At 60.3% G+C, this 55,542-nt stretch carries 57 protein-coding genes and 3 pseudogenes (1 of these 60 only partly in view); 37 read left to right on the top strand and 23 right to left on the bottom strand.

What is annotated here, in order from left to right:
• From panC to MOV61_RS08630, 6 genes are all read right to left on the bottom strand, one after another.
• Positions 1-578 carry the 5' portion of a pantoate--beta-alanine ligase gene (gene panC / locus MOV61_RS08655; protein ID WP_247136280.1) on the bottom strand. It extends 298 nt beyond the left edge of the window, so 578 of the gene's 876 nt are visible here — the first part of the coding sequence; its start codon is at positions 576-578; its stop codon lies off the left edge, out of view.
• Positions 579-665: 87 nt separating this feature from the next.
• A complete protein-coding gene (locus tag MOV61_RS08650) occupies positions 666-1,775 on the bottom strand; it encodes an ABC transporter ATP-binding protein (protein ID WP_247136285.1) in 1,110 nt (369 codons plus the stop codon).
• A gap of 10 nt (positions 1,776-1,785) precedes the next feature.
• Positions 1,786-2,637 carry a carbohydrate ABC transporter permease gene (locus MOV61_RS08645; RefSeq protein WP_405029357.1) on the bottom strand — a complete coding sequence of 284 codons (852 nt, stop codon included), beginning with the start codon at positions 2,635-2,637 and terminating at the stop codon, positions 1,786-1,788.
• Entirely contained in the window at positions 2,634-3,539 is a 906-nt protein-coding gene (locus tag MOV61_RS08640; protein WP_247136279.1) for a carbohydrate ABC transporter permease, read from the bottom strand. Before MOV61_RS08640 ends, MOV61_RS08645 begins: the two co-directional genes overlap by 4 nt.
• A 74-nt stretch (positions 3,540-3,613) precedes the next feature.
• A complete protein-coding gene (locus MOV61_RS08635; protein WP_247136278.1) occupies positions 3,614-4,852 on the bottom strand; it encodes a sugar ABC transporter substrate-binding protein in 1,239 nt (412 codons plus the stop codon).
• Between the two features lie 106 nt (positions 4,853-4,958).
• The gene (locus tag MOV61_RS08630) at positions 4,959-5,654 is read right to left on the bottom strand and encodes a GntR family transcriptional regulator (protein WP_247136277.1); all 696 of its coding nucleotides are present in this window, start codon (positions 5,652-5,654) and stop codon (positions 4,959-4,961) included.
• Positions 5,655-5,714: 60 nt separating this feature from the next.
• Here MOV61_RS08630 and MOV61_RS08625 point away from each other — a divergent pair, with 60 nt between their 5' ends.
• Positions 5,715-6,857, top strand: coding sequence for a mandelate racemase/muconate lactonizing enzyme family protein (locus MOV61_RS08625; RefSeq protein WP_247136284.1), 1,143 nt, complete (start codon positions 5,715-5,717; stop codon positions 6,855-6,857).
• Positions 6,858-6,906: 49 nt separating this feature from the next.
• On the opposite strand, the gene ggt is transcribed toward MOV61_RS08625, so the two are convergent.
• The 4 genes from ggt to speB all read right to left on the bottom strand — a co-directional run bounded on the left by ggt (position 6,907) and on the right by speB (position 11,952).
• Positions 6,907-8,499 (bottom strand): gamma-glutamyltransferase, encoded by a 1,593-nt coding sequence (gene ggt, locus MOV61_RS08620; RefSeq protein ID WP_247136276.1) that lies wholly within the window; start codon positions 8,497-8,499, stop codon positions 6,907-6,909.
• Between the two features lie 11 nt (positions 8,500-8,510).
• The gene (locus MOV61_RS08615; RefSeq protein ID WP_247136275.1) at positions 8,511-9,893 is read right to left on the bottom strand and encodes an aspartate aminotransferase family protein; all 1,383 of its coding nucleotides are present in this window, start codon (positions 9,891-9,893) and stop codon (positions 8,511-8,513) included.
• A gap of 102 nt (positions 9,894-9,995) precedes the next feature.
• Positions 9,996-10,829, bottom strand: coding sequence for a lysine/arginine/ornithine ABC transporter substrate-binding protein (locus MOV61_RS08610; protein WP_247136274.1), 834 nt, complete (start codon positions 10,827-10,829; stop codon positions 9,996-9,998).
• A 61-nt stretch (positions 10,830-10,890) separates the two neighbouring features.
• Positions 10,891-11,952, bottom strand: a complete 1,062-nt coding sequence (gene speB / locus MOV61_RS08605) for an agmatinase (protein ID WP_247136273.1) — start codon at positions 11,950-11,952, stop codon at positions 10,891-10,893.
• 186 nt (positions 11,953-12,138) lie between these two features.
• Here speB and MOV61_RS08600 point away from each other — a divergent pair, with 186 nt between their 5' ends.
• Genes MOV61_RS08600 through MOV61_RS08585 form a run of 4 tightly spaced genes read left to right on the top strand, consistent with a single transcriptional unit; the run spans position 12,139 to position 15,108 of the window.
• On the top strand, positions 12,139-12,843 hold the full coding sequence (locus tag MOV61_RS08600) for a GntR family transcriptional regulator (protein WP_247136272.1): 705 nt from the start codon (positions 12,139-12,141) through the stop codon (positions 12,841-12,843).
• 20 nt (positions 12,844-12,863) lie between these two features.
• Positions 12,864-13,589: an ABC transporter permease gene (locus MOV61_RS08595; protein WP_247136271.1), complete on the top strand. Its 726-nt coding sequence runs from the start codon at positions 12,864-12,866 to the stop codon at positions 13,587-13,589.
• The gene (locus MOV61_RS08590) at positions 13,589-14,311 is read left to right on the top strand and encodes an ABC transporter permease (RefSeq protein WP_247136270.1); all 723 of its coding nucleotides are present in this window, start codon (positions 13,589-13,591) and stop codon (positions 14,309-14,311) included. The genes MOV61_RS08595 and MOV61_RS08590 overlap by 1 nt, the downstream gene beginning before the upstream one ends.
• Entirely contained in the window at positions 14,305-15,108 is an 804-nt protein-coding gene (locus MOV61_RS08585; RefSeq protein ID WP_247136269.1) for an ABC transporter ATP-binding protein, read from the top strand. Before MOV61_RS08590 ends, MOV61_RS08585 begins: the two co-directional genes overlap by 7 nt.
• A gap of 155 nt (positions 15,109-15,263) precedes the next feature.
• Here the strand turns inward: MOV61_RS08585 and MOV61_RS08580 are convergent, their stop codons facing one another.
• Positions 15,264-15,893: a GntR family transcriptional regulator gene (locus MOV61_RS08580; protein ID WP_247136268.1), complete on the bottom strand. Its 630-nt coding sequence runs from the start codon at positions 15,891-15,893 to the stop codon at positions 15,264-15,266.
• 119 nt (positions 15,894-16,012) lie between these two features.
• Between MOV61_RS08580 and MOV61_RS08575 the strand changes: the two genes are divergently transcribed.
• The 7 genes from MOV61_RS08575 (at position 16,013) to MOV61_RS08545 (ending at position 23,210) form a co-directional block, all read left to right on the top strand.
• Entirely contained in the window at positions 16,013-17,437 is a 1,425-nt protein-coding gene (locus tag MOV61_RS08575; RefSeq protein ID WP_247136267.1) for a M20 family metallopeptidase, read from the top strand.
• The gene (locus tag MOV61_RS08570) at positions 17,430-19,112 is read left to right on the top strand and encodes a M28 family peptidase (RefSeq protein ID WP_247136266.1); all 1,683 of its coding nucleotides are present in this window, start codon (positions 17,430-17,432) and stop codon (positions 19,110-19,112) included. The genes MOV61_RS08575 and MOV61_RS08570 overlap by 8 nt, the downstream gene beginning before the upstream one ends.
• A 48-nt stretch (positions 19,113-19,160) precedes the next feature.
• Positions 19,161-20,006, top strand: a complete 846-nt coding sequence (locus MOV61_RS08565) for a transporter substrate-binding domain-containing protein (RefSeq protein ID WP_247136265.1) — start codon at positions 19,161-19,163, stop codon at positions 20,004-20,006.
• 94 nt (positions 20,007-20,100) lie between these two features.
• The gene (locus tag MOV61_RS08560) at positions 20,101-20,820 is read left to right on the top strand and encodes an ABC transporter permease (protein ID WP_247136264.1); all 720 of its coding nucleotides are present in this window, start codon (positions 20,101-20,103) and stop codon (positions 20,818-20,820) included.
• Positions 20,820-21,542 carry an ABC transporter permease gene (locus tag MOV61_RS08555; protein ID WP_247136263.1) on the top strand — a complete coding sequence of 241 codons (723 nt, stop codon included), beginning with the start codon at positions 20,820-20,822 and terminating at the stop codon, positions 21,540-21,542. The genes MOV61_RS08560 and MOV61_RS08555 overlap by 1 nt, the downstream gene beginning before the upstream one ends.
• The gene (locus tag MOV61_RS08550; protein ID WP_247136262.1) at positions 21,539-22,321 is read left to right on the top strand and encodes an ABC transporter ATP-binding protein; all 783 of its coding nucleotides are present in this window, start codon (positions 21,539-21,541) and stop codon (positions 22,319-22,321) included. The genes MOV61_RS08555 and MOV61_RS08550 overlap by 4 nt, the downstream gene beginning before the upstream one ends.
• Before the next feature lie 43 nt (positions 22,322-22,364).
• A complete protein-coding gene (locus MOV61_RS08545; protein WP_247136261.1) occupies positions 22,365-23,210 on the top strand; it encodes a transporter substrate-binding domain-containing protein in 846 nt (281 codons plus the stop codon).
• Positions 23,211-23,264: 54 nt separating this feature from the next.
• Here MOV61_RS08545 and MOV61_RS08540 read toward each other — a convergent pair whose 3' ends face one another.
• Positions 23,265-23,702 (bottom strand): Lrp/AsnC family transcriptional regulator, encoded by a 438-nt coding sequence (locus MOV61_RS08540; RefSeq protein WP_247136260.1) that lies wholly within the window; start codon positions 23,700-23,702, stop codon positions 23,265-23,267.
• A 116-nt stretch (positions 23,703-23,818) separates the two neighbouring features.
• Between MOV61_RS08540 and rocF the strand changes: the two genes are divergently transcribed.
• From rocF to MOV61_RS08520, 4 genes are all read left to right on the top strand, one after another.
• On the top strand, positions 23,819-24,739 hold the full coding sequence (rocF, locus tag MOV61_RS08535; RefSeq protein ID WP_247136259.1) for an arginase: 921 nt from the start codon (positions 23,819-23,821) through the stop codon (positions 24,737-24,739).
• A complete protein-coding gene (locus MOV61_RS08530; protein WP_040125036.1) occupies positions 24,739-25,803 on the top strand; it encodes an ornithine cyclodeaminase in 1,065 nt (354 codons plus the stop codon). Before rocF ends, MOV61_RS08530 begins: the two co-directional genes overlap by 1 nt.
• 116 nt (positions 25,804-25,919) lie before the next feature.
• Positions 25,920-26,123, top strand: a complete 204-nt coding sequence (locus MOV61_RS08525; protein WP_040125038.1) for a cold-shock protein — start codon at positions 25,920-25,922, stop codon at positions 26,121-26,123.
• 265 nt (positions 26,124-26,388) lie between these two features.
• A complete protein-coding gene (locus tag MOV61_RS08520; RefSeq protein WP_247136258.1) occupies positions 26,389-26,880 on the top strand; it encodes a DUF4142 domain-containing protein in 492 nt (163 codons plus the stop codon).
• Between the two features lie 86 nt (positions 26,881-26,966).
• Here the strand turns inward: MOV61_RS08520 and MOV61_RS08515 are convergent, their stop codons facing one another.
• Positions 26,967-27,296: a hypothetical protein gene (locus MOV61_RS08515; RefSeq protein WP_247136257.1), complete on the bottom strand. Its 330-nt coding sequence runs from the start codon at positions 27,294-27,296 to the stop codon at positions 26,967-26,969.
• Positions 27,297-27,499: 203 nt separating this feature from the next.
• Between MOV61_RS08515 and MOV61_RS08510 the strand changes: the two genes are divergently transcribed.
• Positions 27,500-27,718, top strand: a complete 219-nt coding sequence (locus MOV61_RS08510) for a hypothetical protein (protein ID WP_247136256.1) — start codon at positions 27,500-27,502, stop codon at positions 27,716-27,718.
• 187 nt (positions 27,719-27,905) lie between these two features.
• Here the strand turns inward: MOV61_RS08510 and MOV61_RS08505 are convergent, their stop codons facing one another.
• Positions 27,906-29,303, bottom strand: coding sequence for a Do family serine endopeptidase (locus MOV61_RS08505; RefSeq protein WP_247136255.1), 1,398 nt, complete (start codon positions 29,301-29,303; stop codon positions 27,906-27,908).
• Positions 29,304-29,744: 441 nt separating this feature from the next.
• Between MOV61_RS08505 and MOV61_RS30310 the strand changes: the two genes are divergently transcribed.
• Positions 29,745-29,870 (top strand): hypothetical protein, encoded by a 126-nt coding sequence (locus tag MOV61_RS30310; RefSeq protein ID WP_258718824.1) that lies wholly within the window; start codon positions 29,745-29,747, stop codon positions 29,868-29,870.
• A gap of 266 nt (positions 29,871-30,136) precedes the next feature.
• Positions 30,137-30,445, top strand: coding sequence for a DUF982 domain-containing protein (locus tag MOV61_RS08500; protein ID WP_080719359.1), 309 nt, complete (start codon positions 30,137-30,139; stop codon positions 30,443-30,445).
• A 134-nt stretch (positions 30,446-30,579) separates the two neighbouring features.
• On the opposite strand, the gene MOV61_RS08495 is transcribed toward MOV61_RS08500, so the two are convergent.
• From MOV61_RS08495 to MOV61_RS08485, 3 genes and pseudogenes are all read right to left on the bottom strand, one after another.
• A complete protein-coding gene (locus tag MOV61_RS08495; protein WP_247136254.1) occupies positions 30,580-30,753 on the bottom strand; it encodes a hypothetical protein in 174 nt (57 codons plus the stop codon).
• 60 nt (positions 30,754-30,813) lie between these two features.
• A complete protein-coding gene (locus MOV61_RS08490) occupies positions 30,814-31,926 on the bottom strand; it encodes a site-2 protease family protein (RefSeq protein ID WP_247136253.1) in 1,113 nt (370 codons plus the stop codon).
• A gap of 148 nt (positions 31,927-32,074) precedes the next feature.
• Positions 32,075-32,263, bottom strand: a pseudogene (locus MOV61_RS08485) (chromate transporter); the annotation flags it as partial.
• A gap of 140 nt (positions 32,264-32,403) precedes the next feature.
• On the opposite strand from MOV61_RS08485, the gene MOV61_RS08480 reads away from it, so the two are divergent.
• The 3 genes from MOV61_RS08480 (at position 32,404) to MOV61_RS08470 (ending at position 35,492) form a co-directional block, all read left to right on the top strand.
• The gene (locus MOV61_RS08480; protein ID WP_040125048.1) at positions 32,404-32,613 is read left to right on the top strand and encodes a hypothetical protein; all 210 of its coding nucleotides are present in this window, start codon (positions 32,404-32,406) and stop codon (positions 32,611-32,613) included.
• A gap of 112 nt (positions 32,614-32,725) precedes the next feature.
• Complete coding sequence (locus MOV61_RS08475) at positions 32,726-33,880, top strand: HlyD family secretion protein (RefSeq protein WP_247136252.1); 1,155 nt, start codon at positions 32,726-32,728, stop codon at positions 33,878-33,880.
• 1 nt (position 33,881) lies between these two features.
• A complete protein-coding gene (locus tag MOV61_RS08470) occupies positions 33,882-35,492 on the top strand; it encodes a DHA2 family efflux MFS transporter permease subunit (RefSeq protein ID WP_247036204.1) in 1,611 nt (536 codons plus the stop codon).
• 66 nt (positions 35,493-35,558) lie between these two features.
• On the opposite strand, the gene MOV61_RS08465 is transcribed toward MOV61_RS08470, so the two are convergent.
• Positions 35,559-37,553 carry a protein-L-isoaspartate(D-aspartate) O-methyltransferase gene (locus MOV61_RS08465; protein ID WP_247136251.1) on the bottom strand — a complete coding sequence of 665 codons (1,995 nt, stop codon included), beginning with the start codon at positions 37,551-37,553 and terminating at the stop codon, positions 35,559-35,561.
• Between the two features lie 101 nt (positions 37,554-37,654).
• Positions 37,655-37,906, bottom strand: a complete 252-nt coding sequence (locus MOV61_RS08460; protein WP_040125054.1) for a YMGG-like glycine zipper-containing protein — start codon at positions 37,904-37,906, stop codon at positions 37,655-37,657.
• 308 nt (positions 37,907-38,214) lie between these two features.
• On the opposite strand from MOV61_RS08460, the gene MOV61_RS08455 reads away from it, so the two are divergent.
• The 6 genes from MOV61_RS08455 to MOV61_RS08430 all read left to right on the top strand — a co-directional run bounded on the left by MOV61_RS08455 (position 38,215) and on the right by MOV61_RS08430 (position 43,608).
• A complete protein-coding gene (locus MOV61_RS08455; RefSeq protein WP_051900518.1) occupies positions 38,215-38,715 on the top strand; it encodes a sigma-70 family RNA polymerase sigma factor in 501 nt (166 codons plus the stop codon).
• Positions 38,716-38,845: 130 nt separating this feature from the next.
• The gene (locus tag MOV61_RS08450; RefSeq protein WP_247136250.1) at positions 38,846-39,370 is read left to right on the top strand and encodes a (2Fe-2S)-binding protein; all 525 of its coding nucleotides are present in this window, start codon (positions 38,846-38,848) and stop codon (positions 39,368-39,370) included.
• Positions 39,367-40,383, top strand: coding sequence for a xanthine dehydrogenase family protein subunit M (locus MOV61_RS08445; RefSeq protein ID WP_247136249.1), 1,017 nt, complete (start codon positions 39,367-39,369; stop codon positions 40,381-40,383). The genes MOV61_RS08450 and MOV61_RS08445 overlap by 4 nt, the downstream gene beginning before the upstream one ends.
• A gap of 13 nt (positions 40,384-40,396) precedes the next feature.
• The gene (locus MOV61_RS08440) at positions 40,397-42,661 is read left to right on the top strand and encodes a xanthine dehydrogenase family protein molybdopterin-binding subunit (RefSeq protein ID WP_247136248.1); all 2,265 of its coding nucleotides are present in this window, start codon (positions 40,397-40,399) and stop codon (positions 42,659-42,661) included.
• 74 nt (positions 42,662-42,735) lie between these two features.
• Positions 42,736-43,041 carry a DUF982 domain-containing protein gene (locus tag MOV61_RS08435; protein WP_247036193.1) on the top strand — a complete coding sequence of 102 codons (306 nt, stop codon included), beginning with the start codon at positions 42,736-42,738 and terminating at the stop codon, positions 43,039-43,041.
• A gap of 282 nt (positions 43,042-43,323) precedes the next feature.
• A complete protein-coding gene (locus tag MOV61_RS08430; RefSeq protein ID WP_247136247.1) occupies positions 43,324-43,608 on the top strand; it encodes a hypothetical protein in 285 nt (94 codons plus the stop codon).
• A gap of 552 nt (positions 43,609-44,160) precedes the next feature.
• On the opposite strand, the gene MOV61_RS08425 is transcribed toward MOV61_RS08430, so the two are convergent.
• Complete coding sequence (locus tag MOV61_RS08425) at positions 44,161-44,760, bottom strand: TetR/AcrR family transcriptional regulator (protein WP_247036190.1); 600 nt, start codon at positions 44,758-44,760, stop codon at positions 44,161-44,163.
• Between the two features lie 117 nt (positions 44,761-44,877).
• Here MOV61_RS08425 and MOV61_RS08420 point away from each other — a divergent pair, with 117 nt between their 5' ends.
• Positions 44,878-45,300, top strand: coding sequence for a Tautomerase enzyme (locus MOV61_RS08420; RefSeq protein WP_247136246.1), 423 nt, complete (start codon positions 44,878-44,880; stop codon positions 45,298-45,300).
• A gap of 59 nt (positions 45,301-45,359) precedes the next feature.
• Positions 45,360-45,755: a VOC family protein gene (locus MOV61_RS08415; RefSeq protein ID WP_247036186.1), complete on the top strand. Its 396-nt coding sequence runs from the start codon at positions 45,360-45,362 to the stop codon at positions 45,753-45,755.
• Here the strand turns inward: MOV61_RS08415 and MOV61_RS08410 are convergent.
• Positions 45,709-46,146, bottom strand: a pseudogene (locus MOV61_RS08410) (recombinase family protein); the annotation flags it as partial. The gene MOV61_RS08415 and the pseudogene MOV61_RS08410 overlap by 47 nt on opposite strands.
• A 10-nt stretch (positions 46,147-46,156) precedes the next feature.
• Here MOV61_RS08410 and MOV61_RS08405 point away from each other — a divergent pair.
• Positions 46,157-46,600 (top strand): annotated as a pseudogene (locus MOV61_RS08405) (Tn3 family transposase); the annotation flags it as partial.
• Positions 46,601-47,052: 452 nt separating this feature from the next.
• On the opposite strand, the gene MOV61_RS08400 reads toward MOV61_RS08405, so the two are convergent.
• Positions 47,053-47,406, bottom strand: a complete 354-nt coding sequence (locus MOV61_RS08400) for a hypothetical protein (RefSeq protein ID WP_247136244.1) — start codon at positions 47,404-47,406, stop codon at positions 47,053-47,055.
• 303 nt (positions 47,407-47,709) lie between these two features.
• Between MOV61_RS08400 and MOV61_RS08395 the strand changes: the two genes are divergently transcribed.
• Complete coding sequence (locus MOV61_RS08395; RefSeq protein ID WP_040125076.1) at positions 47,710-48,015, top strand: hypothetical protein; 306 nt, start codon at positions 47,710-47,712, stop codon at positions 48,013-48,015.
• 24 nt (positions 48,016-48,039) lie between these two features.
• On the opposite strand, the gene MOV61_RS08390 is transcribed toward MOV61_RS08395, so the two are convergent.
• The gene (locus MOV61_RS08390) at positions 48,040-48,924 is read right to left on the bottom strand and encodes a LysR family transcriptional regulator (protein ID WP_247136283.1); all 885 of its coding nucleotides are present in this window, start codon (positions 48,922-48,924) and stop codon (positions 48,040-48,042) included.
• Between the two features lie 256 nt (positions 48,925-49,180).
• On the opposite strand from MOV61_RS08390, the gene MOV61_RS08385 reads away from it, so the two are divergent.
• From MOV61_RS08385 to MOV61_RS08365, 5 genes are all read left to right on the top strand, one after another.
• Entirely contained in the window at positions 49,181-51,244 is a 2,064-nt protein-coding gene (locus MOV61_RS08385; protein WP_247136243.1) for a hydantoinase/oxoprolinase family protein, read from the top strand.
• A gap of 4 nt (positions 51,245-51,248) precedes the next feature.
• Positions 51,249-52,958, top strand: a complete 1,710-nt coding sequence (locus MOV61_RS08380) for a hydantoinase B/oxoprolinase family protein (protein WP_247136242.1) — start codon at positions 51,249-51,251, stop codon at positions 52,956-52,958.
• A 10-nt stretch (positions 52,959-52,968) separates the two neighbouring features.
• Positions 52,969-54,081, top strand: coding sequence for a Xaa-Pro peptidase family protein (locus MOV61_RS08375; RefSeq protein ID WP_247136241.1), 1,113 nt, complete (start codon positions 52,969-52,971; stop codon positions 54,079-54,081).
• A complete protein-coding gene (locus MOV61_RS08370) occupies positions 54,078-55,133 on the top strand; it encodes an aminopeptidase P family N-terminal domain-containing protein (protein ID WP_247136240.1) in 1,056 nt (351 codons plus the stop codon). Before MOV61_RS08375 ends, MOV61_RS08370 begins: the two co-directional genes overlap by 4 nt.
• On the top strand, positions 55,130-55,542 hold a 413-nt coding region (locus MOV61_RS08365), incomplete at its 3' end, for a hypothetical protein (RefSeq protein WP_247136239.1). The genes MOV61_RS08370 and MOV61_RS08365, both read left to right, overlap by 4 nt.

The raw sequence follows: 55,542 nt of genomic DNA, 5'->3' as shown, positions 1-55,542 counted from the left end.
TCGCTGAGATAGACGTTGCGGGATGACAGGGCGAGACCATCCGCATCCCGAACCGTCGGCACGGAAACGACGCGCACCGGCAATGCGAGATCCTCGACCATCCGTTTGATGATGACGACCTGCTGGTAATCCTTTTCGCCGAAATAGGCGTTCCTCGGCTGCACGATATTGAAGAGCTTGTTGACGACAGTCGCCACGCCCGCAAAATGTCCAGGTCGAACCGCGCCTTCGAGCTCGCATCCAAGCTCCGGCACATCAACGACCGTCTTCATGGGCCGCGGGTACATATCCTCGACGCCCGGCGCAAACAGGATATCGACGCCTGCTGTCTCCAGCATCGCCCTGTCGCGCTCCAGATCACGCGGATATCGACTGAGGTCTTCCGCCGGACCGAACTGAAGCGGGTTCACGAAAATCGATGCGACAACGATTTCGTTTTCGGCGCGGGCTTGCGAGACAAGTTCCATATGTCCGGCATGGAGATAGCCCATGGTCGGAACGAAGCCGACCGTCCCGCCTTTCGCCTTGGCCGCGGCAAGTGCCGCGCGCAGCGTCTCAATGCTCGATAGGACCCGCATGTTGCCCTCCCTGGCCACGATCACATCGGCGCGGATAGAGAGAGCAAGCGCGGCTACACGTCAATGCAGGCCTTTCGATAAAACCGATTAGACCGACGCGATACGGACTGGAGGCTCATCGCCAGTATCTATTCTAGCCTCAGTTTCGGCGTCGAAAAGATTGATGCTTGAAGGATCGACCTTGAAACGAATCTGGTCGCCTCTTCGACCCTTGAACCGCGGTTCAGCTCTGGCTATGACAGCCTGGTTGCCGATAATGGCCGTGACCATAGTGTCCGGACCCGTCGGCTCGACGACGTCGATCACGCCCTCAAGAAAAGCGTCCTCGGTCTCGACGACCTTGAGCTCCTCCGGCCTGACGCCGAGCACGCATTCTCGCGTTCCGTTCGCGATCCCAGGACCGCCGAGCGCGACGAGCACTCGCTCGCTCGTGAACCGGGTTCCGTCAGCATCCGAAAGAAGTTTCCCCCGAATGAAGTTCATTGCCGGAGAACCGATGAACCCGGCGACGAACATGTTGGCCGGGCGTTCGTAGATGGTTCGAGGATCGGCAAGCTGCTGAACATAACCGCCCTTCATTACGGCCACCTTCGTCGCCAGCGTCATCGCTTCGATCTGGTCGTGGGTGACGTAGACGATGCTGGTGCCAAGACGTTCATGAAGACGTTTTATCTCGGTTCTCATCTCGACGCGCAGCTTCGCGTCCAGGTTCGAGAGCGGTTCGTCGAAGAGAAAAAGGTCGGGATTGCGCACGATTGCGCGCCCCATGGCAACGCGTTGCCTCTGGCCGCCGGACAAATTTGCAGGAAGGCGATCGAGAAGGTGCCCGATCTGGAGCATCTCCGCCGCTTTGCGAATTTCCGCCTTGCGCTCTTGCTCGGGTACGCCCCGCATTTCGAGCCCGAAGCCGATGTTTCGTTCGACCGACATCGTCGGGTACAGCGCATAGGACTGAAACACCATTGCGATGTTCCGATCTTTCGGCGGCAGGGCCGTGACCGACCGACCCGCGATGGCGATATCCCCGGCCGACGGTTCGTCGAGCCCGGCAATGATGTTCAACAAGGTGGACTTGCCGCATCCGGAGGGTCCAAGCAGCACCAGAAAGCCGCCGTCTTCCAGATCGACGTCTATTCCGTGGAGAACATCGAGCGCCCCATAGGATTTGCGGATACCGCTTATGGAAAGGGTGGCCATCGTTTTCTCCTCAACCCTTGATCGCGCCTGCGGTAAGACCCTGGACCATCGCGCGCTGAACGATCGCGAAGAGGACGACCACCGGCAGGATGCTGAGTATGCCGCCGGCGGCAAGCACCCCCCACGGCAGCTGGAATTCGCCGACCATCAGTTGCAATCCGACAGGCCACGTTCGGGAACCCTGCCCTGTCGTCAACATGAGCGCAAAAATGAACTCGTTCCACGCAGCGATCGCGATGAATACCGAACTGGCGACGAGACCATTTCGCGCCAATGGCAGGACGATGCGCACCATGGCTCCAAGTCGTGTGGAGCCATCGATCCGAGCAGCGCTTTCCAGCTCCTTCGGCGCGGCATCGAAAAAGCCCTTGAGCATCCAGGCAAACAGCGGCAACAGGAAGCTGGTATAGGCAAGCGCCAGTCCGAAGCGGCTGTCGACCAGGCCCACGGTCCGCATCATGACGTAGAGCGGGATGATCACCATAACGGCCGGGAACATCCGCACCAGCAGATAGCCGAGCATGATTTTGTCTCGGCCTTTGAACGGCAGCCGCGCGAATGCATAAGCCGCGAGCGTCCCGGTCAGAACGCAGATCACCACGGTAATTGTGGTTACCACCAAGCTGTTTGCAATCAGCACCGGAAAATTCGATTGCGTCCAGATGGCGACATAGTTTTGAAAGGTGACCGTTCGGGGGATGTACTGCATATGCGAGGTGACGATGTCCGCCTCCGTCTTGAGGGACGTGAGAAACATCCAGAGGATCGGCCCGAGGCAGAACGTCGTCAGAGTTGTCAGCACGGCATAGGTCAGGATGTCTCCCGCAAGGCGCCGGCTGCGGCTGGTCTTGAGCATTCTCATTCCTTCGTGACGCGCGTTAGCCTGATGTAGATGGTCGCAAACAGCATGAGGAGGATGAACATGACGACCGAAAGCGCGCCCGCATAACCGAAATTGAACTCGCGATAGGCAGTCTGGAACGCATAGAGCGACAGGACCTGCGTGGCGTTGCCGGGGCCTCCGCCGGTCAAGACGAGCAGCAGGTCCGGCGAGTTGACGAGGCTGATCACGCGCAGGATGACGGCCGCGGCGATCACCGTCTTCAGCATCGGCACCGTGATCAGACGAAACTGACGGACGGGGCCTGCGCCATCGACCGCCGCAGCCTTGTACAGGTCCTCCGGGATGCCTTTCAATCCGGCGAGAAACAGAAGTGCGAAGAACGGAAAACCGTGCCACGCCTCGACCAGAATAGTCGCGGCCAACGCGGTGGCCGGATCGGCAAACCACGCCTTGTAGGTGCTCAGTATCCCAACCCGTACCAGCAGATCGTTGATGACGCCCAGCCGTGGGTCCAGCAAGAGAGCCCACATATGTCCGGCCACCACGTTCGGCAGAAAATAGGGAAGCAGGATCAGCACGCCGAATAACTTCGTACCTGGAAGGTTGCGGTTGAGCGCCACGGCCGCGATGAAGCCGAGCGTCACTTCGATGGCGATAGCTGCCGTCACCCAGATCGCTGTATTTTTCAACGAGATCCAGAAGACCCGATCCGACATCATCGCGACGTAGTGCTTCATCCCGACCCAGCCATTAAGGCCGGGCCGAGTGAGGCGCATTTCCCGCACGCTGATGACGAAGCCGTAGAGCGTCGGATAGGCGACCACCAGCAGAAGCAGGACAAGGCTCGGAAACAGCAGGAGGTAGACCCAATACCGTGTTTCGGAAAGGTTTCCGAGCAGCGTGATGGGTCCACGTGGCAAGAATGACTTCATATGATCGCGGCGCATGCCGTCCTCTGGGAGGCGGTGACGTTACGGTCATCGCGTCTGGTTGACTAACGAAGCGCGGCTTCGAGCCCTTGGATCATGCGGTCGACGGCCTGCACGGGTGTCAACTGCCCAGTCAGAACCGACTGGAAGGCGGGATTGACGACATTTTCCGACCACCCGGCAGCGCCGACGAAACTGTTGGGCAGCCGCCCGAACTCGAGCGTCTTTGAAGCGGCCTGGTAGACTGGATTGGACTTGATCCGCTTATCCTCAAGCGCCGCCGTCGACGCGGGGAAATAGCCCGTCGCTTCCAGCAGGGCGACCGCCGCGTCCGTTTCACCCCAGAAACTGATCCAGTCCCAGGCAGCGTCGATATTGTCGTCCTTCATGATGCCGTTGCCGGCATACGCAACACGCGCAATATGGGCCTTCGGGCCCGCCGGCATGGGAGCCGTGGCGAACTGTTCGTCCGCCTTGAGAGCAGCGGAGATTTCGATCAGCGATCCCGTATGATGCCAGACCATGGCGGTCTGACCGGTGCGGAATCCTTCCATGATCTGGCGATAGCTGTCGTTGGGCGCGCTTGGTGGAACGACCTTCTCCTTGAGAAAGAGGCTCGAATAGAAGCTGATGGCCTCGACTGCGGCTGCCTTGTCGATCGCCGCCTGCCCGTCCTTCACGATCGGAGAGCCGAAGGACTCCATCATGTCGATGACGTATTTGAATGCTCCCGCGCCACCTCGCATGCCGAACGCGTAGCGACCTTTCGCGGGGTTAGTCAGTTTCCTGCAGGCGGTAACGAACTCGTCCAAGGTCTTCGGCGGGCCCGCAAGGCCCGCTTCCTCGAAATAGTCCTTTCGGTAATACATCCAGTCGACGAAGGCATAAGCTGGAACGGCATATACGGCGCCGCCCTGGGACATGCCGGTCCACCGGTTTTCCGGCAGATTGGCCTTGCCCTTCCATGCACTCACCCGCTTGGTGATGTCCGTCAATGCGCCCATCGCCGTCAGGTCGGCGAAGCGTTCCGCGATGACCATACCGGTATCCGGCCGTCCGCCGGCCACCACCGCGGACGAAACCTTCGCCATGTATTCAGAGTTCGGGATGCTTTCCTGCGTGACCGTGACGCCCGGATGAGTTTTGGCGAACAGCTCGATGATTTTCAACAGGCCGGCCATCTCCGATTGGCTCGTGAAATGGTGCCAGTAATTTATCGCGGTCGCCGCATTGGCGGAGCGAATGTTGCCGGCCAGCGCCAGGGCGGCCGTCGCGGCGAGAAACTCACGTTTGGTGATCTGCATCTAATCCATCCTCCCACATATCAGATTGCAAATCTGATCGATCAGATAGAGATAGCAATCTTTCGAAGGCTCGGCAAGGCCAAGACGACTGGACGCGCGGTTCCGGTCAAACCAGTCCCATATTTCGATGAATCGCTGCCTGGAAATGCGCCTGAAGCGCCTTCTCTGCGGCATCGGCATCCCTGGTGGAACATGCCTCCAGAATATCCAGATGCTCCTTCAATGTCCTAATGAGGATCGGAGGCGTGACCTTCCGTTCCAATCGCAGCAAACGCAGGTAGTTGTGCATTCTACGATAGGCCGTATCGATCAGCGGATTACGCAGTGCCGCGACGATCTGGCCGTGAAGCTCGAGCTCGAGGAGATCCATCTCCGCGAGATGATCGACGGTAAGTCCATCTCTCTCCAGTTTACGCATAAGCCTGGAATGGCGGACTTCCAGACTGTTCATCAACTCCTCTTCGGCCTGTTCGGCAAAGACTCGCACGGCCGACCTCTCGATGATCGAGCGGAACTGATATGTCGCACGCGTCAGGTCGAGACCCGGTCGAACGAACTGGATTCCGGAGCGCGGATGGATCGTCAGAATGCCTTCGGCCTCAAGCATTCGTAGGGCGTCGCGGAGCGGCGCGACCGGCACGCCGACGATTTCCGAAAGCTCGCTCTGGGAGATGAATGCGCCCACAGGAACCTTTCGTTCGAACAGACTCTCGAGGATCCGCTCATAGGCGACGTCGCTGAGGCGCGGCGCGGCGGATTCGACGTCGGTTGATCTTCCCTTACGCGCTTGCGATTTTTTCATACGTCCGATAATACCATTGATAGATCAGTTGCCAAATTAAAACGATCAGAGAGCGCTGTTATGCCCCTATCAGAATTCCGTATAACCCGATTTCAGTTCGCCCGCGACAGGGTAATCGGAGACAGTCAGGTCCGAGCCGACGATGTCAACGTCGCTGCTCTCGAACTTGTGGGCGAAAGCGGAAAGATCGGGCTGGGCTTTATCCAGACTCTCTTTCATCCCCTCCCGGATCAAGCCGAGATCGAGGCGGTTTTTGCAAACGAGGTTTGGCCCGGCATCGCGGGCCAGGAAGCTATCGCGCTGGTCCATCGCGTACATCGCCCGCGGGGCGGCAACCAGCGCGCCTTTTCGCTGCCATTTCACGAGGCGCTGCAGGTCGCATCGTGGGACCTCGCCGCCAAGGAAGTCGGATTACCGCTCCACACGCTGCTCGGCAGCCGTCGTGACCGTGTTCGCGCCTATGCCAGCGGTCTCGACTTTCACCTCGGCGACGAAGCGTTCTGCGCGCTGTTCTCACATGCCGCGAGCCTGGGATACACGGCATTCAAGATCAAGGTGGGCCATCCGGACTTCAAACGGGATATGCGTCGTCTCGATTTGTTGAAGGAAGTCGTGCCTGCCGGTTCACATATCATGATCGATCCCAACGAGGCCTGGAATTCGAAGGAAGCCCTGGTGAAGCTTACGGCGATCCGCGACGCCGGCCATGATCTGTTATGGGTTGAAGACCCAATTCTGCGCCATGACTTCGAGGGGCTCCGGACACTCCGTCACGCGGTCAACTGGACGCAGATCAACAGTGGAGAATATCTCGACGCAACGGGAAAACGGATCCTTATGGAAAATTTCGGGACCGATCTGCTGAACGTCCATGGCCAGGTGACAGACGTCATGCGGATCGGTTGGCTTGCGGCCGAGCTTGGCGTCCCGATCAGCCTGGGCAATACGTTCCTGGAAGTCGGAGTGCACATGGCTGTCGCACTTCCGGAAGTCGAATGGCTCGAATATTCGTTCCAGAATTTCGATCACCTGGTGGAGCAGCCTGTCGAGATCAAGGACGGTTTTGCATTCGCACCAAACCGTCCGGGCCATGGACTTGTTCTCAGCGAAGCGGCCCGCAAGGATTGGTCTCGCCCGAAGCGCCTCGACCGATCGGAACTTGGTGCGGCCCCGACAAACCCTCGTTTGCCATACCTCGCTTGACGCTCATCAGCGGCGCGTCAGCCAATCCATGGCTGAGGTCCCACCGCGATCAATATCCCAAGGCGCAACCGTCCTTGCGATGATCCGACGCGCCGTGAAGCGTTCCGTGTTCCCAATCGATCCATATGGCCTGGGCGCCGCCGATTGCCCAGTTCGGCGGCTGCACTTTGAAGCCCCTGGCCGTGAAATAGTCGCCGGCAGACTGGCGAAGGCTTTCTTCCATCTCGACCGTTGCCGTTCCCGGCAGCGGGAAGAGGCGTGGGAGATCGATGGCGCTCTGGATGTCGAGACCGTAGTCGATCAACTTGGAGAGGAATTGGGCATGCCCCATCGCCTGGTAATGGCCGCCCATGACGCCAAAGGACATCATCGTTCGCCCGCCCTTCGTCACCATGCCGGGGATGATCGTGTGCATCGGCCGCTTGCGGGGTGCAATGGCATTGGGATGGCCCTCTTCGAGCGTGAAACTTTGACCCCTGTTATGGAAAAGCACGCCCGACTTCGGCGCCATCAGGCCGCTTCCGTAGGGGTGGAATATCGAATTGATGAAACTCGCGGCATTGCGATCTTTGTCGACGACTGAGATGTAGACCGTGTCGGAGTGTTCGACACCGCCGAGGATGGCCTTGGCATCTACTGGGGCCTTACGGTCAATCTTTGCAGCAAGTTCATCGGCAAGCGCATCGGACATGAGAAAGTCGACAGGAGTTTCAGATGTGGAAGCATCTGCGACCCATCTGTCGCGTGCCGCATAAGCCAGTCTCGTCGCTTCGACCTCCACGATGAGGTTTTCAGGATCGAGCGGATCTCCGGCCGGTGCGAAGCGCTCCAGTATCTTCAGGATCAGGAGTGCGATGATGCCTTGACCGTTGGGTGGACATTCATGGACATCCCAACCGCGATAGCTGGCGCTGATCGGCTTGACATACTCGCCGCCCGCGGTGGCGAAATCGTCGGTCGTGTGAAGGCCGCCATGCGCGGCAAGATGAGAAACCATCTCTTCGGCGATGCCGCCACGATAAAAGGCATCGCGGCCCTCGCGCCCTATGGCCTCAAGCGTGCCGGCCAGCTCTGGCTGATATTGGACCGCGCCGACATCGGGGGCCTTGCCGTCAACGAGGAATATGCGCCGACAAGACGGATCGCGCTTCAGCAATTCCTCCTGGTGCGAGATGTCGGCGGCGACGCGGGACGTTATTCCATAACCCTCGCGTGCAAACGATATTGCCTGCGACAACACGTCTTCCATCGGCATCCGACCATGATCCGCAACGAGGCGAGTCCAGGCGTCGACGGCGCCGGGCACGGTCACGGCGTGCGGCGAAAATCGTTCGATCGTCCGGATCCCCTGACTCTGGTACCAGGACAGATCAGCGGCCGCGGGCGTTCGCCCCGATCCGTTGAAGGCGACCACGTCAGCCCCGCCGTTGGTGCTCAGGAGAGCGAAGCAATCGCCGCCGACGCCGGTTGAACCCGCTTCGACGACGCATTGGACAGCGCAAGCCCCAACGGCCGCATCGATCGCGGCGCCTCCCGCCTTCAGGATCTCAAGCGCTGCAAGCGTCGCCATCGGATGTGAGGTCGCAGCCATTCCATTACGGCCGATGGCGACCGACCGTCCCGGTTTTTCAAAATTCCGCATGATGGATCCCTTCAAATCAGGCCGCACGTTTTCGCCCAGCCGTAAGTCTCATCGATGGCAACTTGAGACCGATCGAACATCTCGTTGATTTCGGTCTCCGTCATGATCAGCGGCGGGCAAAAAGAAAAGTTGTCGCCAAGCGCACGCGTGATTACGCCATGCGCCTGGGCGCGTTTTCCGGCCTGGATCGCGACGCCATCGGTCGGCTTGAACGCTTCCCGAGTCGCCTTGTTGCGGACAAGTTCGAGCGTCCCGATCATGCCGCGGCCGCGTGCGTTGCCGACAAGCGGATGCTCGCCTAGGTCACGCAGACGCTCCTGAAATAACGGCGCAACGGACTGAACATGTCCAAGGATGTCACGCTCCTCGTAGATTTTCAGTGTTTCCAGCGCGACGGCGGTGGCCACTGGATGGCCACTATAGGTGAAGCCGTGACCGAACGTGCCGATCTTTTCGCTTTCCGCGACGATCGACTGATGGACCTTGTCGTTGATCATGATTGCCGAGATCGGCTGATAGGCGGCAGAAAGCTGCTTTGCCATGGTGATCATGTCAGGCCGCATGCCGAAGCTTTCCGATCCGAACATCGTCCCCAGGCGGCCAAAGCCGCAGATGACTTCGTCGGCGATCAGCAAAATGTCGTAGCGGTGCAGGATTGCCTGGACTTTTTCATAGTAGGTCGCCGGCGGGACGATGCATCCACCCGACGCCATCAGCGGCTCGGCAAAAAATGCCCCGATCGTCTCCGGTCCTTCCTGGAGAATGAGACGCTCAAGCGATTCTGCGCATCGTGTTGCAAACTCTTCCTCGCTCTCGCCTTCAAGCCCATAACGATAGAATTCCGGGCAATCGGTATGGAGGACCCTGTCGATTGGCAGGTCGAAGTCTCGATGATTGTTCGCAAGTCCCGTCAGGCTTGCCGAGGCGATCGTCACACCGTGATAGGCTCTCATCCGCGAGATGATCTTCTTCTTCTCGGGCTTGCCGATGGCGTTGTGATAGTACCAAACCAGCTTCATCGCCGTGTCGTTTGCTTCCGATCCCGAATTGGCAAAGAACACCTTCGACATCGGAACAGGCGCGAGTTTGATCAGCCGCTCGGCCAATTCGATTGCGGTCTCGTGCGACTTGCCGCCAAAGCTGTGGTAAAAAGGCAATTCCTGCATCTGCCGGTATGCCGCTTCCACGAGGCGCGTCTCGCTGAATCCGAGCGACGCACAAAAGAGCCCGCCCAAGGCCTCGATGTAGCGGTTGCCATCACTATCGATGACGTGGACACCGTCGCCTTTCGCGATCAACAGCGGCCCGTCTTTCAGATGCTGCGATGCGTTCGTATAGGGGTGCAATACAAAGGCCGCATCGCGCGCTTCCAGGGAGTTTGGCAAAACCGTCACTTGGTGTCTCCTAATTTATCGAGCGCAGATGCGCCTGTTTTGTTGGGAACCGGCAAGCGCGCTCCGCGCCTGCCGGGTCCATTCGCTTTCCAGATCCAAGCATCAATCGACGCTGGTCTTGATCCATTTCTTGGCGAGCTTGTCGATCGTTCCGTCGGCCTTGGCTGCCTCGATCGCAGCATCGAACATCGCCTTCAGGGCAGTATCGTCCTTGCGCAATCCTGCGGCGATGCCCTGGCCGAAGACGCCGCCGGTGAATGTCGGGCCGGCAATCTTGTAGTCCTTGAAATCGGCTTTCGAGAGCGTCGCCATCAGAGCCGTCTTCTGGGCGACGACGGCATCGATGCGACCGGCCTGCAGATCGAGATCGTGCTGCTCGGTCGTCTTGTATTCGCGTGTTTTCAGGGTGCCTTTGAAATACTTATCGAGAAAGGCGACATTTGCGGTCGATACCTGCGCGCCGACATTGCTGCCTTTGAGGGCGCCCTCAAGCGGCTTCAATGCCGCATCAAGCGTTGCGCTGTCACCATTCAGGTCCACGACCGTGCCGGTGCCCGGCAGGTTTGCCAACGGTCCGTCCTTCTGCACCATGAAAGCCGCAGCCGTTGAAGCATAAGGCTTGCTGAAGGCAATCACCTCCAGGCGTTTCGGGGTGACGATCATCGACGCCATGATTGCATCGAATTTCTTGGCGTTCAGCGAGGGGATCAGGCCATCCCAATCCTGCGCTACGATCGTGCATTTGACTTTCATGCGGCCGCAGAGATCGGTTGCGAGATCGATTTCAAACCCCTGGAGCTTGCCGTCTGGTCCCGTGAAATTCCACGGCTCGTAGGCACCTTCCGTGGCGATCTTGATTTCCGTTGGCTTCGATTGTGCGTAGGCAGCGCCAGCCGCCAGCGTGGTGGCGATGATTGCTATAATGGTCTTTTTCATTGTTCATTCCCCTTTTTCTTGTGCCCGTTTTGAATGGAGCGGTTGCAACCAAATCTGCCCGTCAGATATTTTCCTTTCCTGACGTGCGAGCCGTAAACGCCTCTGCCGACAGGCACAGGAGTTCGAAGAGAACCTGCGCTGCGACCTGTGCGGTATTCGTTGTCGGATCGTATTCCGGGGCAATTTCGACAACATCGCCGCCGACGATATCAAGACCTCTCAGACCGCGCAGGAGGCCCAGCGCCTGCGCGGAGGAGAGACCCCCGACCTCCGGTGTGCCGGTCCCTGGCGCGAAAGCCGGATCCAGCGAATCGACGTCGAAGCTGACATAGACTGGTCCATCCCCCACGACGTCGCGCGCTTTGCGGATGACTGCTTGCAGGCCAAGCTCGTCTACCTCTTCCGCATGGATCACCGTCATTCCTGACGCAAACGAGAATTCCCAGAGATACTCGGAGTTACCCCGGATGCCGATCTGAATCGTGCGTTTCGGATCGAGAACGCCGTCCAGCACCGCCTGCCGGAAAGGCCCGCCGTGGTGGAACTTGCAGCCTTCGAATGATCCGCCGGTATCGCAATGCGCGTCGATATGGATCATGCCGACGGGGCGATCCTTTCCGATCGCGCGCAGGATGGGCAGCCCGATTGAATGATCACCACCAACTGACAGTGGCACGACACCGGCCGCAACGATGGCTGCTACGAAACTCTCGATATCGTCATGCGACGAAGCCAGATCGAACCGGCTTCGGAATGGCACGTCGCCGACATCGGCGACCCGCACTTGCGCTGTCGGAACTGCGCGAAGGACATGTTCATAGGGGCCCACCCGATCGACATTGCGCACAGCACGCGGCCCAAACCGGGCTCCGCTCCGGTTGGTCACGCCGAGATCCATGGGAATACCAAGGAGTGCGACGTCGATCCCAGCAAAAGCGGGCGCGGCGTCAGGTCGATAAGGCGCTTTCAACAGCGACGGCACTCCACAATAGGGCGCCTGACGGCTGTCGCCATCCCCGAAAACGAGCTTTGCCACCCTACTGAAATCCGGATCGAAGATGTCGCCACCGGATGCCGCCGAGTATCGGGCCCGCAATTCGTCAAGCTCGAGAATTTCTATCATCCGACCTCCTGACCACGCTCAGATCACGCAATGAAAAACAATCTCGCAAAAGCGATTGATTGATGTGCGCAATGTTGTATACATAATCGTATTCCATAAAAAGATGCAAGTGGCCAAACGACGAGCATGACAAATCAAGTTTGACGCTATTTGTGTGAGAGCGATGGAAGCATTGAGAGGGATTCGGTGTCTGCGACAAACAAAGAGCCAAAGGTTTCGTTGCGCGAAGCGACCTACAGCCAGCTGAAGGATCTGATCCTGAACGGCCAACTTCGGCCATCGGAACGCCTATCGGAAAACAATCTCGCAAAACGTTTCGGCGTGAGCCGCACGCCTCTGCGGGAGGCGTTGATGAAGCTCGAGGAAGAGGGGCTGGTCGTCGGGCAGCGAAACCTCGGTTATACGGTCACCGATCTTGATATTACGGGTTTCTGCAATCTCCTCGTCGTACGCGAGGCGCTCGACGTCTGCGCCGCGAAGCTCGCATGCGAGAAGGCGACGGACGAGGATCTCGCGCGCCTTCGTGACGTCATCGAACAGATGGCGGTCCTGAAGGTTTCCGACAACCGAACGCCATCGGACGCCGCGCAAAACCTGCAGCTCGGCCTTCATATCCACCGCGTCATCGCCGAAGCAACAAAGAACGATGCGTTGGTACGTGCAACGGATCAGATCTACCAGCAGCTGCGCCTTGCCCTTTGGCTGGAGGTCCTTTGGGTCGATCTGGAGCACACAGACTTTGACGAGCACAAAGCGATCGCCGACGCAATATTGGCTCGCGATCCCGAGGAAGCCGCCAAGGCGGCGAGCGCTCATGTGCAGAGCTCGCTGAAGAACATGTCGAAACTCGAACGTATTTGGCATCACCGACGCGCTGTCGGTTCGGGCTGAGACGCCGCACGGGAAAGTCTATGGAAGCCATCGAGAAGTACTTGGTACTTGTGAGTTTTGGTCAGGGCGGCTGGGGCAGCCTGTTGCTGACCGCATTGCTTATGACGGTCGCCGTTTCGGTGTGCGGTTTTCTGGCAGGCACCATGATCGGCTCGCTTGTTGCTGCCATGAAGCTGTCCCGATATCTCGCGGTGCGCTGGGCGGGCGACTGTTACACGACCGTTTTGCGCGGCGTGCCGGATCTTCTCGTCATTTATCTCTTTTATTTCGGCGGCAGCGCCATCCTCGGTCATTTGGGGGGAATAGTCGGATATGACGGTTATATCGGCATGCCCGCGTTTTTGACCGGAACGATCGCGCTCGGCGTCGTTTCCGCTGCCTATCAGGCGGAGGTCTTGCGTGGCGCCTATCAGTCCGTGTCGCGTGGAGAACTCGAAGCCGCCACCGCGATAGGCATGCGACCATGGCTGAAGTTCCGCAGGATCATTGCCCCTCTCGTCCTTCGCTACGCCGTGCCAGGTCTTGGCAACACGTGGCAGCTGGTGCTGAAAGAATCTGCGCTGATATCCGTCACCGGCCTCGTTGAAATCCTGCGTCAGTCGCAGATCGCTGCCGGCTCCACCCGCAAGCCCTTCGAGTTCTACCTCACCGCCATCGTTCTCTATCTCGTCATCACCTGGATCTCCTCCATTCTTTTTCGTCGGCTGGAGACGCGAAGCTTGCGCGGAATTCGGAGGGCATTGTGATGGATTTCGACTTCCTCGCGCAGACGTTCCAAACCTTGATGGGCGGTCTCCCCCTGACCTTGAGCATGGCCGCCATATCCATCACCGCCGGGACACTTCTTGCCGTTTCGATTGCGTTGACGTCCGTTTTGGGTGGAACGGCCGGGCGCACAATCGCCAGCGCCTACGTGTTCGTGTTTCGCGGCTCTCCGCTGCTCGTTCAGATGTTTCTCATCTACTACGGCTTGGGGCAATTCCGGCCGTCCCTGCAGGCGCTCGGTATATGGACGATATTTCGGGAACCCTACTGGTGCGCCGTCATAGCCTTGACCCTGAATACGGCCGCCTATTCGGGCGAAATTTTCCGCGGTGCGCTTCAATCGGTGTCAGCGCAGCAGGTGGAAGCCGCCCGCGCGTGCGGCATGTCCGGCGCTCTCCTGTTTCGACGGATCATTTTCCCGATCGCATTGCGCCAGGCGCTGCCGGCCTACGGCAACGAGATCGTCCTGATGGTAAAGGCGACGGCTCTCGCATCGGTTATCACGATCATGGAAATCACCGGCCTGGCGGGAAAGCTGATCGCCGATAGTTTCCGAGCGTTCGAAGTGTTCATTGTCGCGAGCGCCATCTATCTGCTGATCAATTTCGTGCTAACGCGCATCCTCGTCGGCCTGGAATGCTGGCTTTCGCCGCATTTGCGCCTTCCGCCATTGCCTCCGACACCTAGGGAAACTGCATGCTGAGCAGAGGGATAAATTTGGCTGCCGAGAACACGAAGACGCCGACGGTTTCGGTAAAAAACCTGCACAAATGTTTCGGCCCGCTGGAAGTGCTGAAGGGCGTTTCCCTGGAGGCGCGCGAGGGCGATGTCATTTCCATTCTGGGGTCGTCAGGATCGGGCAAGTCGACGATGCTCCGCTGCATCAATATGCTGGAGGTGCCCGATAGCGGCGAAATCTCGATCGCCGGGGAAGCATATCTTATGAAAAAAGGGCGCCGCAAAGCAGAACCTGCCGATCGCCGCCAGGTCGATCGCATCCGCCAGCATGTCGGCATGGTATTCCAGAACTTCAATCTCTGGTCTCACATGACGATCCTGGAAAACGTGATCGAAGCGCCGGTCCATGTGCAGAGGCGCAGTCGTGCCGAATGTATCGAAGAGGCTGAGGCCCTGCTTGCCCGGGTTGGTATCGCCGACAAACGGCATTTTTATCCATCGCATCTCTCCGGCGGGCAACAGCAGCGTGCTGCAATTGCCCGCGCACTTGCCCAGCGCCCGAAGGTTATGCTGTTTGACGAGCCGACGTCGGCGCTTGATCCGGAGCTGGTCGGAGAGGTCCTCAAGGTCATGCGATCGCTGGCCGAGGAGGGACGAACGATGCTGGTCGTCACCCATGAAATGGCGTTCGCCCGCGACGTCTCGAATAAAGTTGTTTTTCTTCACAAGGGAGCCGTGGAAGAGGAAGGCTCTCCCGCGGAGCTTTTTCAGTCTCCGAAGTCACCGAGATTTCAGCAGTTTCTTGCAAGCGTCCGGCAATAGCGAGCAAAAACACGCGGCGGCTGAAGGCCGAGCTCTCTGATGTCGCGCGGTTTGAGGGCCGGATCGCATCCGCTTGCTCAGAAGTTGCGCCGCATCCTTTCAACGCGGATGAAGGTCCCCCGACGCCGGCGCAGTGTAGGATCTACCGAACACCTTTATCTCTGTCGGATGTGCCTTTCAATCAGCGCCTTCAGCTTACTGGTGTTGCCCGCCTCCAGAAGATCGACCATCTCGTGATGTTCCCGAGCCGATTGCTCTATTCGCGCCCGCGTCTTCCACTGGGAAACCGGAGCGGAAGACGTGCGCTGGCGAAGTTCCGCAATGATCCCATCCAGTTCGTCGTTACCGGACAGCTGGACGAAGGCACGATGGAAATTCAAGTTGGCTTCATATTGCTCCAGCACGGTGCCGTGCAGGATAAGGTTTTCGAACCGCTCGGCCAGGACGCGCAAGTTGCTGATATCGTCGGCCGTCGCCGCGGCCACAGCTTTGGGGACCACCCCGGTTTCCAGTAGGATGCGAATCTCGGCAATGTCCTCGGCTTGTTTTCCGTCAGCCTTGTAAACGTGATAGCCGCGGTTCGGCACGTGCTCGACGACACGCTTCTGCGCCAAGCGATCGAGCGCGCGGCGGATCTCGTTGCGCCCGCGCCCGTAGCGCGTTTCGAGATCGACCTGCTTCAGCCATGTGCCCGGCTGAAGTATTCCGGACTGGATATCCGTAAGGATAAGCTGGGTGGCATCTGGTTCGCCGTCTGCGATGGGTTCGTCGAGCAGGGTGTTCATCCGTTTGACCTCAAGCGGCCGGGAGGCGATTTGCCTAATCACTAGCCACAAATTTCATTTGCCGAAAGAGGAATCTTCCCATAAATTGGTACCAATTTTGGATGAAATGTGTAGGCAAAATGAAAAATCTCGACAACGTCTGGGAGATCGTTGACGGCAAGGCACCCCGGTTTGCCGAGCTTAGCGACTATATCTGGGAAGTTCCGGAGACCAATTACGAAGAGTTCCGCTCCTCCGCGGCGCATGCCGAACTGCTGGAAGCCGAGGACTTCAGGGTCATGCGCAACGTCGCGAACATCCCAACGGCCGTGATGGGCGAGGCCGGCGAAGGCGGTCCGGTCATCGCCATTCTCGGCGAATATGACGCCCTGCCCGGCCTCAGCCAGGTCGCGGGCCTTGCCGAGGAAAAGGCGGTGGTCGAGGGCGGCCATGGCCATGGCTGCGGGCATAACCTTCTCGGTTCCGGCTCCATGCTGGCGGCCGCCGCCGTCAAGGATTACCTCAAGGCGAACAATCTTCCGGGCCGCGTTCGCTATTATGGCTGCCCGGCCGAAGAGGGCGGCTCCTCAAAGGGCTTCATGGTCCGTGCCGGCGTTTTTGACGATGTCGACATTGCCATTTCCTGGCACCCGGCCGCATTCGTCGGCGTCAACAATCCGATCTCGCTCGCCTGCAACGAACTCAATTTCCACTTCTCCGGCCGTGCGTCGCACGCGGCGGCGTCGCCGCATCTGGGACGCAGCGCACTCGACGCAGTCGAGCTGATGAATGTCGGCGTCAATTATCTGCGCGAGCATATGCCGTCTACGGCGCGGATCCACTATGCCATTACCGACACCGGCGGCCACGCGCCGAACGTCGTGCAGGCGAAGGCCTCGGTACGTTATCTCGTCCGGTCGCGCACACTTCCGGAACTTCTGGAACTCGTGGCCCGAGTGAAGGACGTAGCGGCCGGCGCGGCCCTGATGACCGGTACCTCCGTGCGCAGCCAGATCGTCAGTGGCGATGCGAACCTGGTCGGCAATACGCCACTCGAAGCGCTGATGCACAACCACATCGAGCGCGTCGGCCTGCCGCCTTTCGACGAGGCGGACAAGGCGACCGCCGCAAAATTCCAGGAAACCTTCAGTCAGGCCGATATCGCTACGTCCTTCGGACGGTTCGGGTTGAAGGTCCGCAAGGGCGTGTCCCTCTGCGATGTCATCTTCCCGCCGGAAAGCGGCGACGGAACGCTCGTCGGCTCCACCGATGTCGGGACAGTGAGCTGGGTCGTGCCGACCGTCCAGATGCGCGGCGCCACCTATGCGATCGGCACGCCCGGGCATTCCTGGCAGCTCGTCGCGCAAGGCAAGCTGCCCGCCGCGCACAAGGGCATGACGCATGCGGCCAAGGTAATGGCGTCGACCGCGGTCGACCTCATCCTGAAGCCGGAACTGATCGCGGAAGCGAAAGCCGATTTTGCGGCACGGCTCGAAGGCACTCCCTTCGTCAATCCGATCCCCGATGACGTCCAGCCAGACATTCGGGAGAAGCGGGATGTCTGAGGCGCAACTCCAGCCCGACCGCCAGATCCTGATGGGCCACATCCACGAGTTTGGCAAACGGGTGAAACTTTCGGGCACGGCGGAAGAGCTGGAGAGCTTTCGATATCTGGAAAGGCAGATAGCCTCCTACGGCTATCGGACGCAGCTTCTCTCGCACGATGCCTATATTAGCCTGCCGGGCAAGGCGGCTGTCGAAATCGATGGCGACGCCATCCGCTGCATTACCCATTCCATGTCGGCCTCGACGCCTGGAGAAGGCATCTCGGCTCAAGTCATCTATGTCGCAGAAGGCACCGAAGCCGATTTCGAGGGCATCGACGTCAAGGGGCGCATCATCCTTGTCGATGGCATTGCGACCGAAGACGTCGCGGCCCTTGCAAGTGCCCGCGGCGCGATCGGGCAGCTCCACGTCAGCCCCAACGAACACCTCTACGAAATGTGCGTGTCGCCCGTCTGGGGCAGCCCCTCACAACATACGCGCACGCAGCTGCCAAAGACGGCGATCTGCACGATCTCCCGCGACGATGGCGAGCGGCTCCGTCAGGCCTGCCGCGCCGGCAGGGCGCCTGTTGCCCGCCTGACGACGGAGGTCGATACGGGCTGGCGCAAGACGCCCATCCTGGTTGCGGAGCTTTTCCCGGATAATCGGCCGGATGCACCTTTCGTCCTGTTTTCCGGCCATCACGATACCTGGCACTACGGCGTGATGGACAATGGCGGAGCCAACGCCACGATGCTGGAGGCCGCGCGTCTCCTGGCCGAGCGACGTGAGAGCTGGCAGCGGGGCCTGCGCATCTGCTTCTGGTCCGGCCATTCCCACGGCCGTTATTCCGGGTCCGCCTGGTATGCGGACGAATATTGGGACGAGCTCGAACAGCGTTGCGTTGCGCATGTGAATGTCGATTCCACCGGCGGTGCAGGCGCCGACATCCTGACGAACTCGGCCGTCATCGACGAATTGAAGGCGGTCGCGGCAAGGGCGGTCGAAACGGTGACCGGCCAGGTGCATCGCGGCCTTCGTCACGGGCGCGCTGCCGACCAGTCCTTCTGGGGCGTCGGCATTCCCTCGATGTTCGGCAGCCTCAGCCATCAGCCGCCAGGGCCGGTGAAGATGCTGACGGCGCTCGGGTGGTGGTGGCACACGCCGCACGATACGGAAGAGCATATCGATTCGGCCAATCTTCAGCGCGACACCGAGATCGTGTTGCGTGTGCTCGGTGAACTGCTCGATGCCCGCGTTCTGCCGCTCGACTACACCGCCTACGCAGCCTCGCTCAAACATGAACTCGGCGGCGTGGCCGCGGATCTGGCGGGACGGATAGATCTGAATGCCCTGACGTCGGTGGTGGATGAACTGCGCCAGTGTGCCGAAGCGATCAACGGTGTCGCGCAGCAGGAAGTCGATCCGGTTCGCGCCGAGATCATCAACGACCGCCTTCGGCAAGCCTCCCGCCTACTCGTTCCATTGAACTACACGTTCGGTGACCGTTTCCATCACGACAATGCGCTTCCGCATCCGGCCTGGCCGTCACTATCAGGGCTTCGCGAACTGGCCGCCTTGCCGCAAGGGCATGCCGATACCCCTTTCTTCGCGGTTCATGCGCGCCAGACGCGCAACCGCATTCGCTCCGTCTTGAAACAGGCCTGCACGGTGCTTGCCCTCGACGGAATATGACATCCCAACCGTCCTCTCCAACGCAACGAATAAATAAGGGAACACGACATGAAGACCGGGAAACTCTGGGCGGCCGCGCTGGCCGCCACTCTCACCGTCATGCTGCCTAGCGCAGAAGCCAAGGATTGGACGCATGTGAAGGTCGGCATCGAAGGTGCCTTCCCCCCATGGAACGCGCTGGATTCCAAGGGGAACCTGACCGGCCTCGATATCGACCTCATCAACGACCTGTGCCAGCGCGCCAAGGTGGAGTGCGAGCTGATCGCCGGTGAGTGGAGTGCCATGATCCCCAGCGTCAACGCCGGCAAGTTCGACCTTATCATGACGCTCGGCATCAATGAAAAGCGAAAGGAAGTCGTTGATTTCACGGTGCCTTATGCGAGCGGCGTGGCGACCTTCATCACGCTGAAGGACAGCCCGGTCAGCAAGCTGCCGATGACCGGCGAACGGCTGAACCTCAACGACAAGGACAAGGCCGACCCCATCATGAAGACGATCGGAGACGTCCTGTCGGGCAAGACGATCGGCGTCGTGCAATCGACAAGCCAGGAGCAGCTGATCAACGCCTATTTCGGTAAAAGCGTCACCGTCCGCACCTACAAGAACTCCGGCGAGCGAGATCTCGACCTCAAGGCCGGGCGCATCGACGCCGGTTTCGACAGCGGCGTCTACGGCACTACCGCACTTGCCAAACCTGGGAACGAGGATCTGACAATGGTCGGACCGCTGATGAAGGGTGCCATGCTGGCGACGGAAGTCGCCATGGGCATGCGCAAGGGCGAGACCGATCTGAAGGAGAAGTTCGACACGGCCATCAAGTCGGCGGCTGCGGACGGCGTCATCAAAAAGCTCTCCGAAAAGTGGAGCAAGCTGGACCTGACGCCATCGTTCTGACCCGGCGGACCCGGCGCGAGGTGCGCAAATAGCGTCCTCGTGCCGTGACGCCGGGATCTGGACACGAACAAACCTCCATGTGGATGAGGTCTCCATGAACCAGCCGACAATACTGGATCTGATCGGAACCGGCCCGAACGGCTGGGGCATGGCGCTTGCCGCAGCCACCGTCATGACGGTCCTGATCGCCATCACCGGTTTCGCAATCGGTGGCGTGATCGGCGTTTTCGGTGCCTGGGCGAAGGTCTCAGGCGGACCGGTGACGCGCGGGATCGCGGGTTTCTACACCACGGTTCTGCGCGGCATTCCCGATCTTCTGGTCATCTATCTCTTCTATTTCGGCGGCAGCGCTGCCGTGACCGCGATCGGCAGGTTGTTCGGCACTGAAGGCTTCATTGGTTTTCCGGGCTTCCTGGCCGGTGCGCTCGCCGTCGGCATCACTTCCGGCGCACAGCAGACGGAGGTCTTTCGCGGCGCCTATCGGGCGGTGCATTCCGGCGAGCTGGAGGCGGCGATCGCCTGCGGCATGTCGCGCTCCCTGCGGTTTCGCAGGATCCTGGCGCCGCTGACGCTCCGCCACGCAATTCCCGGCATGGGCAATGTCTGGCAGGTCGTGCTGAAGGAGTCCGCGCTGGTTTCGGTCACGGGTGTTGTCGAACTCCTTCGGCAGTCGCAGATCGGCGCCGGCTCCACCGGCCTGCCCTTCGATTTCTACGTCATCGCCGCTGCCATCTACCTGGCTATCTCGACGATTTCCGGAGGTTTCCTGCAACTCAGCGAAAAGCGCTTCACGCGCGGCGTCAGGAGGAGTTGATGGATCTGCCGTTTCTCTACGAGACCTTCCTGAGCCTCGTTGCCGCGGTGCCGCTGACGCTGCAGCTTGCCGCAAGCGCGATCGTACTCGGCGCGTTCCTGGCCCTCGGCCTGGCGCTCTGCCGGCTGTCCGGCATCCTGCCGCTCGACTGGTTCGCGAGGGCCTATATCTTCGTCTTCCGCGGAACACCGCTGCTCGTCCAGATCTTCCTGATCTATTACGGCCTTGGTCAGTTTCGCGAGGTCCGCCAGAGTATATTCTGGGTGGTGCTGCGCGACCCCTATTGGTGCGCCGTCATTGCCCTGATGCTGAACACCGCCGCCTATTCCGCCGAGATCATCCGCGGCGGGCTGCTCTCGGTCCCGTTCGGTCAGATCGAAGCGGCGCGCGCCTGCGGCATGTCCCGTTTCATGACCTTCCGGCGCATTGCCCTGCCGCTCGCAATCCGCCAGGCCCTGCCCGGTTACTCCAACGAGATGATCTCGATGGTGAAGGCGACGTCGCTTGCCTCGATCATCACCATCATGGAAGTGACCGGCGTCGCGGCCAAGCTGATTTCCGAGACCTATCGGGCGATCGAAGTCTTCGTCGTCGCCGGTGCCATCTATCTCGCCATCAACTTCATCCTCACCCGGCTTGTCGCCCTCGCCGAGTATCAACTGAGCCCGCACCTGCGCCAGCCTGCGGCCTTGCCCAGCACATCCACGGGAGCCGCTAGATGACGCCTTCGACCAATCCACCCGCACCGGCGGCCATCACCCTGCGCGGGCTTCGCAAGAGTTTCGGTCCGGTCGAAGTGCTGAAGGGCATCGACATGGAGGCGCGCGAGGGCGAGGTCGTCTCGATCCTCGGCTCCTCCGGTTCCGGCAAGTCGACCATGCTCCGCTGCATCAATATGCTGGAGAGGCCCGATGCCGGCGAAATCACCGTTGCCGGCGAAACCATCCGCATGAAGCCGACCGGCTCCGGCAAGAGCCGCATTGCCGACCGCCGGCAGGTGGAGCGTATCCGTTCCGAACTCGGCATGGTGTTCCAGAGCTTCAATCTCTGGTCCCACAAGACCGTGCTCGAAAACGTCATGGAGGCGCCGCTACACGTGCAGAAGCGTTCGCGCGCCGAATGCTTGGAAGAGGCGGAAGCTCTGCTGGCCAAGGTGGGTATTGCCGACAAGCGCAATCATTACCCGGCGCATCTTTCCGGCGGCCAGCAGCAACGTGCCGCCATCGCCCGCGCGCTTGCTATGCAGCCGAAGGTGATGCTGTTCGACGAGCCGACCTCGGCGCTCGACCCGGAACTCGTCGGCGAAGTGCTGCGCGTCATGCGCGCGCTTGCCGAAGAAGGCCGCACCATGCTGGTCGTCACGCACGAGATGGGCTTTGCCCGCGATGTCTCGAGCCGCGTCATCTTCCTGCACCAGGGCGCCATCGAAGAGGAAGGCCGGCCGCAGGACATGTTCACCAACGCGAAATCCGAGCGCTTCCGGAAATTCATCAGCGGCTGAGCCGCTCCACCATTCTACCCAAACAACGAGAGGGAACTGACCGATGAAATTCATCAAGACGGCCATCGCCGCTGCTTTCACCGCCGTGACGCTGATGGCGGCCGCTGCGGCGCAGGACAAAACGGAAATCGTCATCGCCACGGAGGGCGCCTTCCCGCCCTATAACCTGACCCGTCCGGATGGCACACTGGACGGCTACGACATCGAACTCGGCAAGAACCTCTGCGAGCGCATGAAAATCAAGTGCACGTTCGTCGCTCAAGCCTTCGACGGCATCATCCCGGCCCTCAATGCCGGCAAGTTCGATGCCATCATGGCCGGCATGTCGGCCACCGAAAAACGCAAGGAAGTCATCGACTTCTCCATGTCCTACGGCAGCACCGGGCAGTCGTTCGCCACACTAAAGGACGGCCCTCTGGCAAAAATGCCGATGAAGGACCAGCTCTTCTCGCTCGCCTCCAACGAAGCCGGCGCCCGCAAGGCCGTCGAAGAGCTGAAGCCTCTGCTGCAGGGCAAGACGGTCGGCGTCCAGACGGCTTCCATCGCCGCGCGCTTCATCGATGAATACCTGAAGGGCGTGGTGCAGGTTCGCGAGTACAAGACCACGGAACAGCATGATCTCGATCTCATTTCGGGCCGTGTCGATTTCGTCATGGCATCGATGGGTTACCTCATGACCGCCGTGCAGAAGCCGACCAATAGCGACATGACGATCGTCGGCCCTCGCTTCCAGGGTGGTTTCCTCGGCGCCGGCAGCTCGGTCGGCCTTCGCAAGGCGGATACTGCGCTCAAGCAGAAATTCGACGAGGCGATCGCGGCCGCCAAGGCGGACGGGACGACGAAAAAGCTGTCCACGAAGTGGTTCGGCTTCGACATGACGCCGCAGTAATCTTTAAATCATCCGGATATCGGAAGGCCGCGGCGTCCGGTGCTGCGGCCTTTTCTATAACCGGGCCTTGGTGCTACGGGGGGTCGCGAGCACGAGGCTGGTTTCCGTCGCCGTAATCCCCGGCACCAGACGGACCCGCCGCAGCACGGTGTCGAACTCGGCCAATGTCGTGGTACCGAGTTCCACGATCAGATCCCAGCGACCGTTGGTCGTGTGGATTTCCGAAATCTCCGGAAATCCTCCGAGGGCTTTGATGACCTGGTCCGCCGCCCTGCCCTCGATCTCCACCATCATGATCCCGCGCACCGGCAGTTCGACAGCGTCAGCCCGCAAAATGACCGTGTAGCCAAGAATGCCGCCGGCCTTTTCGAGCTTCTCCATGCGCGAACGAACGGTGGCACGCGAGGCCCCGAGATCCGTCGCAAGGTCGGAAATGCTCCGCCTTGCGTTGTGACGCAATAACGTCACAAGTTTGCTGTCAAAATCGTCCATGCTCAAAGCGCCTATCGAAGATACCATTTTGATAAGCCAATTCGAATAATTTGGCAAATTGAGTTGTTCAATCTGCCGCGCCTTCGTGGTCCAATCATCATAACGGAGATCAAGACATGCATTGCAAACTCATTGGCATCCCCCTGCAGGACGGCGCGGTCCAACTCGGCTGCGAAATGGGCCCAAGCGCGCTCAGGACCGCCGGTCTCGAAACGGCGCTGAGGGAACTTGGCCATGAGGTGACCGACCTCGGCAATGTCGGCATTTCGAAACTGTCCGATGTCACGCATCCGAACGCCGCGATCCGACGCCTGCCGCAGATTGTCGCCTGGATCGAACTGCTGACGGAACTCGCCTATCGCGAAAGCGGCGAAGGCATGCCAATTTTCCTGGGCGGCGATCACGCCGTCTCCGCCGGGACAGTGGCGGGCCTTGCCCGCCGGGCCGCCGAAGCCGATCGGCCGCTCTTCGTTCTGTGGCTCGATGCGCACACTGATTTCCACACGCTCGACACCACGACGAGCGGCAACCTGCACGGCGTGCCCGTCGCTTACTTCACTGGTCAGCCGGGTTTCGAAGGTTATCTGCCGAAGCTCTCCCATCCCGTCGATCTGGCCCGCGTCTGCATGATCGGCATCCGCAGCGTCGATCCGGCCGAGCGCGCCGCGCTGCGCCAGAGCGCGGTGACGGTTCACGACATGCGCGTGATCGACGAGCATGGGGTCGCGGCGCTGTTGCGTGCTTTCCTTGAAAAGGTCGCGGCGGCCAACGGCTTGCTGCATGTCAGCCTCGATGTCGACTTTCTTGAACCCACGTTTGCTCCGGCCGTCGGCACGACGGTTCCAGGCGGTGCAACCTTCCGCGAGGCGCATCTGGTTATGGAGATGCTGCACGACAGCGGCCTGGTCACCAGCCTGGACCTGGTCGAACTCAACCCGTTCCTCGACGAGCGCGGTCGCACCGCAACGCTGCTGGTCGATCTCACTGCCAGCCTGATGGGCCGCAAGGTCATGGACCGCCCGACAAGGAGTTTTTGATGCCCGTAACCGCCCACCTGAACATCGTGCCGTTCATCAGCGTCGAGAACATGATGGATCTCGTCGTCGCAACCGGCGTCGAAAGGTTTCTGGTCGAGTTGGCGGGTTACATCGAAGACGATTTTCGCCGCTGGGAAAGTTTTGACAAGATCCCGCGCGTCGCCTCCCATTCGAGGGACGGCGTGATCGAGCTGATGCCGACCAGCGACGGAACGCTCTACGGCTTCAAATATGTCAACGGCCACCCGAAAAACACGAGCTCCGGCCGCCAGACGGTCACGGCCTTCGGGGTTCTCTCTGATGTCGACAGCGGTTATCCCCTGCTTTTATCGGAAATGACTATCCTGACGGCGCTGCGCACCGCCGCCACCTCGGCGACCGCGGCAAAGTACCTGGCGCGCAAGGAGGCGCGCACCATGGCCTTGATCGGCAACGGCGCCCAGAGCGAGTTCCAGGCGCTCGCCTTCAAATCCTTGCTCGGTATCGACAGGCTGCGGCTTTACGACATCGATCCCGGTGCGACCGCCCGATGCCGCCGCAATCTCGAGAGATTTGGCTTCGACATCGAAGCCTGTACCTCCGCCGAGCAGGCCGTCGAGACAGCCGACATCATCACCACCGCGACCGCCGACAAGCACAATGCCACGATCCTGACCGACAACATGATCGGCCCCGGCGTGCATATCAACGGTGTCGGCGGCGACTGCCCCGGGAAAACGGAGATGCACCGCGACGTCCTGCTTCGCGCGGACATATTTGTGGAGTTTCCGCCACAGACACGGGTTGAGGGCGAAATCCAGCAGCTTTCATTCGACCATCCGGTGACGGAACTCTGGCAGGTCATCACCGGCGAAAAGCCGGGGCGCTCATCGGAAAAGCAGATCACGCTGTTCGATAGCGTCGGTTTCGCGATCGAGGATTTTTCCGCGCTCCGCTATGTCCGCGACCGGGTGAGCGGCTCGACTTCCATAAACCAGCTCGATCTGCTGGCCGATCCGGACGAGCCGCGCGATCTGTTCGGGATGCTGCTTAGGCGCCAGGCGCTTCTCGCCTCCGCCTGCTGACCTCCCGGGCGTTGGCAGGTTCTGCGGCTTAGAGCTCCTGCGCCCATTGATCGCTCGGCGATTGCGCTATAGATTTGCGCCGCGGCAAGCGGCCGCGCAAGCGATCAGGAGTTCTCATGCCGACTGGCACTGTCAAATTTTTCAACGACGACAAGGGGTTTGGCTTCATCACTCCGGAGAACGGAGGGGCGGATGTATTTGTGCACGTTTCTGCTCTGGAACGGGGCGGTTCTCTGAAAGAGGGACAAAAGGTAAGCTACGAGATAGGCCAGGACCGCAAGACCGGAAAATCAAAAGCCGAAAACGTTAGCGCGCTTTGATCAAGCTCGCGCGCTCATCCTAAAATCCGTCTAGCGCTGTTTCCAAGACCGTGCTCACCACTTGCCGGATCGGGCGACTGTGACCTCGATGTCGCTTTGCATAGTCTTCAGGGCACTCAAATCGGAACGCGACCGTTTTTCCGGTCGCCTCCAGATGAGCGCCCCGGCTGCCAGGCCTCCACAATGATGTAATCGGATCGGAACAACTCTTCTCTCAATTGAGTTTAGGTGCGTGGTGCCTTGTCAAGAAACATGAGGTGCAGCGATGCCATATAAATTCATGTTTGCCGGCCTGATATTAGCGATCGGCTGTACGACGGCGGTCGCCGCCATGGCCAAGAGCGATAAGGAATTTCTGAGCGACGCGATCAAAACCGACAATTCCGAAATCAGACTCGGTGACCTCGCTACGAAAAAGGGCGGCAGCGACGGTGTACGCTCATTCGCCCAGACATTAATCGACGACCATCGCAGAGCCAAGGACGATGCTACGGCTCTCGCCACGGATCTTGATGTAAAGATAACCGGCATTGTAACGACCGAGGCGCAAAACGAGATCGAAAAGCTTCAAAGCCTAAGTGGCCCCGAATTCGATAAGGAGTTCGTGAACTATATCGTCTCGACCCACGAGAAAGATATTTCCGAATTCAGGGAAAAGGCCGGTGAGGGTGGCAGGCCGGTGCCGGAACTTGCAAAGAAAATGTTGCCGACGTTGCAACAGCACCTCCAACTTGCCCATTCGCTGAGCGGGCATTGATCGCATGGCTGCTCGGGATCACGTCGGCAACGTCCGACGCGGCTTTCTTATCGCCGGAACTCATCGCCAACTCCAGTCAGCCATGCTTACCGCTGCCTTTGCGGGACCTCGTCCGGCCGGATTACAGGTGTATTGCCGACCGGCGGGGCCGGCTCGACGAAATCGCTATCGCCCGTCGAAGGTGGCTTTAATACGCCATTGCAGTCCGACAATTTTTCTGTGCCGGATTTGTTTGCCGGTCGTGAATTGTCTTCTGTCGTCGTCATATTCTGGTTCTGCTGCCGATCCGGCGCCTGGCAGCGATCCGGCTGTTTGGCGGGTGCCTGGGCAAAAGCCGATGCCGGCAGAAGCCCGATGGCACACATTACGCATATCCGCTTGGCCCGATCGAAAACCATTGTCTCAACGGAGAGCATCTGTCCCTCCTTTGTGTCACTTCCGATAAAACATATCGGAGTCGGGGATGTTCCAGACTAAGCGTTCGGGCATCATTCTTCTCGTCGCTATCGAACGTTGATCCTGATGCCGTTCACGTTGGAGATCACAATTCCGTAGGAAGCCGGTTGATCTGCAGTTTTGGCCGCTATCTTCCCGGAGGAAGCCGAAAGGAGGCAGTTCCATGGACCTATCTTCTGAAAACGTAATCGCCGTTCTCGGACCCGTCGACGAAACCTTGGTTGCCGATATCCTGGCGACAGGGGCTTCTGTTCGCGATCTGGCCGAAGCCTGGGCTTGGGTGAATGCTGACGAAGCGCTGATGAGCGAAGGACGAAAACTGCCAACCGGAAAGGTAGCGGAGCTGGTCGATCTGTTGGAGATCGATGATGAAGAGCCTTGATCGTCAGACGCCCGTCAATTTTGGCTGATCGTCCAGGAGATCTGTCATGCCGGCTCTCACACAAATGCAGACACTGGTAACGAGAGGAAGCTGCGGGATTGGCGCCGGCATCGTCAAGACCTTGGCAGAACGAGGCGCCGGCCTATCACAGCTTTGCCGAGAGGGGACAAATGGCTTGCCTTTAAGATTACGATCGGGCCACGGCAACAAAAAGGAATTGTCCCTGCCTGCTGATGCGAAACAGTATGGGTTTGTTCTGCTGACGGGACTTCGCCCACTGCTCTTCGATATCGGATGGTTGGGTTACGCTCTGGTTGTTGGCCGACACGATCACATCGCCGGCCTCAAGACCGTTGTCAGCGGCGAGACTATCAGGTGCCACGTCTTGCACAAACACTCCGGTGGTGCCCGGCGGGACACCAAGCTGCTGAAGCGCTTCCTCCGGGATAGGGCCGAGCGATAGTCCAAGCTGGTCGCCCGCTTCCGGCGTTGGCGCAATGGCACTCGTCGGTGTCTCGTCATCGGTGCGCTCGCCAATGGTTACCGTGACCTCCTGCGCAGAGCCGCCACGGTTGCTTGCGAGTGTTGCTGTCGTCCCGGGCTTTTGGTTCGTCACTGCAAGCGTCAGGTCACGGGGGCTCTGGATATCCCTGTCGTTAAAACGCGTGATCACATCACCCGACTGTACGTCTGCCTTTCCAGCGGGGCTGCCCGGATCGACGGAAGCGACCAACGCCCCCTTGCTGTCCGGTATTCCGAGCGCCCGGGCAATCGATGGGGTGACCTCCTGGAGATGCACCCCGATAAAGCCGCGCTCGATCCGGCCGGTCCGGATCAACTGTTCGACGACGGGCCGGGCGGTGCGGGATGGTACTGCAAAACCAATGCCGATGCTGCCGCCCGATGGCGAGACAATGGCGGTATTGACGCCGATCACTTCGCCCCGCGCATTGAACAGGGGGCCGCCGGAATTGCCCTGGTTGACCGAGGCGTCAGTCTGAAGAAAGTCATCATAGGGGCCGGCTTGAATGTCGCGCGAACGAGCAGAAAGCACTCCGACAGTGACGGTTCCCCCGAGCCCGAAGGGGCTGCCGATCGCGATGGTCCAGGCACCCGGCTGCAAGGCGTCCGAGTCACCCCAGACGGTCGCCGCCATATCGGGCCGCGGATCTATTTTCAGCACGGCAATGTCGGTTGCCGAATCATGACCGACGAGCCGGGCGGGCGCAGTCCGCTTATCGGTGAATACGACATGAATTTCATTGGCATCCGCAACAACATGGTTGTTCGTGACGATATAGCCATCCTTGCTGATCACAAAACCGGAGCCAAGGGCCTCTCGCACCTGTGGCTGGACCGGTGCGGAGCCGCGGCCATCGAGAGGACTGAGGAAATCGTTCGTTGGCTGATCTTCGATAATCTGCCTGGTCGTGATTGCGACTACGGCCGGTATCTTCTGGCGTACGATAGCGGTGAAGTCGTTGGGGATTTCCTGCGCTGCGACCGGAGCAATACCGGCGGCCGAGAGCATCAGAATGCCAGCAATCATGCTGACATATATTCGCTTTTTCGAACCTGCAAACATGGTTTATCACTCCCGTTTCAGTAATTTCGATGGCGCAACCGGTTAAAGTTTCCCCGACTGCTTCCGCTATTATTCAACCATCGAATTCGCAGCTGCCGCGCTCCAAACGCTGGCCCATGCTTCAAACCTGTCCGGTATTGATCCGAAAGGCCTTATCAAACCGGCGGTACGGACACGGAGTGTTCGGAACCGATCGCGGATTTGAGCCGTCGACTTCACGGAGTCTGCCGGCAAATATTATCGGTTAACGGGCGACGAGGCAGCGCCCTTTCGGTCGTATCCGTAACCAGATCCCTCCGGAAAAGTTCCCTGACGAGACTACGCCTTGCAACGAAACGATCTGCTGACCCAAATGGCCAAACGCGAAATAAATCCGGACGCGGTAGTCGCCTAACCGGCCGCTCCGCACGTCGTTCAAACGCTCTCTAAATGGAGGCTGAAATGAACCAGTGGACAAACGCCAAGCTCTGCGACGTAGCCAACCTGATCCTTGGAGCGATATTGTTCTTCTCTCCCTGGCTTTTCGCTTTCGCGGCAGGCCCGAAGTCGCAGAACTCGGCAGCCTGAACGCATCGCCGCCAGCTGCATAAACTCGTCTGCTATTGCCACTTCGGGGCAACAGTCAGCGCGAGGACGGTTGCCCTTTATATCCGTGCACAGGCCGTCGCAAGCGATCGATCCGGCACTGGCGGATGAACCCATGAGAATGCCGGCGGCTTTCATCCTGATGCGCCGATCGCCCCATAAACTGCCGCGGAGGGCATTCCCTCGCCACATTTGCCAATAACAATCGCGGCTGTCTTTTCATCCGGTGAACATGAAAGGAAGTCGTCATGGAAATTCCAGATAGCCCATTCTCGTGTCCTGTGACTACGCGTCTGCAATCAGGCCTTGAGCACACGTTTCAGAATGCATACGACGCTTTGGATTTTCTTGAGAACGAATGGCCATCGCGTCGCGGGGAACTTTGGCACAGAGCAGTTCGCAAATGCCGTGCCGCGGTGGAAAGTTCCGCACCTTCCGATATCGCCCAGGAAGCTTTCGTATCCGCTTGCCTTGAGGCGGGCATGCCCTTTGTCTGGACAGATGACATAGAATTTTCCCAGGCCCCCGCGGGGAGGAGGGCGGCCCCATCACATTGACCGGACTGTTCCTTTGAGGTGGCCCACCTCCCCTGCCCTCGTCCCCTCACTTTCGACCAGTGCGTTTTCTGCAAAAGGATGATCGCCATCCCGATTGTGCAGCAAGCGCGGTCGAAGGTGGGCATGCCCGATCTTCATGTCTTCAGGATTGCGGTTTTGGGCGGCTCGTCATTCTCATCCGGATTGGGATTCGGCTCTTCGTCGGGCAGATGGTCTGGTTCAGGCTCCTTGATGGGAGGTATCGGCGTGACTGGTGGTGGCACCGGAGGTACAGGATGAGGAATGGGTTCGACAGGATCTTGAGCCATTGCAAATCTCCTTTCTGGCCCAAACCGAGATTCTGTAATTGGGTTCCAGTGCGGAGGAGCTCATTGCTGTCTGCGCAGGTGGCCAAAGCGAAAACCGCCTGATACGGCGGCACGAACCATCATCATTTCTCCGATCGTCTCATGCGTCATGAGGCCTATGAGACGGTCCGCACCGTCTACAACGGCGATTGCTGGCACATTTCCTTGCTGCATCAATCGCAGGCTCTCTTCCAGGCTTTTGCGATAATGGATTTTTGGAATATCGACGCGCATCGCGCTTGCGACAGGCGTGTCCGGACCCTTGTCCTTCAAGCTGCGGATCATGTCGTCACGCGTCAGAAGACCTTCAAAACGGCCGTCTGAATCGACCACCGGAAATTCGCGTTGTGTTGTCGCAAGCAGCATTTCAATTGCCTCGTCGATACTCGCCGAACGATCAAGCCTTGCGAATTTGGTGACCATGACATCGCTGATCAGAATGCTGCCGGAGACCTCGCGGATCTGCGCGTTCTGCGCTTCTGCCGCCGCTGCGAGATAAACGAAGATGCCGATGAAAATCAGCAGCGGGTTATAGAAGAGGCCCGCGAAAACAAAAACGAAGGCGAGCCCTTGGCCGGTCGCCGCGGCAATCTGTGTGGCACGCGACCAGGTGAGACGCGAGGCGAGAGCGGCGCGCAGCACCCGGCCTCCATCCATCGGAAAGGCGGGGATCATGTTGAAGAAGACAAGAAAGACGTTGACGCCGGCGAGCCTCGCCAAGAAGCTGATATCCGGATCATCGACTTTGACGATCTGCTCCACTCCCACCGATGTGCCGAGCACAAGAACGATCAGCCCGGCGATCGCCACATTGACCAGCGGACCGGCGATGGCAATCAGCAGCTCCTGATATGGCTCTTCGGGCATGCGCTCAAGACGAGCGACACCTCCAATCGGCAACAAGGTAATATCCGGCGTTTTGATCCCGAAGTAGCGCGCAACGGCGATATGACCGAACTCGTGCAATACGACGCAGGCAAAGACGGATAGGATGAAGGCAATGCCCTCCCACGCAGCCGGCGCGCCGCCCATCCGATAATGCGCGAGCCATACCCAGACAAGCAGGAGCGCAAAGGTGATGTGCATGCGCACTGCCGTGCCGCCGACCGTCCCGATCTTGAAGGACCAACCCATCAGGCACTCCCTTCCGTTCTCTTTTTGCCGGCGATGACGTTCCCCGTACACCAACAACGAAGTTGCATGGCTTCCGGTTGCCTGGCGAGGATTTCGGCTGCGTCGAGCAGCGACCATCCTGGACGACGTGCCGTCCTTCCTGTTGCCGAAGCGCGGATGGAAGCGTGAATGCCGCCCAGGCGGCAAGCGCCTCCAGCGGCCCTCCGCGCAGCAAGCCCAGAGCAAAACCAACTTGGCTGGAAGCCGGACTTGGCAGAAACTGACAGAGCGCGACGAGGTCTGCATACCCCGACGCGTCAATCCATTTCCGGCGGATGACCAGCTCGTTGCGGAAATAGGCGGCTACTCCGCAGGAATTCACAGTCCGCGCACTCTCGAAATCCGATATCGGGAACCGAGAATAGAGGCAAAGAGTTAAACCCTGAACCGGCCAAGAACTGGCGAGTTGATCGAAACGTCCACCATAGGAGAGACCCCATGGCTAACCGAGCCGATCATGATCCGCGTCACCATACGCAGAAGATGCAACGGCATCTTCAGGAGACAATGGACCATCTCCGGGAAGATATCGAAAAAGTCGATGAACCTCAGTTGAAGGCGATGTTCGAGACATCCGCGGAAGTGCTGGGCGGTCTGAAGAAGGCATTCTCCGACTATGAGCAAAAAAACGAGGCCGCGTGGCAATGACTGCGGATGACCATCTTCGAACCTGAAGTTGCGGCAACTCCGCTTCTCGTCAGGAACCTAAGCCGGCTTCCCAAGTTTCGGGTGCTTGCGCAGCAATCTTCGGAGGCATCCCTTGGCTCAAGCTCAGCGCGCCGTTCCTGATGACGAAGCGAACCGCCCAACCGATCCCGAAGACGAGAACCGGGAAAGGGAGGAGCAGGCATCCGATCAGAAGGAACACGAAAAGAAACCCTCACTCATCCGCCGGCATCCCTGGAGGATCATTTTAGCGGCCATTGCGCTGATCGCGCTGGTGTTCGCGGCGTATTTCGTCTGGCTGATCTATTTCCATCCCTATGAGACCACCGACGATGCCTTTGTGGACGCCCGCAGCTTCTCGCTGGCAGCCAAGGTTTCCGGTTATATCGATGAGGTTGCCGTCCGTGACAACCAGCACGTCGCTGCTGGCGCGGTGATCGCCAGGATCAACCCGCGCGACTATCAGATTGCCGTCGATCAGGCCGAGGCCCAGATCGAATACGCAAACGCTGCGATCGCCAATGCCGCCGCCCAGATCGAGGTTGCAACCGCGGCCGTGGACGAAGCGCGTGCGCAAGAAGCCTCCACCGTGGCTGCACTGCAATTTGCCCAGGACGAGGCGACCCGCGAGCGCCGGCTCGTCCAGGGCGGAGCCGGCAGCCAACAGGCCTCGCAGCAGGCTGAGGCGAACCTGCGGCAGGCTCAGGCCGCCTATAGTCAGGCGCAAGCACGCGTCACGTCGGCAATGAAGAACAAAGTGGCTGCCGAGGCCCAGCGCAATAGCGCCGCCGCCAGCCTCAAGCAGGCAGAAACCCAGCGGGAAAGCGCTGAGCAGAATCTTAATTATACCACGCTGACCGCAGCTCAGCCCGGGCGCGTCGTGAAACTGAGCGGCTCGAAGGGCCAGTTCGTCGAAGCCGGCCAGGCGATCGCCATGCTCGTTCCAGACGAAATCTGGGTGACCGCGAATTTCAAGGAAACGCAACTCGCCGACATGCGGCCCGGCCAGCCGGTCGATCTGACGATCGACGCTTATCCGGACCACGTCCTGCACGGCAAGGTGGACTCGGTCCAGCCGGGTTCGGGCACGGCCTTCTCTCTGTTGCCCGCAGAAAACGCGACCGGCAACTACGTGAAGGTAATTCAGCGCGTGCCGGTGAAAATCGTCGTCGACCAATGGCCGACGGATGTGGGGATCGGTCCCGGCATGTCGGTCGTACCGACCGTGACCGTGAGACCAAGGAACTGACATGGCCAATGCAGCGACGACAGGCGGCGCTGGCGAAGAACGTGCGGACCGCAGCACCAATCCATGGCTGGTGGCGGTGGTCGTTGCTCTCGCCGTCTTCATGGAAGTGCTGGACACGACGATCGCCAATGTCGCGCTACGCTATATTTCCGGCGGCCTGGCGATCAGTTCCGACGAAGCTTCCTGGGTCGTCACGACTTATCTCATTTCCAATGCAATCGCTCTGATCGCTTCGAGTTTCGTCGCCCAGCGTTACGGCCGCAAGCGCTTCTATCTCATCTGCCTTGCGCTTTTTACGGTCGCGTCGATTCTCTGCGGGCTCGCCTGGAACCTGCCCTCGCTCCTGATTTTCCGGATGATCCAGGGTTTTGCCGGCGGCGGCATGGTACCGGTGTCGCAATCGATCCTCAGCGATTCCTTTCCGCCGGAAAAACGCGGTCAGGGTTTTGCGGTGTTCGGCATCGCAGTCGTCGTTGCTCCGGTGATCGGCCCAACGCTCGGCGGCTACATCTCCGACAACTTCTCCTGGCACTGGTGTTTCCTGATCAACGGGCCTGTCGGCGCCTTCGCCCTTGTGCTCGTCTATCTCCTGGTGCAGGAGCCGGAAGCGCTGCGCAAGAAGCGCGAGGAAATGCGGCGCCAGGGTATTCGTTTCGACGTAATCGGGTTTCTCCTGGTCGCGACTTTCCTCGGTGCGCTGGAGCTGGTGCTTGACCGCGGTCAGGTGGAAGACTGGTTCGACTCGACCTTCATCATCGTCACCTCCGTGATCTGCGTCTCTGCCTTGCTGGCCTCGATCCCATGGCTTCTGACTGCGAAAAATCCTGCCGCCGATATCAGGCTGCTCGCCACCCGGCAGTTCAGCTCCTGCTTTATCGTCATGCTGGCAACCGGCGCAATTCTGATTGCCACGACGCAGTTCGTGCCGCAGGTGCTGCAGCAAAACTACGGGTACACCGCCACTTGGGCCGGCCTGGCGCTGTCTCCCGGCGGTTTCGTGACCATGGTCATGATGTTCGTCGCCGGGCAGTTGAGTTCGAAAGTCCAGCCAAAATACCTGATCGCCATCGGCGCCGGCATTATTGCCTTCGCGATGTATGATGTGACCCGTTTGAACCCCGACCTGAACTTCGGTTTCTTCGTCTGGTCGAGGCTCTATCTGGGGCTCGGCCTGCCGCTCATCTTCATTCCGATCACCTCGGCGTCCTATGCCGGGCTCAGGCCGGACCAGACGGACCAGGCTTCCGCGCTCATCAATGCGGCGCGCAACACCGGTGGTTCGATCGGCGTATCGATCGCCTCCAACGTGCTTGCCCATCGCGAACAGTGGCACCAGAGCCGGCTGGTGGAGCACATCGTGCCCTCCGACCCGGCCTTTATCGAGACGATGCGGAACCTGCAGCATTTCCTTACGGAGCGCGGCTCGTCCATGGCGGATGCGCAAAACCAGGCAATCGGCCTTATCGGCGAACAGGTACGGACGCAGGCGAGTTATCTCGCCTATATCGATGTCTTCCATGTGCTTGCGGTCATCTCTGCCTGCGCGATCCCGCTGGCGCTCATCCTGCGCAATATAGATTTGAAGACCGGTGGCGGCGGTGGGGCGCACTGACGCGTTCCGCGAACGATGCAGGGTTCATTGCTGTCGCCCAGGCTCATCGCGAAGTAGAGCATTGCTCTATTCACCGAATGGATAGGTTTCCGGCATGCCACGATGATGCTCGGGGCCGAGCGGCGTCACCGCCTGGGTCTCGTCGAACCAGACATAGGCATCGAATTGCTCGGGAAGGACCGCCTGACTGTAGTGGCTCCACAGCTCTGTGTTGGGCCGGTAGATGACGCCGATGAAGCGCTCGAGCCGCGGCTCCGAGAGGCGGCGTCTCAAAGGCTCGTGCTTGCCAGGCGACAGGTCGAGGAGGAAGCGGTGCTTACCCGCCTCATGGCACAGGCGCTCGTAGCTATCGTGGCGAGAGGGATTGACACGCATGATTTGCATGTCGCCATCCCAGTCATTCGCGGCTGCCACCGTGCCGATATGGGTGCCGAAACCGACGAGGGCCGCCTCGCCTGCGAAAGCCTCTCGACAGAGTTGGCCGATGTTGAGCTCATCACGGGTTGCACCCATATCGGTAAAGCGCGCGTCGCCGATGTGGCTGTTATGCGCCCAGACGACCGCCTTGGCATCCGGTCCCTTCGCGTCCAGCAGGTGCTGCAACGTTTCGAACATGTGGGTGTCACGCAGGTTCCAGCTTTCGGCTCCGCCATAATACATGATGCGGTAATAGCGCTCCGCGGATGCGATCAGCCGCGCGTTCTGGGTGGCATCGAGAAAGGCATCGCCGTCGTTGTTCGCATAGTCGAGCCGCTTGCGCAGCAGCGCCTGGCACTGCTCGATCACCGCCTGCTCGCATTCCACATAGCCGCGGCTGAGCGCCGCCCGGCCGTAGGTGGCCGGGTTCTTCTGCCAGGGCGTCAGGCAGCCGTAGCGCTCGCGCGCCACTGCCGCCGCCTGCGGATCGACTCGATCCAGATAGTCCAGCACGGCCCCGATCGAGCCGGACATGTTGTAGATGTCGAGCCCGTAGAAGCCGGCCCGATCCTCCAGGGAATCGAGACCCGCATTGCGCTCCCGCATCCATTCGGTCAGTGCCCGAACTTCCGTGTTGCGCCACATCCAGGTCGGGAAACGTTGGAACGGAGGCTCCTCACGTTCGGACGCGGTCCGGTGTCGGACGTATCGGTCAACTCTCGCCGCATCCGGCCAATCCGCCTCAACTGCGACAATCGTGTATCCCCGATGGACGATCAGGTGGCGCGTGATTACGGCACGGGCTCGATAAAATTCAGCCGTCCCGTGGCTGGCTTCGCCCAGCAAAACCACACGTCGGTCGCCGAAGCGGTCGAACAGGCGGCCGAAGGCGGGATCGTCGAAATCCGGCAGCTCCTCGGCTGCTCCGGCAATCATCTCCGGCAGGCTCTGCTTGCGCGGCGCGCCGGACTTGTGATTGCTCGCGGCGCGCCGACCATCCTCGGACCATCCCTGCTCCCCGATCAGCGGCACGAACATCACCGCTCCGAGGTTCGATTCCTCATAGCTCGTCGCCGTGCACCGGACGACCTTGCAGAGGGTCTGGCTAAACTCCTTTCCCACGGGGATCACCAGCCGCCCGCCCACCGCGAGCTGCTCCTTCAATGCCGGCGGCACCGCCGGACCGCCTGCGGCCACCAGGATAGCGTCAAAGGGTGCGTGCTCCGGCAGTCCGCGTGTACCGTCGCCGGCGATCACGTCGATATTGCCGTAGCCGAGATCAGTCATGCGCTGTCTTGCGGATGCGACCAGAGCTTCATGCCGTTCGATTGCATAGACGCGCTCGGCGATCTGACCGATCACCGCCGCCGCATATCCGGAACCGGCGCCGACCTCGAGCACACGGTCACCCGGACGCACCTCCGCCGCCTCGATCATCGCAGCAACGATATAGGGCTGGGAGATGGTTTGCCCCGCCTCGATCGACAGCGGGGTGTCCTCATAGGCGAATTCTGCCATGCCGTCGGCAACGAAATGTTCCCTCGGCACGGTGCGCATCGCGTTGAGGACATGCGCATCCCGTATCCCGCGCCGCTTTATGTGGACCTCGACCATGTGATCGCGCACGCGCTGGTAGTCGGCCATCCCGGCCTCTCCTTTTTCCACCTTTCCCTGTCGGACGCCGAACCTGTCACCTCCTGTCACAGGACCGGTTCAGGCGCTAGCCAACAAAGATCGGGAAGCGCTCAGCATCGATCGACATAGCGGTTTCCGTTGCTGTCGCGGTAGTAGCAGCGGCCGGGTTGCCCGGCGACATTTCCGATCAGAGCGCCGGACACGCCACCCACGGCCGCACCAACCGCGGCGCCGCGAACATTGCCCGTTGCTACGCCGCCGACGACGGCACCCGTGGCAGCGCCAATCCCGGCACCCTTCTCTGTTGACGTGCAAGCTGTCAGGCACAACCCGACACAGCCGATGACCATGAACTTCTTCATTTGGATCTCCGTTCCAGTTTGCCCCCGAGGTTGGCTTGTTTCCTTGGCCGTCATGGCACGCGACAGGCCGCGCGTCGGCTTTGACTGGACCGTCACGCCGAATTTTGTAAACCGGGACGGCTGCCCGAAGTTCCAAAACAATTGAGGATGGCTCGAACGGCCTGATATCGCCAATGCATATCTGCGCGGCCCCTTATGCTCATCCGGGTTGGAAACTGGTTGGCGCACGGGGGAGTTTGAATGTCTCAGCAACGTCGGAACAATTGCTTCACACAGCGGTTCCGTCGGTTGTCTTGTCAGGAGGCCCCATGGCGGTCGATCGTTCCAACTCGCATATTCGTTCGGAGGTCGTGGATCTGATACCCGCGCTCAGATCCTTCGCGCGGCGATTTCACCGGACATCGACCGACGTCGATGATCTCGTGCAAGAGACCCTTCTCAGAGCGCTGGCGAATATCGACAAATTTCAACCGGGGACCAGCCTGAAATCCTGGCTGTTCACCATCATGCGGAACACGTTCTGCACGAAGTTTGGGCTTGCCAAGCGGGAGGTGATCGGCCTGGGAGAAGGTATTTCGCCACAGCCGTCGGTCCAGGCGCCTCAAGAATGGTCGGTTCGCGCTCGGGAACTCGAGAAAGCATTTTCGGAGTTGCCCGCTCACTATCGGCAGGCTCTGGATATCGTCTTGATCCAGGGGGAGAGCTACGAGGTTGCGGCACAACGTTGCGACTGCCCGCTCGGGACGATCAAGAGCCGGGTCAACCGTGCCCGCATCCATCTTGCCGCCCAGCTCGGAGAAAATATCTAGTCCAATATCCGCGCGCCCGTCGCGGAAGGAGACGCCGAGAGATTGGCCGCAAGGATGATAGGAACAATCCCTACCGGCTGCCGTTAGGCGCCTATTCAACCGCCGGATCTCCCAACGAAAGGCAGCCCCGATGGACAAAGGGACCTCAAGCTCCGCCCTCCCGACCTGCGCAATCTCGCTCAACATCAACGGCACGAACCGCGTGCTTGATATTCACCCATGGGTCACGTTGCTCGATCTGCTGCGTGGTCCGATGGAGTTGACGGGCACCAAGAAAGGCTGCGACCACGGCCAGTGTGGCGCCTGTACGGTCCTCATTAACGGCGAACGGATGAACGCATGCCTGAAGCTCGCCGTGTCAATCGACGGCGCCGAGATCACCACGATCGAAGGGTTGGGAACGCCGCTAGACATGCATCCGATGCAAAAGGCCTTCGTGGAGCACGACACTTTTCAATGCGGTTACTGCACGGCCGGCCAGATCTGTTCCGCTGTCGGCCTTGTCGCCGAAGGCCGCGCTCACAGCCGCGCCGAAATCCGGGAGCTGATGAGCGGCAATCTCTGTCGCTGCGGCGCCTATACCAATATCGCCGATGCGATCGAGCATGTCTTCGACCAGGAAGGTGTAACACCTCTGCGGGAGGCTGCGGAATGAGACCGTTTTCCTATACCCGCGCCGAAACCGTGCAGGATGCCGTTATCGCGCTTGCGGCAGATCCGGGCGCGCAGCTTCTCGCCGGCGGCACCAATCTGGTCGATTTGATGAAATACGACGTCGCGCACCCGACTGCGATCGTCGATATCAACCGGCTGCCCCTGAAGGAGATCGAGGATCTGCCCGGCGGCGGCCTGCGCATCGGAGCGCTCGCCAGCAATTCGGCCGTGGCTTACGACGAGCGCGTCAAGGAGCGGTATCCACTGCTCTCCAGCGCCATTTTGGCGGGCGCCTCTCCCCAGCTTCGCAATGCCGCCACCACTGGCGGAAACCTGCTGCAACGCACCCGTTGCTACTATTTCTATGATCCCTCCACGCCCTGCAACAAGCGGGAACCAGGCTCCGGCTGTTCCGCGATTGGCGGAACCAACCGCATTCACGCCATCCTCGGCGCAAGCGACAAGTGCATCGCCACCCACCCCTCGGATATGTGTGTGGCGCTTGCGGCGCTGGGTGCAACGGTGGAAGTCGAGGGACCCGACGGACGGCGTGATCTTGCCATGACAGACTTCCACCGGCTTCCCGGCGATCAACCTGAGCGCGACAATACCTTGGCCCCGGGTGAGATGGTGACGGCCACCCGCCTCGAAGGCAATCATTTCGCCCGCCACCATACCTATCTGAAACTGCGCGACCGTCTTTCCTACGCGTTCGCGCTCGTTTCGGTCGCGGCCGCCATCGATATCGCCGAGGGTAAAATCGTCGACCTGCGCGTGGCACTGGGCGGGGTCGCCCATAAACCTTGGCGCGATACGTTGGCGGAGGCGGAGTTCGCCGGACAGCCGGCGAACGAGGATACTTTCCGCGGCGTCGCCGGGCGGCTCCTTGCTGCAGCCAAGGGCCAGGGCGGCAATGATTTCAAAATTCCGCTCGCGGAAAAGGCGATCGTCCGAGCCCTCAGACAGGCCGCCTCCGGCACGCCGCAGGATCAGGTCGTCAAAGCCGTACAGTGAGGAGGCAGGACCAATGCTGAACGAAACCAAAGTCGTCGGGCTTCCGTTTTCGCGTATCGACGGCTCCCTGAAAGTCAGCGGCAGCGCCAAATACGCCGCCGATCATGGTGGTCACGGCATGCTCCATGGCTACGCAGTCCTTTCGACCGTCGCCACCGGCCGGATTGTCGAAATTGAAACCGGCCTGGCGGAACGCTTCCCCGGCGTCATCAAGATCTATACCCACGAAAACCGGCCGAAGACTGCCGAGGACGACGACAAATGGAAGGACGCGGTCGCTCTCCCGGGTCATCCCTTCCGGCCGCTTGAAAACGACCGTATCCTCTATGACGGCCAGCCGATCGCCCTGGTCGTCGCCGAGAACTTCGAGGCCGCACGCGACGCGGCTTCACTGGTGCGTGTGCGCTACGTTGCCGAGGAACCGCATACGGATCTCGGCCGTGAACAGACGCGTAGCTACGTTCCCCCTCAGCCACGCAGGGAGGAGTTCGTTCCGCCCGAGCCGCGCGGCGACCCGCAGGGCGCCTTTGCCGATGCTCCTTTCAAGATCTCCAGCGAATACAGGCTGGAAGGCGAATATCATAACCCGATGGAACTCTTCGCCTCGACCGTGCTGTGGGAGAAGGAGGGCTTTCTCACCATTCACGATAAGACACAGGGCTCGCAGAACTCGCGCGATTACGTCTGCAACGTCTTTGGGCTCGATCCGGAAAAGGTGACGGTGAAGAACAGTTTCGTCGGCGGCGCTTTTGGCTCCGGCCTGCGCCCGAAACATCAGCTTTTCCTCGCCGTCATGGCGGCTCTGGATCTGAAGCAGTCCGTCAAGGTGGAAATGAGCCGACGCGAGATGTTCTATCTCACCTGGCGCCCCGCGACGATCCAGACCGTCTCGCTAGCCGCGGACCGGGAGGGCCGGCTTTTGTCGGTCATGCACCATGCGCTGCAGGCGACGTCTCGTTACGAGGACTATCAGGAAAACGTCGTCAACTGGTCGGGCCTCGCCTACAGATGCGACAATGTCAGGCTCTCCTACGGGCTGGCCGAACTCGATGTCTCGACGCCAGGCGACATGCGCGCGCCGGGAGCCGCGACCGGGGTTACCGCCCTTGAAACCGCGATGGATGAACTCGCCTACGAAGTCGGCATCGATCCCGTCGAACTCCGACTGCGCAATTTCGCCACGCGAGATCAGAACCAGGACAAACAGCTCACCTCCAAGGCGCTGGACGCGTGTTATCGCGAGGGCGCCGCGCGCTTCGGCTGGAACGGCCGGTCCTTTGCGCCGCGCTCGATGCGCGACGGCAACGACCTCGTCGGTTGGGGCATGGCGACCGGCATCTGGGAGGCAACAATCATGCCGGCGGAGGCCAAGGTTCGGCTGTCGGCAGACGGCAAGGCCGTCGTTTCTGCGGCTGCATCGGACATCGGCACCGGCACCTATACGATTCTCGGCCAGGTCGCCGCCGAGGCACTCGGCGTACCGCTCGATGATGTGAACGTCTTCATAGGTGATTCCAGCCTGCCGAAAACCGGCGTCGAAGGAGGCTCATGGACCGCGGCCTCCAGCGGTTCGGCTGTTCAGGCTGCCTCGGACGCCGTGCGCAACACGTTGTTGAAGCACGCCAAATCGATGCCGAATTCACCCTTCGGACAAGCTTCGCAGGATGAGGTCGCTCTTGCGGAGGGCCGCCTCGTGCTCGATCGAAACCACCAGGCGGGCGTTTCGATCGGCGACATCATGGACGCTGCCGGCGTTTCCTTTATCGAGGAACACGGCAAGGTTGCACCCGATCAGGAACAGGCCAAGAAATTTATCAGCTACACCCACTCTGCCGTGTTCGTCGAGGTGAAGGTGGATGAGGAACTTGGTGTGCCACGGGTGACCAGGATCGTCTCGGCCGTCGCCGGCGGCCGCGTCCTAAATCCCAAGACGGCCCGCAGCCAGATCCTTGGCGGTGTGGTAATGGGGATCGGCATGGCGCTGCACGAGGAAGGAATGGTCGACCATCGCACCGGTCGGATCATGAACCACAACATCGCCGAATATCACATGCCGGCCCATGCGGATGTCGAGGACATCGAAGTGATCTTCGTCCATGAGGAGGATGACAAGGTGAGCCCGATTGGCGCCAAGGGCCTCGGCGAGATCGGCATCATCGGTGTCGCCGCAGCCGTCTCCAACGCGATCTTCCACGCGACTGGCAAACGCATCCGTCACTTCCCGATCACGATCGACAAGATCCTGGAAACCAACGAAGAGGTCAGGCGATCCGCATGACCTCTTGAATCTCGGCGGCCAATAACCAAATCGATTCTGCTTCTTTTTCATCCGGCATGTGAAAGGAGGAGATCATGAACATCCCGGAAATGCCGTTCCGCGCCCCGGTGAACATCCGGCTGCCGAACGGCCTGGATCATACTTTTCACAACGTCTACGACGCGTTGGACTTTCTCGAGAACGAATGGCCGCTCAAGCATGGCGAGCGGTATGACCGCGCCGTCCACAGATGCCGGGCGGCACTGAAGAGAATAGCGCCCGTCGAGATCGCGCGCGAAGCCTTCATTGCCGCATGCCTTGAAGCCGGCATGCCGATGGTGGTGGTTGCAGCTGGAACGTCGTCTTCGGCCAAAGCGCCCCCGATGCCTGTTTCCGCCTAACCAGCCATCCGTGGTGGGGCGGCTGGTTTCCGCCGCCTCCCCATCCCAACCATTGCGGTTGGCCGACATTTTCATTGGAAATGCCGTTCTGGCGGTGCTTCGGCACCTGTGTCACGGATGGCGCCATCCGAAGCGAAATCAACCTACTCCGTACGCTATCTGACCAAAGTCTTCGATGCGTCATTTTTTATTTCAAGCGTGCCTGAACGGGCATAGAATTCGTCTGTCGGCTGCAGGAGGATTGCAATGCAAGCCCGAGAATTCGACAGGAATGTGATGACCATGCATGACGTCGACGTCATGCGCAACGCGGTCAGCATGGCCGTTTCTTCTCCCGAAACGGCGGATATCGATCCCGAAGCCATTGCCAGGATCGTGTTCTGGTTTTATCGCCGCGGACTGGCCGATCCTGAAAAGCTCAGCGACATCGCCGTTTTTCTGGCAAGTTCCCGCGCTTTCATTCCTTCCGATAGAGGTTCCCACCATCATCAGTTGACCGGCGGAGCCGACGTGCCGGATTTGCTTCAGTCAATCCTGCGGAGCAGACGGCGTAATCCTACCGCTTGAATAGGTCAAAGGCCGGGCCGTCCACAGGCGAATTGCGCGCGCGTATGAGCAGCTGTTCAAATGATCACCCGGTGCTTGAGTAATGCATTTCGGCGGCCGGGAACGTGCACTCCTTCACCGCCTTGACGAACTCGTCTGGATCACAGGGCCGACCCATTTGCATTTAGTTCCCATCAAAGAATGGTTTGTGCCCTCGTCCGCTCGACGGAGTGCACGATATAGGGGACGCCCGACTTTGCGAGTATTTCGGCGATGCGTCGCATGGCTCGTCCCGCAGCCGGGTTTCGATTATGGCAAGCTCAGGTGTTCTCCTGAAGCAACTCGATCGCCGCAGCGCATGACGAATGGGCGCTGATGCTGTCAAATCCGGCCTCGCGAAGCAATTCCTCCATGTACACGGCAATCAGAGCCTGCGGATCGTGATGGTGTCTCCTTCGGACTTGATGAACCCGTTGCCTCCCGGGGGTCGGCTCCGGCTGGGGGCGAAATGACACGTCAAGCTTTTGACGCGGTTGGCCGCTTGGCAAATCGCCAATTGATAGGCTTGCTGCCTTACGCTTCCGGTATCCCCCGGTGTAGCGCTTCCGTCGTCACAAGCCCGGCAATCTTCTCGGATAGCGCCGGATCCGATACAGCCCGAGCGAGAGTGACACCACCGGTGAGAAGGGCGAGTAATACAATGGCCCGATCTTCTCGCGAAGTACCTTCACGATCACCTGGAGCACCTTCTGGGAGACCAGCAGCGATTTCCGCGATGAGGCGCTGCAATTCTTCGGTATAGGCATCTCGGGTTTCGTTGTCGGTACGCATGACGTCGGCCGACAAGCTCGGCAACGCGCAGCTTTCACCGAGATCGCATGTCCGCTTGTATCCCAGATAATAGGTGACGAAGTTTTTCAGCCAGCCCTGTTGGTGTTCGGCCTTAAGGGCCGATATTCCCAGCCGCAAATCTTCCAGGCCAGTAAGGACGGCAATGCGGAAGGCTTCGCTCTTGGATCGAAAGTGCCCGTAGAAGGCACCGTTTGTCACTCCTGCTGCCTTTGTCAGCGCGTCGATGCCCGCGCCACCATATCCTTCTTTACGAAACATCTGCCCAGCGGCGGCGATGACTTTCGCCTGGGTACGCTTCTTATGTTCAGCGGTGTAGCGCATATAAACCTCATAAAGAGCAAACGCTCTTTTTATCTTGATTAGAGAGTTGCCACTCTCTAATGATAGAGAGCGTTCGGTACATATCGCACCCGGACATGTCGAAAACAAGGAGAGACCATGCCCATCACACTGACCATACCGGAAGGCCTGCTGTCGCCTGCCGCGCAGGCGGAGGCCTTTGCAGGGCTGACGGAGGCCGTCCTTGAGGTCTCCGGCCTCAACGGAAATGCGTTCATGACTTCGAATGTTGTCGGCTCGATAAACGTCCTTCCTAAGGAGCACGTTCTTGTGGCCGGGAAACCAGCAGAAGCAGCGTTCATCGAACTGAAACTGCCAGAGATCGCACTGGCGACGGCGGAAGCTAAGCGGGCCTTTATCGAGAAGGCAACCGATGTGGTCGAACGAGCCGCAGGCGGGCGGCTGCGACGCGAATATATTTGGTCGAACATCGTCTATGCACCTGACGGAGCCTGGGGGATTGCTGGCCGTAGCTATGACAACGATGACCTTATACGCGCCATCACCGGGTCGGCTGCGTAACCACATTGGACATCAGAAAAGCCGGGCCGGAAGGCCCGGCAGCAGTAGGAGTTTGAACCATGCAACTGGCCAACTATCTCTTCTTCACCACGCAGTGTGATGCTGCGCTCACCTTCTATACGGAATGCGGTCTTGGTGGGGTAACCATGTTGATGCGCCACGGAGATCACGGTGTTCCACTCGCCAGCGAGGGGATGAAGGGTAAGGTGATGCATGCCCGTTTCGAGGGACCAGGAATTCTATTCTTCGCCTCGGACAATCACGACGCCGAGCCGATGAGAGGTTCGGCTCATATTCTCATCATGGACGATCGGGGCCGGACTAACGACCTGTTTGCGAAGCTGACGGCTGGCGGTAAGGTGACGACACCACTCGCGATGCAGCCTTGGGGGAGCTACTATGGCAAGCTCACGGATAGGTACGGGGTCCAGTGGATGCTGGATTGCAAAGTTTAGGGTCTTCAAGGCGATAGCGCTGGACGATGCTGGTCATTGTATTCTTGCTGATGCAGAGATCGTGGGCGATCCAGCGGTAGCTGCGGCCTCCTGCTACGAGCGCCAGAACTTTCGACGCAAGCCGATCCGATTTGGGGCGCTGTCCGGTCTGGCGGCCGAGGCTCTTGCCGCGCGCCTTCGCGGCGGCGAGGCCGGATTTCAGCCGCTCGCTGATGAGGTTGCGTTCAAATTCCGCAATGCCGGAGAGAAAGGTCGTCAGCATCCGGCGATGCGGAGACGACAGGTCGAATGCCATGCCGTTCATGGCGATAACGCAAACCTTCCAGCTTTCCAGTTCTCGTAGGGCATTGAGAAGGTCGATGGTCGAGCACACCCAACGCGAAAGCTCGGTGCCAGGACTGCGCATCCGCGACTTGCCTTCGAAGCGCCTTTACGTATTCAATCCCGCAGCGACACCCAAGGATTTGCGCAAATTGGCCGGTGGCAAGATTCGCGAGGAATTGATCATCGCGAACTGACCCGACCTGTTCCGCTGCGCCGCGACCATGGCATCCGGCAAGATCAAGCCGAGCCAGTTGCTCCGCAAGCTTGCCTCCTATCCACGCCAGAACGATCTGGTGATTGCGCTGCGCGAGGTTGGCCGTGTGGAGCGGACGCTCTTTATCATAGCGTGGATCCCCGACACGGAGATGCAGCGGCGCGCCCAGATCGGCCTTAACAAGGGCGAGGCTCACCACGCTCTCAAGAATGCGCTGGGCATCGGTCGCCAGGGTGAAATCCGTGACCGAACCACTGAGGGGCAGCATTACCGGATAGCAGGCCTCAACCTGCTTACCGCAATCATCAGGGACGATGGATCAAGGCTAGTCCTTTGGCGCCTGCCGGGCAAGCTTGGTACGTAACGTACCAAGTGCCGGAAATGCAGCCATCAGGGAGGGCGGAATGCCATATCGGTCGCGTATCCTTTGTCCGCTACCGTACGGGAACGACATGTCCGGCGATCGGGTTATTCTGCGCAGGAGGGAGCTGTGAATGACTATCATCCCGAACCTGCCGGACCGGAATATGCAGGAAGACAGAAGTCCTCGGATCGATGACCTCGCCCCGGATGTCCATCGCATGGCGCGCCGATTTCTTCACTCGAAGAAGGGATCAGGTGATCTTGCCGAACGGGTCATCTTGCGAGCGAAATGCGAGCTTCCTCCGGGGCAGGACCGCGACGTTCTTCGGCTTCACGTGTTCAGGATAATGTGTGAAATATTCATCGCCGACGTTGCAGCGTCGCGAGGCCGGAAACCTAGTGTCTGACGCCGCTGTCGTATTGCCGAAGCAGTTCCTCGACGATCTCTTTGATATGCTTTGGCTTGGAACCGAGCACATACGACCCAGTACGCTCCGGTCCCTGCTGCTCCGTCACGACAAAAAGAAAAGGAACCGAAGCAGCTTCAAGCTGCTCCGATATCCGGAACATCAGATTGGCGTCTTCGGTGGCATCGATCAGCACGCCGTGGGCGGCATGCACAAGCCGCATTTCGAAAGCGGGCGGCAGCACGGGTCCCTGCAACTCTATTCCTGCTTGCTCCCAAGCATCGCGAGTGCCGGAAGAAACAAGGTTCTTGTTGCCGATGACGATCATCGTGTACTGGCTCACCTGTTATCCCGCTTTACGTGTCGCCCCGTGCAACCCCGTTCTACCGCCGCAAACTGTGGGGAAGACCGGAAGTTCGCTGCACAGGCACACAATTTTCGCGGCTCCGCAATCGGCGTGGAGCGCGGCCTGACTGCGTTGAGATTTTAAATTTGGCCGCTTTGAATAATTTTGACCCGTCGGCGCGCCTTTGGGTCTGGAAAAGTCTCTGACGGGTTTGAGATCGTGTGCCTCTGCAAAGTTTGAGTTGACGGCTTTCGATGGCGAGGCGACAGTTGCAACTGACAGCAAGGCAGGAGAAGAAGGATGGACGAAACGGACCGTTGGCGCCACATGGCAAGCGCACCGAAGGACGGTAGTCGGATCCTGGTTACGATCCGCCCCTCCGAACAGGGGCCGGCAGAAGTTGACCTCGCCTATTGGTCGAATGGCGATCAGTTCGGTGGAGAAGGCTGGCGCGCTTCTGATTCCTCGCCCGGGCACATCATCGAATATGCCGAGCCGGAATTGAAGTGTTGGATGCCGATGCCTTCGGCCAACCTCAACCGGTTTTCGATGCCCTCACCCTGGGAAGGCACCGACGGACAGCAGTTCGACGGATCAGGGATTTAGAGATTTGCGGCAAAACACGTCCCGTTAACCGGGCGCCTGGTGTCTTGAGCGAAGAAAATCCATCAAGTCGCTGGCAGGCTTGGACAAAGGGCGGCGGATTGAAGCGATCTGCCGCACATCGAAGCCCAATTCATCTCCGGCCAGATCGACCTTGACCAGCTCGCCACGCTCGAGATCAGCCGCTACGCTTCGTTCCAGCGAACAGGCAATGCCGACACCGGCAACAACGAACTCGCGCAGGAACTGGTACTCGGTCGCCTGCGCCGCGACCTTCACGTGGCTGATACCAGCGTTCGCCAGGAGCTTCGAGACGCCGCGTCCAAACAGCGAAGAGGGCGGAGGGCCGACGAAGTCATAACGTGCCACGTCCTGCGGCTTGACGCGCTTGCGGTGGGCAAGGGGGTGGTTTGGCGAGGCGATGAGAACCAGCTTCTCCCGGCCGATGGTTTCAGCCCGGACGCCGCGAAGGTCTTCATTGCCCAGAAAGCAGCCGACGTCGGCCACGCCATCGCGAACCTCGGAAAAAACATCCTCCTGTTTGCCGATCCTCAGAACGAGCTGGATATCCGGCCGCGCGATCGCAAAGTCCGTCAGATCTTTTCGCAAAACAAAATTGGCGAGGCTTCGCTGGCAAGATAGAATCACCTGCTGACCGGTCTCGCCTCGGATTTTCACGACATCCGCGCGCATGTCGTCGGCCTCGGCCAGGAATTCGCGCGCATGTTGCAGCACGCTTTGGCCGATCTCGGTCAGCAGCGGCTTGCGGCCCCGGCGCCGCACGAAAATCTGCCCGCCGATTTCCTTCTCGATCGCCATGATATGGGCGCTGACCGATGGCTGTGCGATACCGAAACGGTCGGCGGCAGCCGCGAAGCTCCCCTCCTCGACCACTGCAACCAGGACTTCCATGCGCCGGAGCGTGATATTGAACATGGTGATAACCTATAGCCTATAGGCTATCAAACCTAAAGCCCCCAAACCCGTTGCTAGTTACCGTTCGAATGGATCAAATGCTGTTCGAGGATGAGGAATGACATGAACAATCTCACTGGGAGCCTGACGCTTTAACGTCAGCCGGAGTGTTCCTGCCACCGCTGCCGAGGTCTCGGCCCAATCCGCAAAGATTAAAGCATTCCGCATGGGTTCCATGCGGACAGGAGGACGCATGAATATTGTCGGAATTGATATTGGCGGCACGTTTACCGATCTCGTCGGTTATGTCGACGGCAAGATCGTAACGTCGAAGACCTCGACCGTGCCTGCCGATCCGACCCAGGGCATCGCCCGCAGCCTCGAGCTTGCGAACTGCGATCCCGACCAGCTTAACGAGATTCTTCACGGCTCGACGATCGCCATCAACACGGTGCTGGAGCGCAAGGGCGCCCGTACCGCGCTGATCACCACGAGCGGTTTCCGCGATGTCTATGCGATCGGCCGCTCGAACCGCATCCAGGCTTTCAACCTGTTTTTCAAGCGTCCGCAGCCTCTGGTGCCGCGCAGCCTGACCTTCGAAATTCCGGAACGTATCCTTGCTTCCGGCGAGGTTCAGGACCCGCTCGACGAGAAGGCGGTCGCCGCGGTCATCGCCGAGATCGAGGCCGCCGGTGTTGAATCCGTTGCCATCTGCCTGCTGCACTCCTGGGCCAATCCGGACCACGAGCGTCGCGTCGGTGACATGCTGCGCAAGGCGCTGCCGAATATCTTCGTGACGCTCTCGCACGAAATCCTACGCGAATATCGCGAATACGAGCGGTCCTCGACCACTGCGCTCAACGCCTTTGTCGGCCCTCGCGTCGAAGGTTACCTGAAGCGCCTCGAAACCTATCTCCGCTCCGGCGCCTTCGACGGAAAGATCCATATCATGCGATCGAACGGCGGCGTGATGTCGATCGGCCAGGCGCAGGAACAGCCCGTATCGATGATGGAATCCGGCCCGGTTGCCGGCATGATCGGCGCCGGACGTCTGGCCAAGCTGCTCGGCCTCAAGCGCTGTATCGGTTTCGACATGGGCGGCACGACCGCAAAGTCGAGCCTGATCACCGATGGAGCGCCTGCTATCGAAACCGGTTACGTGATCGGCGAAGAGGCTGACGGCCAGCCGATGCAGTTGCCAGTTGTCAACATTGTCGAAGTCGGTGCCGGCGGCGGCTCGATCGCCTGGGTCGACAATGCGGGCGGTCTGCACGTGGGTCCCCAGAGCGTCGGCGCCGATCCTGGCCCTGCCTGTTATGGCAAGGGAGCCGACTTGCCGGTCGTCACCGACGCCGACCTGATCCTCGGCCGCATCAATCCGCAGCGGTTCCTGAACGGCGGCATGCCGCTCGACAGAGCGGCTTCCGAACAGGCAATGCTGAGCAAGGTCGGCAACACGCTGAAGCTCAACCCGGTCGAGGCGGCGCTCGGCGTGGCGAAGATCGCCGATAGCTCCATGTCGTTGTCGGTCCGTGCCGTCTCGATCAACAAGGGCATCGATCCGCGCGATACGGCAATGATCGCCTTCGGCGGCGCCGGCCCGCTGCATGCGATCGCCATCGCCCGCGAAATCTACATTCCGCTGGTGATCATCCCGAAACTGCCAGGCACCTTCTCGGCGCTCGGCATGCTGATGGCCTCCTGGCGCCAGGATTTCGTGCAGACCTTCATCGGCCGCGTCGGTGAACTTTCCGAGGCCGGCGTCGAGAAGGTCTATGCCGAACTCGTCGCCAGCGGCCGCGAGCAGATGAAGCGGGACGGCATCGCCGAGAACGAGGCGGATCACCGCTTCTTCGCCGATCTGCGTTATGTCGGCCAGGAACATGCGATCTCGATCCCGATCGAGAACACCGGCATGCTGTCTGGCGATACCAGTGAGGTCCGCCGCCGTTTCGATACCGAGCACGACCGCCGCTACAGCCAGTCGGCGCCGACCGAAGCACTCGAAATCGTCAGCCTGCGCCTGGTCCTGACCGCCGCCCGCACCGACAACGTTGCCGAGGAATGGCTGTCCCGTCCATGGGAGCCGGAAGCGGAATCCGAGGTCGGCAGCCGCGATGTGGTGTTCGACAATCCGGCAAGGCCGCTCAAGACGGCGATCTACTGGCGCCCGGCGCTGCCGGCTGGCTTCAAGCTCACTGGCCCTGCCGTCATCGAAGAACCGAATTCCACCATCCTGATCCATCCCGGCGACGAAGTGGTCGTCCATGAGGCAGGCCATCTGCTGGTGACGCTCGCCAGGCAGAGCGAGGAATAAGAACATGACCCCGATCAAGAACGATCCGATCACCGTTGAAGTCGTCCGCAATGCGATCGTCGCCTATGCCGACGAGATGGCAGAGGCGCTCTGCAAGTCCGCCTACAACATGATGATCTACGAAGTCCGCGACTATTGCTGCGGCCTGATCGACACGACCGGCCGGATGATCTCGCAGAACCGCGGCGGCCTGCCGATATTCCTCGCCGACCTCGGCATCGCCGTCGAGGACGGCATCAAGAAATACGGGCTGAAGGGTTTCGAAGAGGGCGACGTCCTCGTCATGAACCACGGCCATATCTGTGGCCAGCACCTGAACAACGTCGTCGTCTACGCGCCCTGCTTCCATGACGGTGAATTGATCGGCTTTGCGGCCAACCGCGCCCATTGGGTGGATATCGGCGGCGGCCGCCAGGGTTTCGGCTCCAACGCGACGACCGACATCTATTCTGAAGGCCTGCAGATGCGGTCCCTGAAGATCTACAAGGCCGGTGAGCTCAACGACACGCTCTATCAGATCATCCAGGACAATATCCGTTATCCGGATGCCAGCCTCGGCGATCTGCGCGCCCAGGTCGCGTCCTGTCAGATCGGCGCCAAGCGTTATGCCGAACTGGTCGCCCGTTATGGCCGCGGCGTCGTGGAAAGCTGCGTCGAGACCATCTGGGACCAGACCGACAAGGCCGCGCGCCAGGTGATCGAGCGCATTCCGGACGGCACCTATTCGGCCGAGAGCTTCCTCGACAACGATGGCCGCGATCTCGCGACGCCACTCAGGATCGCCGTCAAGGTGATCGTGTCCGGCTCGACCATCACCGTCGATTTCCATGGCATGCATCCGCAGGTGAACGGCCCCTTGAACTCCGGCCGCTCGGGCGGCATCGCGGCCGCCCGCGTCGCCTTCAAGGCGCTCACCTCGCCGGAACTCGACGTCAACGAAGGCTGCTTCCGTGCCCTCAATGTCGACCTGCCGGACGGCACGATCCTTTCGGCCCGCCCACCGGCCGCACTCGGCCAGTGGAGCATCGCGCTGCCGACCGTGATCGACACGATCCTCAAGGCGCTGGCGCCGGCCGTGCCGGAGCTGATCCCGGCCGCCCACAAGGGCGACATGGGCGGCTGCTCCTTCTTCGGCTTCTACGACGACGGTTCGCGCTTCCTGCTGATGAACATCTTTGGCGGTGGCTGGGGTGGTCGTCCGCATGAGGACGGCGAATCCGCGGCCGTCTCGGTCTGCCAGGGCGACGTACGCAACACGCCGGTCGAGCTGCAGGAGATCAAATATCCGTTCATCGTCGAACGGCATGCCCTGCGGCCGGATTCCGGCGGTGCCGGCGAGCATCGTGGCGGTCTCGGCATCGAGCTCACCTATCGCTGCCTGCGCGCCTGCCGCGGCAATATCAATTTCGACCGCACCGTCACCCCGCCCTGGGGCCTGCATGGCGGCCATACCGGCGAGGTCAGCGTGGCGATCATCGATCGGGCCGACGGCACGCAGCTGCGGGTCAACAAGGCGACCGATGTTCACTTCACGCCGGGCGACCGGATCACTTTCCTTACCGCCGGCGGCGGCGGTTACGGCGATCCGGCCAAGCGTTCACGCACCGATCTGGAAGACGATATCGCCAATGGTCTGGTCTCCAGAGAAGCGGCAGTCCGCGACTACGGCTATGCCGAACCGCAGATGCCGCGGCGCCTCGCAGTGAACGGTTGAGGACATGGCGATGATCGGCGAAATCCGCAAGAAACGGTTGATCGAGGCGATGCTGGAGGCGGGGCTCGACGGCCTCGTGCTTTACGGCAATGCCTGGCAGAACGACTACCTGCGTTATGCCGCCGATTTCGGCATTCTCGAAGGCGAGGGCCTGGCGGTCGTCACCCGTGACGGTGACGTGACCCTTTATCTCGATGACGAACTGGAAGGCGAACGCGCCGCGGTCGAATGCCCCGAGGTCAAGACCGTCGTTGCGGACGACCTGATCGGCACGGTGTCCGGCGTCATCGGTCGACTCGGCAATAGCCGCATCGCCGCCGGCCCGAAGCGGCATCTGCCCTACGGGCTTGCCGCCCAGCGCGGCGACCTGCGCTTCGAAGACGCGACGGCTCTGGTCGATCGCCTGCTGATGGTGAAATCTGCTGATGAGCTGAATGCCGTGCGCAGCGCTGCACGGCTGGCGGATGAAGGCTACACCGTGTTCCGCAATGCCGCCGCCGTCGGCAAGAAGGACTATGAGCTGATTGCCGAGATCGAGTCCTTCTTCCGCAATGAAGGCGTCGATGACAATTTCATGATCATCGGCGTCGGCGGTCCGGAAGTACGCGGCATGGCGCCGCCGCTCGGCAAGATCCTGAAGCCCGGCGACCTGGTGACGACCGAGCTTACCCCTTGTGTCAACGGCTATTACGTCCAGATCTGCCGCACGCTGGTCATCGGCGAGCCGAATGAGGCACAGCGGAAGGTCTTCGGAATCTACAATGACGCTCTCGAAGCTGGGCTTGCCGTCGTGAAGCCGGGCGTTACCGCGGCCGATATCGCCCGGGCGGAAAACGACATTTTTCGCGCCCATGGTTTGGGCGAATATGTGACCAGCGAATATACCCGTGTCCGGGGTCACGGCCTGGGGCTCTTCCCGGATACCAAGCCGCATATTCTCGAAGATGTGAACACGGTGATCGAGGAAGGCATGTCGATGATCGTGCACCCGAACACATATAATCCCGAGATCGGTTATTTCGTGCACGGCGACTCGCTGATCGTCCGCGCCGACGGTCCGGAAATCCTGACGAAGACGCCGCGCGAACTCTTCTCGGTCGGCGCCCGGAGGATAGCGGCATGAGACACGGTCTGATCCTGTGGCGCGAGGACGAACTCTCCCTCGCGGACGTCACCGCCCGGCAAGTCCGCCTGCAGCAGGTGATCGCCGCTGCCGGTCTCGATGGCGTGCTGATCTATACCAATCACGTGCGCTCCGCCGGTGTCACCTGGGTCTCCGGGTTTACACCCTATTGGTCTGACGGCTTGGTCCTGGTCCTACGCGACGGCCTGCCGATCTTCCTGACGGCGCTGTCGAAACGCGTCGGCGAGTGGGTCAAATCCGTGGCCCCGACTTTCGAAGTGGCCCACTCGCCCTTCCCCGGCAAGCTTGCTGGCGAACGCCTGGCCCAGCTCGGGGCGAAACGTCTCGGCGTCGTCGAACTCGACCGTATGCCGGGGGGCGTGGTCGATGAAATTCTGTCCGACCTGCCGGTCGAACTCTCCGATGCAACGGAGCTTTTCACGGCGGTTCGCGGAAAGGCGGACCGCGCCGAACTCGATCTCGTGCGCCGCACGGACGATATCGCCCGCGAGGCGTTCAAGGCGGGTGATATCAAGGGCAGATTGGCCGGCGATCTCACCGGTCCGGTCGAACGGGCCGTGCGGCTTGCCGGCGCCGAGGAATGTTACGTTGCCGTCGCGCCCGATCTTTCCAAGGATCGCCGTTTCATCCGCACCGGCAGGCAAGAACTCGGCCGCACTTTTGCGGTGCGCCTGTCGATCGCCTATAACGGCGTCTGGGTTCGCCGGATCGAAACATTCTCCGCCGTTTCCGAAATCGCCGCGCGCCTTGCCTCCGTGAGCGCCGAGCTGGACAGGGTGTCTCCCGCTTTTCCCGCCAATGGCTCGATTTCGGCTTTCCGTCTGCCTTATGGTGCCGAACTGATCGACTGGCATCTCGAAGCGCCGCACGGCACCCGGCCGCTGAAGGTCGTGGCGGATGCGCAAACGCCGCTTGCCGCGCCGGTCCCCTACGGCATCCTAACGACGGCCTTCACCCTCGATGGCGAGACGATCGTCGCGTCGCGTCCAGTCGGGCTTGGCAATAGTTCAATGCGGGAGGCGGCTGAATGAACGCACGCGACCTCGTTTCCCTTCTCCTGACGATCGATAGCGGAGATCAGAAACTCCGCGATCTCGTCAACCTCCATACCGTCGACGCGCTGGCATGCCTGGCGGCCGGTGCCGGTGCGACCGAAGGTTCTTCACTCCTCGCCTTCTATCGCGAGACCGGTGCCGGCGACGCAGTCTCCTCTGCTGCGGGCGCGTCGGCGGTTATCCGTTTTACCGAATGGGACGCGATCCACGTGCCTTCCTGTGCGACGCCCGGTGCCATGGCGGTGCCGGCTGGGCTGATCTTCGCGCAGGACCATGAGACCTATGCGAAGGCCGTTGCCGCTGGCCATGCCGTCGGTTTGGCGCTGTCGGAGGCCGTCGGCGGCGTTTCGGCCTTGCCGGAAACCTGGCCGGGCCTGTTCGCAGC

The sequence above is a fragment of the Neorhizobium sp. BETTINA12A genome, assembly GCF_023006485.1.
In the GTDB taxonomy this organism is placed as follows: Bacteria; Pseudomonadota; Alphaproteobacteria; order Rhizobiales; family Rhizobiaceae; genus Neorhizobium.
The sequence above is the reverse complement of the archived record's forward strand: the minus strand, read 5'-3'. Positions and strand labels throughout refer to the sequence as shown.

Bases quoted from the DNA above. Each gene is read 5' to 3' on its own strand.
- MOV61_RS08490 (WP_247136253.1), bottom strand. From the start codon at position 31,926: ATGGGTTGGTCCTTCAAGATCGGGACGGTCGGCGGCACGGCAGTGCGC.
- MOV61_RS08460 (WP_040125054.1), bottom strand. From the start codon at position 37,906: ATGAAGAAGTTCATGGTCATCGGCTGTGTCGGGTTGTGCCTGACAGCT.
- MOV61_RS08440 (WP_247136248.1), top strand. From the start codon at position 40,397: ATGCTGAACGAAACCAAAGTCGTCGGGCTTCCGTTTTCGCGTATCGAC.
- MOV61_RS08370 (WP_247136240.1), top strand. From the start codon at position 54,078: ATGAGACACGGTCTGATCCTGTGGCGCGAGGACGAACTCTCCCTCGCG.
- MOV61_RS08610 (WP_247136274.1), bottom strand. From the start codon at position 10,829: ATGAAAAAGACCATTATAGCAATCATCGCCACCACGCTGGCGGCTGGC.
- MOV61_RS08565 (WP_247136265.1), top strand. From the start codon at position 19,161: ATGAAGACCGGGAAACTCTGGGCGGCCGCGCTGGCCGCCACTCTCACC.
- MOV61_RS08385 (WP_247136243.1), top strand. From the start codon at position 49,181: ATGAATATTGTCGGAATTGATATTGGCGGCACGTTTACCGATCTCGTC.
- MOV61_RS08555 (WP_247136263.1), top strand. From the start codon at position 20,820: ATGGATCTGCCGTTTCTCTACGAGACCTTCCTGAGCCTCGTTGCCGCG.
- MOV61_RS08390 (WP_247136283.1), bottom strand. From the start codon at position 48,924: ATGGAAGTCCTGGTTGCAGTGGTCGAGGAGGGGAGCTTCGCGGCTGCC.
- MOV61_RS08495 (WP_247136254.1), bottom strand. From the start codon at position 30,753: ATGGCTCAAGATCCTGTCGAACCCATTCCTCATCCTGTACCTCCGGTG.
- MOV61_RS08590 (WP_247136270.1), top strand. From the start codon at position 13,589: ATGGATTTCGACTTCCTCGCGCAGACGTTCCAAACCTTGATGGGCGGT.
- MOV61_RS08480 (WP_040125048.1), top strand. From the start codon at position 32,404: ATGGCTAACCGAGCCGATCATGATCCGCGTCACCATACGCAGAAGATG.
- MOV61_RS08515 (WP_247136257.1), bottom strand. From the start codon at position 27,296: ATGCTCTCCGTTGAGACAATGGTTTTCGATCGGGCCAAGCGGATATGC.
- MOV61_RS08445 (WP_247136249.1), top strand. From the start codon at position 39,367: ATGAGACCGTTTTCCTATACCCGCGCCGAAACCGTGCAGGATGCCGTT.
- MOV61_RS08625 (WP_247136284.1), top strand. From the start codon at position 5,715: ATGCCCCTATCAGAATTCCGTATAACCCGATTTCAGTTCGCCCGCGAC.
- MOV61_RS08425 (WP_247036190.1), bottom strand. From the start codon at position 44,760: ATGCGCTACACCGCTGAACATAAGAAGCGTACCCAGGCGAAAGTCATC.
- MOV61_RS08510 (WP_247136256.1), top strand. From the start codon at position 27,500: ATGGACCTATCTTCTGAAAACGTAATCGCCGTTCTCGGACCCGTCGAC.
- MOV61_RS08580 (WP_247136268.1), bottom strand. From the start codon at position 15,893: ATGAACACCCTGCTCGACGAACCCATCGCAGACGGCGAACCAGATGCC.
- MOV61_RS08650 (WP_247136285.1), bottom strand. From the start codon at position 1,775: ATGGCCACCCTTTCCATAAGCGGTATCCGCAAATCCTATGGGGCGCTC.
- MOV61_RS08375 (WP_247136241.1), top strand. From the start codon at position 52,969: ATGATCGGCGAAATCCGCAAGAAACGGTTGATCGAGGCGATGCTGGAG.
- MOV61_RS08465 (WP_247136251.1), bottom strand. From the start codon at position 37,553: ATGGCCGACTACCAGCGCGTGCGCGATCACATGGTCGAGGTCCACATA.
- MOV61_RS08575 (WP_247136267.1), top strand. From the start codon at position 16,013: ATGAAAAATCTCGACAACGTCTGGGAGATCGTTGACGGCAAGGCACCC.
- MOV61_RS08420 (WP_247136246.1), top strand. From the start codon at position 44,878: ATGCCCATCACACTGACCATACCGGAAGGCCTGCTGTCGCCTGCCGCG.
- MOV61_RS08550 (WP_247136262.1), top strand. From the start codon at position 21,539: ATGACGCCTTCGACCAATCCACCCGCACCGGCGGCCATCACCCTGCGC.
- MOV61_RS08520 (WP_247136258.1), top strand. From the start codon at position 26,389: ATGCCATATAAATTCATGTTTGCCGGCCTGATATTAGCGATCGGCTGT.
- MOV61_RS08380 (WP_247136242.1), top strand. From the start codon at position 51,249: ATGACCCCGATCAAGAACGATCCGATCACCGTTGAAGTCGTCCGCAAT.
- MOV61_RS08505 (WP_247136255.1), bottom strand. From the start codon at position 29,303: ATGTTTGCAGGTTCGAAAAAGCGAATATATGTCAGCATGATTGCTGGC.
- MOV61_RS08470 (WP_247036204.1), top strand. From the start codon at position 33,882: ATGGCCAATGCAGCGACGACAGGCGGCGCTGGCGAAGAACGTGCGGAC.
- MOV61_RS08630 (WP_247136277.1), bottom strand. From the start codon at position 5,654: ATGAAAAAATCGCAAGCGCGTAAGGGAAGATCAACCGACGTCGAATCC.
- MOV61_RS08595 (WP_247136271.1), top strand. From the start codon at position 12,864: ATGGAAGCCATCGAGAAGTACTTGGTACTTGTGAGTTTTGGTCAGGGC.
- MOV61_RS08570 (WP_247136266.1), top strand. From the start codon at position 17,430: ATGTCTGAGGCGCAACTCCAGCCCGACCGCCAGATCCTGATGGGCCAC.
- MOV61_RS08435 (WP_247036193.1), top strand. From the start codon at position 42,736: ATGAACATCCCGGAAATGCCGTTCCGCGCCCCGGTGAACATCCGGCTG.
- MOV61_RS08530 (WP_040125036.1), top strand. From the start codon at position 24,739: ATGCCCGTAACCGCCCACCTGAACATCGTGCCGTTCATCAGCGTCGAG.
- MOV61_RS08430 (WP_247136247.1), top strand. From the start codon at position 43,324: ATGCATGACGTCGACGTCATGCGCAACGCGGTCAGCATGGCCGTTTCT.
- MOV61_RS08525 (WP_040125038.1), top strand. From the start codon at position 25,920: ATGCCGACTGGCACTGTCAAATTTTTCAACGACGACAAGGGGTTTGGC.
- MOV61_RS08545 (WP_247136261.1), top strand. From the start codon at position 22,365: ATGAAATTCATCAAGACGGCCATCGCCGCTGCTTTCACCGCCGTGACG.
- speB (WP_247136273.1), bottom strand. From the start codon at position 11,952: ATGATAGAAATTCTCGAGCTTGACGAATTGCGGGCCCGATACTCGGCG.
- MOV61_RS08645 (WP_405029357.1), bottom strand. From the start codon at position 2,637: ATGAGAATGCTCAAGACCAGCCGCAGCCGGCGCCTTGCGGGAGACATC.
- MOV61_RS08415 (WP_247036186.1), top strand. From the start codon at position 45,360: ATGCAACTGGCCAACTATCTCTTCTTCACCACGCAGTGTGATGCTGCG.
- MOV61_RS08635 (WP_247136278.1), bottom strand. From the start codon at position 4,852: ATGCAGATCACCAAACGTGAGTTTCTCGCCGCGACGGCCGCCCTGGCG.
- MOV61_RS08395 (WP_040125076.1), top strand. From the start codon at position 47,710: ATGGACGAAACGGACCGTTGGCGCCACATGGCAAGCGCACCGAAGGAC.
- MOV61_RS08450 (WP_247136250.1), top strand. From the start codon at position 38,846: ATGGACAAAGGGACCTCAAGCTCCGCCCTCCCGACCTGCGCAATCTCG.
- MOV61_RS08585 (WP_247136269.1), top strand. From the start codon at position 14,305: ATGCTGAGCAGAGGGATAAATTTGGCTGCCGAGAACACGAAGACGCCG.
- MOV61_RS30310 (WP_258718824.1), top strand. From the start codon at position 29,745: ATGAACCAGTGGACAAACGCCAAGCTCTGCGACGTAGCCAACCTGATC.
- MOV61_RS08500 (WP_080719359.1), top strand. From the start codon at position 30,137: ATGGAAATTCCAGATAGCCCATTCTCGTGTCCTGTGACTACGCGTCTG.
- rocF (WP_247136259.1), top strand. From the start codon at position 23,819: ATGCATTGCAAACTCATTGGCATCCCCCTGCAGGACGGCGCGGTCCAA.
- MOV61_RS08455 (WP_051900518.1), top strand. From the start codon at position 38,215: ATGGCGGTCGATCGTTCCAACTCGCATATTCGTTCGGAGGTCGTGGAT.
- MOV61_RS08560 (WP_247136264.1), top strand. From the start codon at position 20,101: ATGAACCAGCCGACAATACTGGATCTGATCGGAACCGGCCCGAACGGC.
- MOV61_RS08540 (WP_247136260.1), bottom strand. From the start codon at position 23,702: ATGGACGATTTTGACAGCAAACTTGTGACGTTATTGCGTCACAACGCA.
- ggt (WP_247136276.1), bottom strand. From the start codon at position 8,499: ATGCGGAATTTTGAAAAACCGGGACGGTCGGTCGCCATCGGCCGTAAT.